This window comes from Nostoc sp. FACHB-110 (assembly GCF_014697425.1).
Lineage (GTDB): Bacteria > Cyanobacteriota > Cyanobacteriia > Cyanobacteriales > Nostocaceae > Nostoc_B.
Map to the genome: position 1 here is coordinate 1 of NZ_JACJRU010000051.1, position 52,098 is coordinate 52,098.

The following is a 52,098-nucleotide window of genomic DNA, read 5'->3' on the forward strand; positions in this document are numbered from 1 at the left end:
CGAAATACCCACTAAATCGCCAAACTCAGACACTTTCCACATAAACTTACTCACTATGGTTAGCTATGAATAAGTTTAGATAAGAATTTGGCTACTTAGTCAAGCTCTATTTTTGTCAATTCACATCTTGCACCTAGCCCCTGCGAATAGAATTCGCGGCTATACAAACGAAGTCCGCCTACGCGGACTAACGCAATATCAAGGGTTTGGAACCCGCGCAGGCGGGTTTTGTCTGTGTAGCCGCGACTTCAGTCGCAGGCGTGCAAGATATGTGTCAATGCGTAATGTTTGTACAAATAGCAGCAAATGTTACTGTCAAAAATCAAACATAGCAGTTTAATCATCAATAAATCCTTTTCTTCATATTTTGCACCTAGCCCCTGCGACAGGAGTCAGCAATAAACAGAGTTTTCGCCACTTTAACTTGCTTAGTTTTTGTTTGATTTGACTCATTTACCAGCAAATTTAAAAAAATGTTAAGTATTTCTTTGAATCATTCTTTACCGACTGTGCCGCGTTTAGTAACTGCTTTACCTGGGCCGCGTGCTAAAGCAATTGTAGAACGCGATCGCGCCGTAACTTCCCCATCCTATACCCGTGACTATCCTTTAGTGGTGGCTCGCGGTCAAGGCTGTATGGTAGAAGATGTGGACGGCAATGTATTTTTAGATATGACGGCGGGTATTGCTGTCACCGCCACCGGACACGCCCACCCAGAAGTAGTTAAGGCCATTCAAGACCAGTCAGCCTGTCTGCTGCATATGTCAGGCACAGATTTTTATTATGAACCGATGGTAGAACTCGCGGAAAAATTAGCTTTTCGCGCCCCGTTCCCGAAAGGTGCAAGGGTATTTTTTACCAACTCCGGTGCGGAGTCGAACGAAGGCGCAATTAAATTAGCTCGATATTACACCAAGCGATCGCTCATCGTGGCTTTTTTAGGTGCATTCCACGGCCGCACCTACGGCGCAATGTCTTTAACAGGTTCCAAAACTGTACAACGGGCGAACTTTGGGCCGTTAGTTCCCGGCGTAACTCACATTCCCTACGGCACTCACGCCAGTTTAGATTATTTAGAAACACAACTATTTAATACCATGCTACCGCCGCAAGAAGTAGCAGCGATTGTCGTTGAACCAATTCAAGGGGAAGGCGGCTACATCGTCCCCGAAGATGGCTTTTTGCAAAGAATTCGAGATATATGCGATCGCTACGGCATATTAATGATAGTAGATGAAGTGCAATCGGGTATGGGTCGTACAGGCCGCTTGTTTGCCATCGAACATTGGGGAGTCATGCCTGATATTATGACCACTGCCAAAGGTATCGCCAGTGGCTTACCCTTAGGCGCGATACTCGCCCGCCCAGAAATTATGACTTGGCCGCCTGGTTCCCACGCCACCACCTTTGGTGGAAACCCTGTAGCTTGTGCGGCTGGTTTAGCCACATTGCAACTGTTAGAAAGCGGCTTGATAACCAACGCCACCCACATGGGAGAACACTTGCAAGCTGGTTTAACTGGGTTACATGAAAGATTTCCGCAAATTTCCCTACCGAGAGGCAAAGGTTTAATGGTAGCTGTAGATTTACTCGATGAAGCGGGTAATTATGATAGTAAACTGCGCGATCACATCATTCAAGCAGCCTTCTTACGGGGTTTATTATTACTCGGTTGCGGTAAAGCCGCCATTCGTTTCTGTCCACCTTTAATTATTGACGGCAACCAAATACAAACCGCCCTAGAAATACTCTCTGACATTCTCAACAGCAACTCTTAACCTTTCTGCGCCTTTGCGCCTCTGCGTGACACATATATGAAACCCGAACTCGCCACCAAACTCTGGAACTTTCTTTGGCAAGACTACAAAGCCAGAGTTAGTTACGCCCAAACCTATCAACAAATGATTCATGCTGTGGGTGGAACTATTGCCAACGACCATATCGCCTTTCGGTCATTACGCCTAGTTATTCATACCCCCCAAGGTGAAATTAATTTCGGCATCAACCACCTAGAAAAAATCGCCATAGCCTTGGGTTACGAAGTGGCAGGAGAATATACCTTTGCTGCGACGCATTTATACGCCCGGCATTATCACCATCCCCAACAAGCAGAATTCGATTTACCCAAACTGTTTATCAGCGAGTTAATTGTTGAGGAATTACCTACTCATATCGCCCAGTTAATTCATCAAACAGTCACCCAAATTTCCGATGGGATGATCTCTACTTTCAACGCAGAGAATAATATTGCTCTCATCACCCAAACATTCCCGCAAATTTTCACACGCCCTTGGCAACCTCCCTTGCGTTCCGTTGTCGAACAAGTGAATACAGTCAGTCAGTATGGGGCGTGGGTGCTACTACACGGTTACGCCGTCAATCATTTTACAGGCTATATCAACCGCCAAAATACTTCCCAATACCCAGATATAGATACTACAGTCCGTGCCTTGGCTAACTTGGGCATACCAATGAAAGCCGAAATCGAAGGAAATGTTAGCTGTGGTTTGCGTCAAACTGCAACCCAAGCCGTCACCGAAATGGTGACAGTTTTAGATGACCAAAGTAAACAAGCAATTCAAATCCCTTGGACTTATGCTTATTATGAACTAGCCCAACGTTATATAGTCGAAGTTGAACCGGGGAAACCACAACTATTTGATGCTTTTTTAGGCAAGAATGCTCAACAATTATTTGAAATGACCAAGCCCCGTTGAGGCAGGGTGTAGGGGTGTAAGGGTGTGATATCATCTCCGGCTAATCAGTTGTGATTCGACAAATTGGTGCAGAAACGACAAAAACCTCTCCCCTGCCCCCTTCTGCAAACCCTTGATTTTTCGTTTTCATGCGTAAGTCTGGAAATTATCACTTCTGATGTTTACATATCTTCCCTTAAATTAACAGTATACAACGGTATATCTATAGAGTTATAGTAGTTAATGCTGTTCAGAGAAATAATTCTGATGATTAACTTGCTCTACCGCCACTTAATTGCCAAGTGGATATCGTTGATTAAATTTGCCACTATTTTGTGGTCAAATCTCAGCAGATGGCGCTTTTATGGGTTATCTTTACCTATCTTGGGAGCCTTTATTGCCAGTATTGGTTTAAGCTTGTTATTTGCTGCTTGCTCATCACCATCAGCGGTTAATGCTCCTAATCCAAACACCACATCTGTGAGTAATTCAGCTGTAAATCAAGCTAAAGTTGTACGCTTTGGTTATCAGAAATCGCTGATTTTACTCAAGACTAAAGGTGTATTAGAAAAGCGGTTGTCGCCTCAAGGAGTATCTGTAGAATGGATTGAATTCCCTGCCGGGCCGCAGCTACTAGAAGCGATGAATGTTGGTAGTATTGACTTTGGTCATGTGGGAGAATCACCACCAATATTTGCTCAAGCCGCAGGTGCAGCATTGACTTATGTTGCAGGTATCGCACCCAGTCCGGCAGGTTCGGCAATTCTCATACCACAAAACTCTCCGATTAAAGAGTTAAGTGAATTGAAAGGTAAAAAAATTGCCTTTCAAAAAGGTTCTAGTGCGCATTTATTATTAGTTCAAGCACTGCAAAAAGCAGGACTAAAATATACTGACATTGAGCCTAAATATTTGCCGCCTGCCGATGCGCGAGCAGCATTTGTCAAAGGCAGTGTAGATGCTTGGGTTATTTGGGATCCCTTTTATGCCGCCGCCCAAAAAGCGACTAATGCGCGGGTGTTAGTTGATGGTACAGGGATTAATAAACAAGGTGGCTATTATTTAGGTAGCCGCAAATTTGTCACCGAAAATTCTGATACTGTCAAGGCAATTCTCGAAGAAATTCAAAAACTCGAAGAATGGTCACAACAGCATCGAGAAGAAGTAGCACAAACTCTTGCACCTGTCCTGGGGATTGATGTTGAAACAATGAGAATTGCCACTCAAAGACGTAGTTTTGGTGTAGTACCAATTGACGATCGCTTAATCAATCTTCAGCAAGAAGTTGCCGATACTTATTATCAATTAAAGCTCATTCCTAAACAGGTAAATGTGAAAGATGCGCTATTAACCAAAGAACAATATGCGGCATTTTCACCCCAAACTTAGGCTGAATTTAACAACAATCAGAAGATTTGCGGAATCAGGCAGAATCTTCATGTAGAATTATGCCGACTGTGTATTGTCAAGCTTGAAACTTCATACTTCAAAGATCCTATGACTAATGCTACAGAACTACTGCGATCGCGCTACGGTGAACTTCCATTTGATTCAAAAACTTGGAATGAATCACTGACAACATTGCTATCTCACCGTTCAGTTCGAGCTTATTTACCCGACGCTTTACCAGCGGAAACTTTAGAATTGTTAGTAGCAGCAGCGCAGTCAGCATCCACTTCTTCTAATCTGCAAACCTGGAGTGTGGTAGCAGTAGAAGACCCCCAACGCAAAGAACAATTATCCCTGTTAGCGGGAAATCAAGCCCACATCCGCCAAGCGCCTCTATTTCTAGTCTGGTTAGCCGACTTAGCCAGGTTGAGTTACGTGGCCGAAAGTCGGGGTTTTAAGCATGAAGGGCTAGACTACTTAGAAATGTTTGTGATGGCAACTATCGATGCCACTTTAGCAGCACAAAACGCCACTATTGCGGCTGAGTCTTTGGGTTTAGGAACAGTTTATATCGGTGGGATTCGTAATCAACCACAAGAAGTGGCAACTGTCCTCAACTTACCATCATCTGTCTATGCTGTGTTTGGGTTATGTGTAGGTTATCCTAACCCAGAAGTGGCGACAGCAATTAAGCCACGTTTGCCCCAACCTGCCGTGCTACATCGAGAAACTTATAAACTGGCAGAACAAGATGAAGCGATCGCTCGTTACAATGACATCATTAAAGGCTTTTACACCGAACAAAAAATGAACATTGCTGGCGACTGGTCAGAACATTCATCTCAACGCATAGAAACAGTAGAATCTCTAAGAGGACGCGCTCATCTGCGTGAAGCCTTGCATAACCTTGGTTTTAACTTACGATAACCGCACAGAAGCTTATGGATTTGCACCTCAGTGGCAAAGTAGCCTTGGTAACAGCTGCAAGTAAAGGACTAGGCAAAGCTACAGCACGGCAATTTGCCCTTGAGGGTGCAAAAGTCGTCATCTGCGCCCGTAGTCAACTAATTGACAAAGCAGGGGCGGAAATAGAAACCGAAACAGGCGCACAAGTTTTATCTCTGCGTGCAGACGTTACCCAACAAGCAGATATTGAACGGGTAATTAATGCTACAGTTGAGAAATTTGGCGGCTTGGATATCCTCGTAACCAACGCTGGCGGGCCACCGTCAGGTACATTTGATGACACTGATTTAACAGCCTGGGAAAACGCTATCAACTTAAATCTGCTGAGTGCGGTGTCTTTGGTGAAGTATGCTTTACCTTATTTACTTGACATACTCACCGACCTGAAGGTGAGGTGATTCTTGACGGCTCACAGCAACTAGCTACCGAAGTAGTCTTATGGTCGCTCCCCGTCCGTTTAAGGTCGTGCCGATGCCCCATGCCGACCATTTTGATATTTTGGGATGCGTTCTCATCTCTGTCGTGTTCAGTATTGCAGTTCAAGCACAGCACGGAGCGCACAGACAAATCAATCTTGCCCCATCGATACCCACAGCAAGAACAAGTTTGACTAGTAGGTTCCCATCTGCTAATTACTCGGAAATCCCGATGAAGTTTTTCAGATTTACTCTGACAAAATACCCGAAATTCTCTCCATCCCTGCAAGCTAATCACTCTTGCTAACTTACGGTTCTTGACCATTCCTGACACATTCAAATCTTCCAAAACAATAGTTTGATTCTCACTAACTATTTTGGTTGATAGTTTGTGCAGTAAATCTTTCCGAGTATCTGCAATTTGATTGTGTCGTTTAGCAATCTTTAATCTGGTGACTTCACGACGTTTAGAACCCTTCTGTTGTCTTGCTAGCTGACGTTGTAGTTTACGGATTTTGCGGTCTTTGTTTGAGTAATCGGGACTTATTGCTTTCTCCCCATTGCTCATAACTGCAAAAATTTTTACACCCAAATCAATACCTATGCTTTGGTTTTTGGCAGACGCTCGTACCTCGCTACCGCTGTCACTAAAGGGTTGAATAGGCTCTATCTCTACAACAAAGCTGAGAAAATAACGGTTAGCACAATCCTTGATAACAGTTACGCTACTTGGTGCGGATGGTAATTGTCTTGACCAAATAGGTTTAACATTACCAATCTTAGCTAGATATACTTCCTCTCCTTTAATTGAAAAACCACCAATTCTAAATCTAGCTAATTGTTTGCTTGTCTTCTTTTTAAACTTAGGAGTACCGACCTTTTTACCCTTGCGTTTACCTTTAAGTGAGTCAAAAAAGTTCTTGTAAGCAACACCTAAATCAGCAACAGATTGTTGCAATGGGATATTAGAAACATCAGACAACCATGAACGATCCAATGTCTTTTTAGCTTGCGTAATCACTAACTTTTGCAAGTCGTTGTTACTAGGAAGCTTTTCGGACTGCTTACAAATAGCCAGAGCATCATTCCAGACTACGCGAACGCAACCAAACAACTGCGCTAGCAGTTGCTTCTGTTGGTCTGTCGGGTAGAAACGAAATTGATATCTGGCTTTCATGAATAATGTATAATTGGTCTACAAGAGGATTATACATTGGTGAGCAGCGCGTTGGGCGGGTTCCCCGACTTGTAGGGAGTACATCAGAAATCAAGAAAAGCCTTCGTAGAACTACGGGGCTTGTATCCCATCTTTTGGTCAATGGAGTCATGCTACAAGTTGATGGTGGGCTGAATGCTGGGACATTTTAGAGACTGTTTTCTCTACTGCTCTAAATTTAATCAAGAAAAACCCAGCGTAATTGCTGGGCTTTTCTGCTAGCTAGAATGTTTTTTCGACTAATAATCTTGTTTAAATAAACCAAACAAAGGCGCAAGCATAATTCCGAAGACAAAACCACCAATGTGCGCCCAGTAAGCAACACCACCAGTTTCTACACTCATATTGGCTGCGGCTTGTAAACTGGCTAGACCCGATATTATATTCTGAACAAAGAAGATTCCAATCACTACTAATGCCGGCACACTAATTGTAGTCACAAAAAAACCTAAGAATACTAAAGTGGTAATTCTGGCATGAGGAAAACGGATAATATATGCACCTAAAATTCCCGAAATTGCCCCACTAGCACCCAAAGAAGGAATCTCAGAATACATACCAATAAACCACTGACACATAGCGGCTGAAGCTCCGCAAATTAAGTAAAAAACTAAGTACTTAAAATGTCCTAAACGGTCTTCGATATTGTTACCAAAAACCCAGAGGAATAGCATATTTGATATCAAATGCCACCAACCACCATGCAGGAATTGTGATGTAAATAAAGTTACCCATTCTGTAGAAAAGTTAGTGGTTAGTTCTTGGGGAACTACGGCATATTGACTGAAAAATAAATTTAATCGAGCATTAGACAGACTCACTTCATGAAGAAAAACTAAAACATTCATACCAATCAAACCGTAAGTAAAATACGGTGTGATTCGCGTCGGGTTTTCGTCATAGAGTGGAAACACAGGTGTTTTTCCTAATTATCAATTAACTGCAATATAGCTTGAATAACTGGCAGTTGAACAATATCGATAATTACACCTGTGAAATTATGAATGTGAGTTGCGCTTACCCATACCATGATTCTGCTTGAGATTTATCGCTAAACAAACCCAACAACGGGCCGAGAATAGCTCCAAAAATAAACCCGCCAGCGTGCGCCCAGTAAGCGATACCACCGCTTTCCATCCCTATATTAGTCGGGGTTTCTAAACTGGCTAGTCCGTAAAAAGCTTGTTGTAAAAACCAAAATCCTAAAAAGAAATAGGCGGGAACCCGGAAGGTAGGAAAGAAGATACCTAAAGGTATGACACCGAGAATTTCGGCTTTGGGAAAACGCAAAATATATGCACCCATGACACCCGCGATCGCACCACTAGCCCCCAAAGACGGAATAATAGAATTTTGGGAGAAGTACCACTGAGTTAAAGAAGCTAAAACACCACAGCCTAGATAAAACAGCAAATATTTGATATGGCCTAATTTGTCTTCAACGTTGTTACCAAATATCCACAAAAACAACATATTACCTGCTAAGTGCAGAAAACCACCGTGCAGAAATTGGGAAGTAATTAATGTGGCCCATTCTGGTACTGGTTGATGCACAGCAACACCCGCAAAGCTTAAACTGAGTTCGCGGGGAACCACCGCCGCCAAGTGTAAAAAGCCATCTAAAGCTTGCGGCGGAAGACTACTTTCATAAATAAATGCCAAAACATTAACAGCAATTAAGCCAAAAGTCACATAAGGCGTAATTTGTGTAGGATTATCATCTCTAATGGGAACCACAGGCGTTTTTCCTAATTTTTGAGAAACTAGCCTCAAATTACTGAATATTGCCTGTTTTTTCTTCTACCTCTTGGCTGGATATTCATCATCTGCCTGATGAACTACCTACGCACTCCGCTTGCGCTACGTCCCTTGGTTTCTGACGCTTCAACTGCTGAACTTTCCTAAACCCTCCACAATGCTATGGGGTTTGAGAAAGAGGTTCAGCATCAGCGATTGAGAGGCTAGTTCCTAACCCCTTAGCATAATAAGTACTAAAGAACCGTATATTTAGGGAAGTAGTAGACCGTCTTGAGCTATAGATAATAAAAAAGATGTGAATAAATGTTCACATCTTCCAATAGTTTTTTGTAGTAATTTTTTAGCTTTCTAGTACTTCTTTGACTAAAGATGCCAATTTATCAGCGCTATCAGGAACAGCGATCGCTTTCGCATTTTCTCCCATTTTGGTTAACTCGGCTGGATTTTGTAACAACTGCAAAACTTGATTTTGCAAGATTTCGGCGGTTAACTCTGATTGCTTATAAGTAATTGCTGCACCAACTTTAGTAAATACCTCGGCGTTATAAGATTGATGATCTTCGGCTGCAAAGGGGTAAGGAATCAATATTGCAGGTGTGCCACACACCGCCAATTCTGTTAAGCTACCTGCACCAGAACGACTAATAGCTAAAGTAGCACGTCGCAATAGTGCGGCCATGTTGTCATAAAACGGTAACTCTATATATTGCGGATGTTTAAAAATACCTGCATCGGGATCGCGATCGCCTGTTAAATGAACGATATAAGCACCAGCATTTAACCAAGCGCTCGCCGCCTGACGCACTAATTTATTAATAGCAACTGCACCTTGACTTCCACCAAATACCAAAATTAATGGCGCACCATCGCCAATTGCTAAATCCAGTGATGGTGTTTGTTCAGCTAAAAATTGCGATCGCACTGGTGTACCAACGCAAACATTTTTTGCCCGGGGTAAATATTTAGCCGCCGCATCAAAACCCAAGGCCATTGCATTGCACCAAGGGCCAAAAAACCGCGTCACCTTTCCTGGTAATGCGTTAGACTCGTGAAAAACTACAGGTAAACCCAAAGAACGCGCCGCAATTACCGCAGGCCCAGCAATATAACCGCCTGTAGTAAATACGCCTTGAAAATTTCCTCGTTTGAGTAACTGTCTAACTTCTATAATCGAACCCATGAGTTTACCCAAAGTCCCCAGAGATGCAAGTCCGAACCCTTGCTGGAACCCTTCAACTGCAATAGTATTCAAGGGATACTGTTTGGGAACAAGTTGCGTTTCTAGTCGATTTGGGACACCCAACCATTCGATTTCATAGTCTGGCAGTTTTTCTGCCAGTGCGATCGCTGGAAACAAGTGTCCACCAGTCCCACTGGCAGCTATAAGTAATCTTATCGGTGCGTTTGTCATCAAACCTCTACCGTTTAGCGCCTAGCTTCATTAAGATAAAACAATTTCCCTACGTTCATGAATAAAATCAGTAAACTGTTACCAATGACTAACATTATTGCTGCATCATCAAAACGGCAACATCAATTTGCCGCTAACAGTTGGCTCTTATTATGCCTACTCACCCTAGGTTTAACTAGTAGTTTACACAATGTGCAAGCTGCTCAACCACAAAATGCACCCGCAGAACTGACCAACTTACTAACGCAAATTGATACAGCTGCTAGTAAAGGTGATGCTAAAGCCGTCCTCCAATTTTATAGCCCCAATTTTACCAATGGGGACGGATTAAACCGTCAAAATCTCGAAAAAGCCTTAGTTACACTTTGGAAGCAGTATCCGCAACTACGCTACACAACAAAGCTGCAATCCTGGAAAACAGAAGGCAATACCATCATTGCAGAAACAGTCACAAATATTACCAGTGCGTCATCTCCTAATACCAACGGTTATGCTCTCAACGCCACAATGACATCTCGCCAAAGAGTTACAGCTGGCAAAATAGTCCGTCAAGACATCCTCGCAGAACGCAGCTTGATTACTTCTGGTAAACAGCCGCCTCAAATCGATATTAAATTACCCCAGCAAGTCAAAGTGGGACAGCAATATAGTTTTGATGCAATTGTCAAAGAGCCTTTAGGAGAAGACTTACTACTAGGAACAGCCTTAGAAGAACCCGTTAAAATCGACAAATATCTTAATCCTTCACCCGTAGATTTACAACCACTCACATCTGGTGGATTGTTCAAAGTAGGACGCGCACCGACAACACCAGGCAACCAATGGGTTTCAGCAGTAATTGTTCGTGGTGAAGGTGTAGCAATGGTGACTCAACGTTTGCAAGTTGTGAAATAGTAGGCTCTACGCGCGGGAATTGGGAATTGGGTATGGGGAATTAGTGATTTTTTCAGTACTCCCCTGCTCCCCTGCTCCCAATTCATCTACCCAATAAAGATAAAATCGTTCACTATCCACCCATGCTCTCTCAAAATTTTTGATAGGAGTAATCTTTAAATTATTTGGATTTAATTTTAGTTTCCTATGTAAAATCAGCAAAATTCTCTTTTGAGACGCTTGATTCTTGAATAAATAACTTACTTGTCTGAATATCTCAGGTTGTTCAACTTCTTGACGACCTTTTTTAAATAATGTGAAACTACCCATGTTTTGCCGTTCGGGGTAGTAAAACTGGCGATTAAGATAACCCGATAATGCAGCCATATTTGCATCTCTACTAGCAACAATAAATTCCTTTTCTAAGTGAGATTGTTGGATATAATGAGCCGTTTCCCGACTGGCTGAATATGGAATAATTAAATCTCTGGTGAAACTATAAATTCCTCCAATAAATTGGGCATAAAGAATTATCATAAAAGCAATATGATGCCATTTTTGACCAAATTGCAGCAAGTTGGTTTTAATAGACAATTTATTGGTGAAAAATGTAGAATCTTGATAATAACTTGACAGCCATAACGCGGCAATCAGAACTAAATAAAAATGTCCAAAATGCCGAGGGTTTCCTGCAAATCTTAAATATGTAAATGCTAGAATTACCACATTACCTATGATATAAAAAAATAGAGGTAATGGCTTTTTACATAACTGAATTAAATTGAAAGTAACGATAGATAGAATAATAAAAGCACATACAGTTAAATCCAGCCATCTTTTATGTGGCACAATTAAAAAGTAACTAGCAAACAATCTATCTATACTTCTCAATAAATTCCTGATATCTAATTGCAGTATCCATCCATTATTTAATCCGCCATGAAGATAACTATCTACTGGAGGAGTAACAATATATATTGTTAAAATAAAAGAAAATATAATAATTCCAATACTGAAAAATAAGTCGTATTTGTGGCTGCGGCTAAAATACTGCTTTCGATGTTCACTATCAAAACAAAGTTCGATTAGCAGAGTTAATGCTAAAGAAAAGGATACAAAAAAAGCATATATACTACTATTGGCAAGTAAGCCTAATAAAATTGCTAAGTATAAATAGGTGCTTTTTCTAGATGCAAAAATTTTGCAAAAACCAAAAGTAAATAGTAAGCTAAATGCATAATTTCGACAAATGAGAAAATATTCATAAAAAGGAAAAAAGCCAAATGAAAACAAAAACTTTTGTTTATAGTTAAAAGGACTGTATAAGCAAAAAATAGTAATTGCAGTAATTGTAATTGCTAGATGAAAAATTTGCATGGCAACAGGAGTGTCAGCGATTCGTCTGACAAAGGCCAAATAGAAGTACCACAAAATAGGATGGCCTTCATAATGAATATTGGCAATTAAAGCTTGAAAAGATTCACTATCTCTGACAATCAGCCAAGGATTTAGTTCATCTCGCCACATCGAATGGTTGAGAATACCTATTAAACCGAGAACTGAAAAAAGAATTATAATGAACCAAGGAGAATAGAAAGGTAAACTCGAAATTCGATTAATTAATTTTTTTGCTAGCATTGCTTAATTTTGAGTATTTAATTAAAATTCTAAAGTGGGAAATATAAGTTGTTCTAATAATATATTTGTGATCAGCGTTAACTCCTGTATTTTATATTATTGGAAAAAACTTTTAAAATTAAATCACCAATTTCTTCAATCAATTGTGTATCTAGTTGCAAATTGTTGGACAATTGACAATTGGCAATTGACAATTGACAAACAATGATTTCCTTACAAAATCAAATTATTTTGATTACAGGTGCAAGTAGTGGTATTGGTACTGCTTGCGCTAAAGTTTTCGCTGGTGCTGGTGCAAAATTGATTTTGGCGGCGCGACGGCTAGAACGGTTGCAGCAGTTAGCCGATGATTTGCATAAAGAGTTTGGTACAGCAACTCATTTGTTACAGCTAGATGTGCGCGATCGCCCTGCGGTAGAATATTCAATTGCTAACCTTCCCCCCGACTGGTCAAATATAGACATTCTTATCAACAACGCTGGCTTGAGTCGCGGTTTAGATAAGCTGCATGAAGGCGACTTTCAAGACTGGGAAGAAATGATTGATACCAATATCAAAGGTTTGTTGTACCTCACCCGCTATGTCGTTCCGGGGATGGTGAGTCGCGGTCGCGGTCATGTGGTAAATATAGGCTCTATCGCCGGACATCAAACTTATCCTGGGGGTAATGTTTACTGTGCAACTAAAGCAGCAGTCAAAGCCATCTCTGAAGGTTTAAAACAAGACTTGTTAGGCACTCCTGTACGTGTCTCGTCTGTAGATCCTGGGATGGTAGAAACGGAATTTAGTGAAGTGCGTTTTCATGGTGATGGAGAACGCGCCAAACGGGTTTATCAAGGCGTAACCCCCTTAACCCCTGATGATATTGCTGATGTGATCTTATTCTGCACCACGCGATCGCCCCACGTAAATATTAACGAAGTGATACTTATGCCAGTAGATCAAGCTAGTGCCACTCTCGTTCATCGCCATAATTAACAATAGACCTCTCGTTCAGCAACAAATTGGCTGGTAGAGACGCTAAATTTCGCGTCTCTATTTACAAATTCCAATTGCGGCGAAAATGGAAGAAATCTTCTAATTTATCTTGCCAATCAAGATTACTATTTAACCTTTGCTGATGCCACAATTGTGCAGTTTCTACTAAAATTTCTGAGAAACTGGGATATACAACCGCTAAATTAGCTAAATCTTTAACTTTAATTTTTTGCTTGATTACCAAAGCAATCAAATTAATTAATTCTGTTGCTGCTGTGCCTAAAATAGTAGCCCCGATAATTTCGCCATTACGTAATACAATTAATTTACAAACACCTGTAGTATCACTTTGAATTTGGGCTGAAGCTAGGGATTTAAAATAATGTCGAAAAACTAAAAATTCATTGTGATAAAATTTGCTTGCCTGTTTTTCAGTGAAACCTAACTGTGCCAATGCTGGACGAGTAAATATTGCCCAAGGAATATGCTGATAATTAATATTTAATCTAGGTAAAAATAGAGCATTATTCAAAGCTATTCTAGCTTCATAATTAGCAATATTAGCAAAGTCATAACCACCAATTACATCACCACAAGCATAAATACGCGGGTTGGTAGTTTGAAGTTTATGATTAACTACTAATCGCTGCTGATGCCACTTCACACCTACTGCTGCTAAATTTAAAGATGCAAAATTTGGTTGTTGTCCAGTTGCTACTAAAATTTCATCAGTTTCAATGGCTTTGTCTCCGGCTTGAAGCCACTTTTTACCATCAATTTGTCTGACTTGAGTAGTTAGTGTTTGTGTGAGAACGCGTACACCATCAACTTCTAACTGTGCTTGAAGTAGTTGGGCAATTTCTGGGTCGATGTTGGGCAGAATATGAGGAAATTTAACTATTAAGGTGACAGTACAACCCAACCTGGCTAAGGTTTGAGCTATTTCAATACTTTGCGGAACACCACCAAGAATTGCCCAATTTTGAGGTATTGATTGTTTAGCAATCAACTGCCAAATATTATTTAAATTCAGATAACCAGTAGCTTGTAAACCATCAATATTAGGAATCGCTGGATGGGAACCACTAGCTAGTAAATAAGTGCGTCCACGTAGCACACGCAGGAGAGAATTTTGTGAAGAGGAATCTGAATATTTACTGTCATTTTCATAAACGGTAAATGCTAAATGTGGTGTAGGTTGAAATTCACCTCTGCCAATAATTACATCAACTCCCAGTGCTGCTAATTTGGCGGGAGAATTAATTTCATGAATATTTTCAGCAACTTCATCAGCGTATTGCATCGCTTTTTGCCATGCAACAGATATCTGGCATTTTTCTGCGGTATCAGCGTGGGTAGTATGAATGCCAAAATCAGCAGCATCGTTGAAAGATTGGAAGATTTTAGCGATTTCGCTCAAAGTCTGATGATAAACAAACCCGTAATTGATTTGTGGTTCTACTAAAGCAACTTTGGCGTGCAGTTTAGTTGCTCTTAAAGCAGCATAGCGTCCGGCAAGAGTGCCGCCAATAATCACGACATCGTAATCAATAGTCATTAGTCATTGGTCATTTGTCATTAGTTAATTGTAGAGACGTTAATCATTTCGTCTCTACAAGGAGCAAAATAATTAGTAATTGGTATTCTTAATTACGTAATTCGTAGGGTTAACGAATCCACGATCGCCATTACGAATTTTAGACTAATGCTTGCATCGCTGTTAATAAGCGTTGGTTATCAGACACAGAGCGCACTGCCACCCGAAAAAAGCGCTCGCCTAATTCTTTAAAACTCAGGCAATCCCGAATTAAAATCTGATGGTGTTGGAGTAGTTTTTGCTGTAACTGCGTAGACTGTTGTGATTCCACCAGTAAAAAGTTCGCAGCACCAGGATAAGGCTGCAATCCCCCAATGGCGGCTAAACCTTGAAACAGTTGGTTTCTGGTCGGTGGTAGCCATTGCCAGGTTTGCTGTTGAAAAGCCTGATCTGCAATTACAGCAATTGCCGCGGCTGCCGCTAGATTATTGACAGGCCAAGGATCTCGCCAAGACTGCCAACGCGACAAATAATCAGGGTGAGCGATCGCATATCCCAGTCTTAGCCCCGGCAGACTGTAAAATTTTGTCAGAGATCGCAACACTACTAAATTTTTATGCTCCTGCACCACCCTAATTAAGCTTTGTTCTGCATCAGGTGGCAAAAAATCCATAAACGCCTCATCCACCACCACCAAGGCAAACTCTTCTAAAAGAGGTAAAATTTCCTGCCGTGAAAATAATTTCCCGGTTGGGTTGTGGGGATTATTTAACAGCAGTCCTTTGTCATTGGTTTTTTGTCCGCGAATTTCTAAACGCTGGCTGTCAACACTCAGACTCGTGTCATCGTTGACAAATGACAAATGACTCCAATTAATAGGTAACTCCAGGACTTTCGCGTTATAAGCCGCTAGGGTTCGGTAGTAGTCGCCAAAGGCTGGAGTCAGCAAAATTGTTGCAGCCAAGGCTGCTAATTCTCTACCCACCAAAGTTAATAACTCTGCTGAACCATTACCGGGCAGAATCCACTCTGGTGGTAATTGATGGAAGTGACCCAGAGCGAGTCTCAGGTCACTGTACTCTGGCTGAGGATAGTGCTTCAGACTATCAAGTTGTGACTTAATCGCAGCGATGGCACTATCCGGTGGCCCTAAAGGACTGATGCTCGCAGAAAAATCAAGAATAGCATCACGGGGACAGCCAGCCAGTGCTGCTGCCCAGGCTAAATTTCCCCCGTGTGCTGGTTGCTGCATCAAAATAAAAATCCCGTAAACAAAACTTAAGATTTTGGGGGTGCGACTCTTTCTCTAAAGAGTTTACCAGCAGAGAAAGCAGGCACTTTGGTTGCCGGAATTTCCATTTTCTCATTTGTTTTGGGGTTACGCCCTTCGCGGGCTTTGCGTTCCCGTGATTCAAAAGAACCAAACCCCACCAGTGTCACTTTATCGCCAGATGAAACCGCTTCAATGATAGTTTCTAAAGCAGCTGTCAATACTGCATCTGCTTGTTTTTTGGTCACACTAGCTTTTTCTGCCACTGCATCAACCAATTCACCTTTGTTCATATAAGCTCCTTCATGTTTAGTTGAGATTTTGACCCGATACACCGTGTTGTATCTTTACTCAAATCTCTGTTTGCAGAATTACAAAAGTCATCGCCGGGAGTATTTATACTCAAAATGGCTACACATCCCATTGGCTCGACTTTTCAATGAATCATTCTAAGGTGTAGTAGCCAGAAGTGGATATATGAAACCGTTAATTTATATGGATTTCAGGATTTTTTCTGCTTTTTTGGGGTGTGTTACTCGCAAAACTAGGCTTTTAGTAGGAAAAAATACTTAGTAAAAACCCTGGTTTCTCGAGAAACCATTAAATTTTAGAACCAGAGAAAAATCTTTTTTTCTGCCTTCTAGCTGGTTGATTACAGAGCTAATGCCAGGGATATTCTACTCGATGCGATCGCCTCTAATCATTGCAGATTAAGCATTCTAAGCTGATCGCTACGGTTTTAAATGATGGACAATAGCCAACTTTTGCTCGGTTTGACAAAGCCGCAAAAGGTAATCTTACGCTTTGCTAGCGTTAAATTAACATAACTTAATATTTGGTAGGGAATGGGAACGGAAAATCAGCGATAGAAAACCAAAAAAATTGGTTCGCACATCGTCATCTCGCATCCGAAGCAACCAATTTGCACAAAATATCTTCTCCATTCCCTTTGTTGTCGCCGATTAAATCGCAAATGCAGGACGATGCTGAATCCAAGGTTTTGCGGCTTCTATCTGGGCGGCGAGGCTAATAATGGTATTTTCCGCCGCCGGTTTACCCACAAGCTGCACGCTGATGGGTACGCCGTGGCTATCGAAACCTACTGGTAAAGCGATCGCAGGTTGTCCCGTAGCATTAGCCGCAGGACAAGGGGCAACCCAACGCACAATATTTTGAAATGCTTCTTCTGGACTCAGGGCTGCCCATTCACCTACACGAATTGGTGAATGTAAATAAACGGGCAATACCAACACATCAAAATGCTCGAAAAATGCCACAATTTGCCGTGACACAATCTGCAAATACGATAACGCCTGGAGATATTCCGCCACCGTCCCTGTACGTGCCAACAACCAACGATTCACAGGCTGTAATGCTTCCACGGGAATTCCCGATGCCGCCACCCCAGCTTGCCAAACTGTTTGAAACGGTGCTAGTAACCCACTAAAATCGGGACATTTTTCTTCAACGGTGTTACCTAATTGTTCTAATAATTGGACTGTTTGCAATACTCCTTGTTGACAGTTAGCATCCGCAGTCCCCAAAGGCGCAATTTGAGTGGCGAAGGCAATCTTTAACCCAGAAATTTGCGCTTGAGTCGCAGCTAAAAACGACGGTTCAGGATTTGGCAACCAGTAGGGATCACCTGTAACGTAACCAGAAATTGCGTCCAACATTGCCGCCGCATCAGCCACAGTCCGGGCAATCGGGCCATTGACAGCAATTCCCCCCAAGCGATCGCCGACTGGGGCTTTTGTGACTCTACCTCTTGAGGGTTTAATTCCCACCAAACCACAACAAGCCGCCGGGCCACGAATCGAACCACCACCATCAGAACCTTGAGCGATCGCACATAACCCAGCAGCAACAGCCGCCGCCGCCCCACCACTAGAACCGCCGGGAGTATATTCTAAATTCCAAGGGTTTCTCGCTGGCGGAAATCCCGTGGGTTCGGTGTAGGGGAAAGAACCAATTTCCGAGGTTGCAGTTTTCCCAAGAATAATGAATCCAGCTTGTTTAATCAGACTCACAACCCCATCATCATAATTCGGGATGTTTTTAAGTAACGCCGGATTGCCGTAGGTACAAGGTACACCAGCTACAGTGTTGAGGTCTTTAATAGAAATCGGTACACCAAAAAAAGGCGGTAAATCGCTGGTTGTAGCTAGCATTTCGGTTTTGGCTTTCGCATCGGCGAGTGCTAATTCTGCCGTCACCGTAAAATAACTTCCCAATTGGGGGTTCAATCGCTCAATTCTTTGTAAATATATTTCCACTAATTCTAGTGGCGACACTTCCCGACGGCGAATTAATTGCGCCAACTCGACTGCTGGGGTAAACGCTAAATCAATGGCATTCATATTTGACTTTAGTTACTAATTGTGCATTTATTTAAAATTTTTCCAGTGGATTTGTTACTTAAACCAAATTTCCGGGAACCATGAATCCATAGCGCCTCAGATTTTTTAATCAGGATGCTTCTACCATTGGCCAGACTAGGTTTTTATGCAAACCCTAATCTTGCAGCATAGTCATTTTAATTGTTTCCTATCAACTTTCGGCAAATCCCCAAGGGATATTTATGGCTGATCTAGAAACACTGGTGAATGAATTACCAAAAATAGTTCAAACTCTGAGGCTGAATATTGGCTATTCCCACGACATCATGCGGCAAATTGCCACGATTAATCATGCCCAGGATCAACTACGCAATATTCAAGACAAAATTAATCAAACTCTGCAATTTAACCAACTAGAAAAATCACCAATTGCCACATTTAGTTATCTAGAATCAGCCGAACAACCATTTAACGCCGGAGCTTATACAGTCTATTTGTATAAGTATGATTATCCAGGACTGTTAACAGCTAAATTTGGCAAATTACCCGCCGATATCACCCTGGCAGAAATCCAAGCTAAAATAGATGTTTGGGTTGATTGGGGCGATTTGATTCAGGCGATCGCTGCGGATATTTTAAGCAATATTCAGTTAATTAATCAGGTTAATACTGATGCTAAACATGATAGTATCCCAGCAGTGTTTCAAACAGCAGAGGAAATTTTAAAAATTCAATTAAACCTAGAAAAACCTAAATTTTTACAACAGCAAATTCAGCAAATAATTAAAGCTCAAGAAGCGGCTTTTAAGGTAAAAGAGAGATTAAAATTTATCTTTGATAATATTAAAAAAAGTCAAAATTTGCTAAATATACTACTAGGTGTATCGTCTTTTTGTGGCAAAACAGGCTTTTCTTTAGAATGGTTAGATGATGACCAGGAATTAATTATCTCTGGTGACGGTAGATTGCAAGAATTGACAGATATTATTAATGATTGTGAATTTTATCAAGACAAAATCGACTCGTTAATTTTGCAACTTAATTCTTTAAAAGTCAAAGCCGAAAAACTTTTAATCAACCCTCAAGCTCGTCAACGTAAATTAGCTAGCCAATCACAAAAAAAAATAGAAAAGCCAACGCTAAATTATTATAGCGGCATGATTACTGTAGGGTTATTGGCTTTAAGTTTGGGTGGTTGGATAGTTAAATCAGAAATTCCCCAAATCCAGCACGTTCAGCTAAATTTCAATCAAGAAGAAATGGCAAATGCCAACTTTAAAGCTGCTCAAGTTTTGGGTTTAGAAGCATCTAGTTTAGTTCAAAAACCACCCCATCCTCTTATTGTCTGGGAACAAGCAAAATTTAAATGGCAAGAAGCTATCAAGTTACTAGAAAGCATCCCTGACAATACTTCAGTTTCTGCACAAGCTAAAGCCAAACTGAATAACTATCGTTTTTACCATCATGCTATTAGTAAAAAATTAATTTCTGAACAAAAAGCCCTAGCTAATTTAGAATCAGCACATAAACTAGCCATAGAAGCACATTTTTTTGTTCAAAGTTCGCCCCATTCTCTCTCAATTAGACAACAAGCTAAAGGTAAATGGGAACAAGCAATTAATCTGTTAAAACAAATTCCTAAAAATACCTTTGTTTATAAACAAGCACAAGAAACCTTATTAAATTATCAAACAAACTACACAGGTATTGAGCTTTAAACTCAAAACTATTCTGTCTAAGTACGCCTGCGCGGACTAACTAAAAATCAAGGTTTTGAAACCCGCGCAGGCAGTGAGGGGGTCGCAGTCTTGGCGGTTCCCGTCGATTGCGTTAGCGCAGCGTAAAGCCTGACGGCATGGCTTCGCTTAGAGCGACGTACTCCTTCGGAGAAGCAAGCTACGCGTAGCGTCTCCCTTTGGGAGAAGGAGCGTCACCCCCGAACCCGTTAGCGCAGCGTTAGCGACGCAGGAGCGTCAGGGGTTTTGCCTGTTTAGCGGCGACTTCAGTCGCCCTCGTGCAAAATATGAAAATAGCACAAGAGTCTAAAAATACTTAATTATTGCTGCTAAATTTATCGAAAAATAGTTAATTACAAATGTAACTTTTTCGTAGCATATTTATATTCAGAACAGCAACTGTTCATAACTTAGCTTGTACGTAGACAATTCTATTGTGTCAATATCACTGATGTTATTGACAAATAAACACACTTTAAACCATCAACCTGTTACAGGAAAAAAAATTATGACAGAACAAATTATTGAACCAAATGATTTTGACCTTCACAATAATGATGTGCAAATTCATTACTCATTGGAAAGCTTCATTGGTGGGCCGCAACTTACTTATAAAACTCAAAATTTTGATCGGCAATTCACAGGTGAAGAAATCAATGTAGTAGAAACAAATATTGGTAAGCTGGTCACAGTACTTGTTGAACCCGATGCGGATACAGGAGAGGAAGTCAGACTGACCCTATTACTGCCAAGCATTAATCTGTCATCTAGTTTAGAGAACCCAATTGAGACAGAAGCAATTTTTACTACCCAACGCAATGTTCTGCGCGGTTTATCTCCCATACTTGAAGGACAGCTACAGACTTACCATACTTTATCCCTTAGAGGAACAGCTCGCAGCGTTGACTTCTAAGAGGATATATTAGAAGTCAAAAATTATACTGAATATTGAAATACTCTTTGGAGAATTATTTCTACCATAAATGCGATCGCACTCTCTGACAATGCGATCGCACTCACTCAACTATACTTTAGTGCGATCGGTCAAAATCTCATAACCTGTTTCTGTGACTAAAACAGTATGCTCAAACTGTGCCGAAAGGGAATTATCTACAGTTACTGCTGTCCAACGGTCGGCTAAGGTTCGGGTATGTTTAGAACCAGCATTCAAAATTGGCTCAATTGCCAAAGTCATTCCCGCACGCAGCTTCACATTCGGCATACTCCGTGTTCGGAAGTTAAACACTGATGGCTCTTCGTGCAAGTTGCGACCAACCCCATGTCCAGTGAATTCTTCTACCACACTAAAACCATTAGCTTTTACATGGTCTTCGATGGCTCCTGCTAAATCCAGCAGATACGCACCTGCTTTGACTTTTTCAATACCTTTATAAAGGGCTTCCTCGGCTACACGAATCAGTCTAGCGGCTTCTGGGGTAACTTCACCCACCGCAATTGTGATACAAGAATCCCCATGAAAGCCTTGGTAACAAGCCCCCGTATCTACTTTCAACACATCCCCAGCGCGGATGACTTTTTTTGGATTTGGGATACCGTGTACGACTTCATTATTGATGCTGGCGCAGATAGAACCAGTAAAACCGTGATACCCTTTAAAGCTGGGTATGGCATCCATTTCGCGGATGCGTTTTTCTGCATAAGCATCCAAATCAGCCGTCGTCATCCCTGGCTTTACCAGTTCGGAAATTTCTTTGAGTACTGTTGCCACAATTTTGGCAGATTGCCGCATAATTTCAATTTCGCGTGGCGATTTCAGTTCTATTCCTCGACGTTGCTTTGGTGGAGACGTAATCTTAGCTGGTTGAGAAAGCAAATTGCTGAGAATGTTCATGGGGAAATTAATAATTGCTGATGCCGCTTGATGGAAGAGGCAGTGTTTTTTCTAGGATAATTGAGAAACAATATCTATATTTAAATCTAACTTAGTTTATTGCGGCAAAGTTGATTCAGAACTACTGACAATAATTTCTCCAGTCATCCCAGCTTCAGTATGCCCTGCAATAGGACAGCGTAGGCTGTATTTTCCTGCTTTTAGCGGGACTAATACCCATTGCGCTTCTGCACCTGGTTTTAATTCAAGTTCGTGAATGGCTCCTTTGATTTCAACTTTGCCAGCTTCTAATTTTTGTGTCCAACTAGCATCAGCAAAATCTTTGGCAGTAAAGTAATGCTTTAATTGACTAGGATTTTTGAGTTGCAGAAGATAGCGTTTTCCTGATACTAACTCTAAATGATTTGGTTCAAACTTAAATTCGTTAGCCGCATTACTCAAATTTACGGAAATTTCTGTGGCTGGTTGTTTGAGCAAATCCTGAGGTAAGTTACCTGCAATTGCTGGACGCATACTGCATAAACCTAAGCAAAGCAAGCATGAAAACAAAAGCATAAACCTTTGTAATTTGCTTTTTTTCATCATGAATTTAAATGCAAATTTTTGAATAATGAATATTATCCCTCTTGTGTCACTCTCTGGGTAGTAAGCTGTTAATCGTTTAATTTTGACATTGAGACCGCAGGGGAGCAGGGGGCAGGGAGCAAGGGAGAGGGTTTGCAGCTTTTACTACCATGAATATGGTGCAATTTAAATTACGACTAGCTGATAAATAGAAGTGTGAACAAAAAAACTCTACAAGGTTAAGTATAGTAATGGATGTATAACTAAAAATCCTCAAACATTGGCTCAGGGATGCCTAGCAGACAGTGGCAATATACAGCATTTTTGGGCATTGCTGATTAGTGGGATGTTTTTTGTTTCGCGCAAAGGCAAGGCAGCGCGTTGGGCGGCTCTGCCGACTTGAAGCGACTGCCGCGCAAAGGCGCGAAGAATCAATATTTTATTTTTGTTAAACATCTCAATTCATCCCGCATTTATGCAACGCCCATTTTTGATATGGATGAGTTACATTTTCTAGTCTCTCTGCCCCTTGAAAGAGGTACTGATTTTTTTCATAAATCAAATATGAGTCCTATAGATAATTTTTATGCAAAACTGCTTCCCTACATGATTGTGTCAACCGAAGCAGTGGTAAGCAGTTAAGTTGATTATTCTATTTTTTATTATCTAAGACAATGAATCTAAATCTAGAGATTGCATTCCTTTATCCTTGGCAAAATCTAGCATACTACCTAACTGTAACCACACAAGCAAGCAGGTTAAAAGGCTGAGTGGTAAACCAATTGCTAAAGCTAGAAAAGGCGGGAAACCAAATATGGCTAAACCTGAATAAAGAAATAAGCTAACGCCAAGAGTTATACCTAAAAATGGTACTAATAATTGTCTAGTGAAAGAACTGGACTCTGGTTTGACTGCACTATCTTTTGCCCATTTTCTGACAATAATTTTTAGAGTACCAGATAAACTAAAGCCAGAAGTTACAGCAATGAATAAGCCAAGAATTAGGAGAAAATAAGGCGGTTGTTGGGGAAAATAGTACATGAAAACTCCAATTATATTAAAGATAAAATTTTAAAAGCACAATAAAAATTCAGGGTGAAATCAAGCAACAAAGCCTGCATATTTCAACCCTGAATTTTGTTTATCGCCCAATGGCTGAGGGAAAATTATCAAAATTAACCAGCGTGGTAGCACTTGGGACGATCGCAGCTACGCTTTCGCGGGATAAATTAGTTAAAAAGCCGATCGCAACATCGAATATACGATTGGGCTTGATATCATCTTTGACTAATTCCCACAAGCGTTGCACTTCTTGGGTGTGCAAACGGTCGTCTTCTGTCAGTGCTAATACTAACTGTCGCCGCAGGAATTTACCTTCTTCTGATAGCAGATATTGTAAACCCATTTGAGCGGTAGGCAGTACATCAAAGCTACCATCGGTACGAGCGATCGCAATTAAATTTTCTAATCGCTGCCACTGGAATTTACCATCTTTAAATAGCACATTCAGTAAGCGTCGTCTTAATTGCGGTGACTCACCAGTCAGTAGTCGTCTGGCAATATATGGATAACCAACCTCAACAATTTTGAAATTGGGGTTAAGGCTGAGGGCAATACCTTCTTGTGTCACCAAAGAACGAATAATTAAGGCAAACTTGGCCGGAACCCGGAAAGGATATTCATACATCAATTCCGAAAATTCGTCGGTAATGGTTTTGAAGTTAAAATCACCGACGTTCTTACCAATAGCATCGCCTAAAACTGCTTCTAAGGCTGGCACAATTGGGCAAATATTTGTGTCTGGTGTTAAAAAACCTAAATTGACAAAATCGGTAGCTAAGTCGAGATAGTCTTTATTTACCAGATGGACTAAGGCATCAACTAACGTTTCTTTGGTAATTTCTTCTAACTGATCCATCATACCGAAGTCGATGTAAGCCATTCGACCATCGGGCATGGCAAATAAATTACCAGGATGGGGGTCAGCGTGAAAGAAACCAAATTCTAGAAGTTGGCGTAAACCCGACGTTACACCAATTTGGATAATCACTTCTGGGTCTAACCCTGCGGCGCGGATACTTTGAGTATCTGTCAGCTTGAAGCCGTTTATCCATTCCAGCGTCAAAACATGATTACTACTGCAACGCCAGTAAATAGCTGGGACTTTTACCTGCGGGTCATTACGGAAATTGTTGGCGAATTTTTCCGCGTTGCGGCCTTCGTTGATGTAGTCAATTTCTTCAAATAATTTAGTGCCGAACTCGTCCACAATTAAAGTTAAGTCATGGCCGAGATTCAGAGGTAGCCAAGGTGCTAGCCAACTTGCAGCCCACCGCATTAAATAAAGGTCAAGGGCGAGTATGGGGTGCAAATTAGGACGTTGGACTTTGACTGCTACTTCTTCACCGCTAATCAAACGCCCGCGATAAACTTGACCCAAACTAGCAGCTGCTACAGGGTTTGGGGATAGTTCGCTGTAAACGTCTGATATTGCACAGTCGAGTTCTTTTTCGATAATTGCATAGGCGATCGCATTATCGAAAGGTGGCAGTTGGTCTTGCAACTTCACCAACTCTTCTAAGAAGTCTTTGCGGATTAAGTCTGGTCTGGTAGAAAGGGCTTGACCAACTTTAATGAAGGTAGGGCCTAGCCTAGTCAGCAGTTGACGCAGTTGAATAGCTCGTTTACCTTTATTTTGCTCAACTTGATTTTGCCATTCGTCCCATTTCAGACTTACAATGAATCCAGCAAAAGACCAGATAATTTTGAGTAAGCGTCCCCATGCTAACCAGGGGCGGTAACGATAGTGACGAGCGATCGCTTCTGGATTGTATCGCTTTAGTTCAGCAGGTTGATACTGACCCACGCTTTTGTTTGCCTCTTCAACTGGGAAATCTACACTGTTGTTTTTTTGCATCCGAAAATGCAAGCTAATCGCTTGTTGAAAATAACTGTGGTTTTTTATCCAAAACTATAAAACGTTAACTTTTTTAAATAGACACACGGCTATCAAAGACTACCGTGCTGCCTAGCTTTTTTATCTTTTCCTTAATTATACTTTATAAAAGTACAAAATATTTTTGTGAGTTAGGGATTAGAGGAGAGAAGCTAGGGGCTAGGAATTAGGAAAGTTTAGGTAGACTAGTCCAGCACAAAAAGATAATTACCCATTCACCCCTAACCCCTAACCTCTAGCCTCTAACCCCTATTTCGACTTCGCCTCTAAATCTTCTAAGCGGCTTTTGAGTTCTTGGTTTTGTTGCTTGAGTTGGTCTAATTCCTCGCGCAATTGACGCAAAGCCGTTTCTGGGCCGATATGCTTTTGGACATTGCCAATTTCTTCATCAGCATAACGGCGCACGCGTCCGTCGGGGGTTTGGTCAGAAAGTGCGCGCAAAATGCCAATTGCTTTCGGTGTCTGCATCTGTCCTAAGGAAGCAACTACCGCCATTTGAGTTAAAAAGAAAGTTTCTTTGGCAAGTTCAGCTAATCTATCTAAAATCCGTTCTAGGTTGACAGGGGTTTGACCGACGGAAATCTTGCCTAAAGCCCGAATTGCTGGTAAACGTAAGGCTTGGGGAACTCCCAGTTTTGTGTATTCTAAAAGTAGATTTAAAGCTGCTTCTGAGGTTTTAAGTTCAGCTAAACCAGCAACAGCACCAGCACGGACTACTTCATTCCAACCTGCTTTTTCTTCTAAAACAGACTTCAGCAGTTTGATGGCTTTTTCTTCTTTGGGCTTTTCGTCTAGATTAGCAGCTGCGATCGCCCCAATGGCACGGGCGGCGGCGGCTTCTACATAGTAACTGCGATCGCCTTCTTGCACTACCTCTTTCACAGCCTTATAACTATCATGGGTTTTGATAGTCGCTAATGCTGTAACTACAGCACGACGTACGTAAGGATTTTTATCTTTTAACCCAGCGACTAACCCATCAAAAGCTTGGTCTAACTTGACTTCGGCCAATTGTTTCGCTACTTCTACCCGCACACCCCAAAATGGATCGTTTTTCAGTGACTTTGATAAGGCTTTGGTCGCTTCTAAACCACCTTTTTTCGCTAAAGCCCCAGCCGCATAAATCCGAGAAAGTGGGTCTGGGTCAAATTCTAACTGTGCTTTTAACTCTGGAACTGGATATTCCAAAGCAACAGTTTTGAGGAAATGATTACCGACATCAAAGCTAATAAAATCAGGTTTGGCTGATAGGGGGAAATAAAAACTTTGTTCGTGTTCGTGTACTCGGACTGTGAAAGTGCTGAGTTTTTCAGTGGAACCTTTTTGAACGTAGCCAAAGCCAATGGGAATTTTCAGGTCAAATAAATTTTTACTGTTCTTGTTATCGGCTTGGGTTTGAGTAACTGTGACCTTGGCTAAATTTGCATTGCCATCCCAAGAATAAGCCACTTTAAAATCAGGATGACCGCCACGATAAACGTATTGGTCGAATAGGAAAGCTAAATTTCGTCCTGTAGCTTTATCAATGGCGCGGAGTAAGTCTACTGTCTCCACAGTTTTATGGGCGTTATCTTGCACAAAGGTATGAATGGCGTGCCAAAATAATTCTTCGCCCAATTCCGCCCGAATCATGTGATAAACACAAGACCCTTTTTCGTAGATGTGGCGGTCATAAAGTTCAATGGCTTCCCGATAAACATGAGTCACCATTGGCCTACGGTAGCGGCTGCTATCTTCGCTTAAATAACTCCGCGCTTCTATTAAACGATAGTATGCGGCTTCTTCTGCACTATACTCATGTTCCGTCCACATCACCTCGGAGTAAGAAGCCATTCCTTCTTTAATCCAAGCATGAGACCAATGCTTAATTACCAACAAATCACCAAACCACTGGTGTGCTAGTTCGTGGACAACTAAACTTTCGGTGTTGCGGTTATCATAGACGGCGCGTTCATCTAAAAGACAACGGTCTGTTAATAAGGTGGTGGAAGTATTTTCCATCCCGCCAAAGATAAAGTCATCAACGCAAACTTGAGCATATTTAGGAAAAGGATATGGATAACCATACTTTTCGCTCAAAAATTCGACCATGCGGGGAGTTTTCCCCATACTGCGTTTAGCGTCTTCTTCCCGGCTTTTTTCTACGTAGTAGGTTACGGGTTTACCTTTCCACTCATCTCGAATTTCGGCAAAGTCACCGACAGCTAAAGTCATCAAATAGGTAGGATGAATTTGCTGTTGTGACCAATGATAAATTTTGTCGTTTCCTTCTGCGGCGGTGTCAATTAATTCACCGTTGGAAATGGCTACTAATGGTTTAGGAACCCGGACGCGAATTTCCGAAGTTGATAGTTGTCCGGGATAGTCAAAACAGGGAAACCAAAAACGCGAGTCTTCGTCTTCTCCTTGAGTCCAGACTTGGGTGGGTTTGTGGGGATAGTGTTTGTCTGGTTGGATAAAATAGATACCACGTTGGGGTTTTTCAGCTGAATATGCGATCGCAATTAATATTTTTTTGCCCAGTTGAGTTGGTTGCGAAAGTTGAATCGAAAGCTGTTCGCCGTCATAGTCAAACTTCTGCACCACCTCATCGACTTGTACAGACTGGATATTTAAGTTAACTGCATCCAGCGTTAAGCGCTCAATTCCACTGCGGACTGGTGCGAGACGAATACTACAACTGCCGTGATAACTTTGTTTGGGAATATCTAGATGTAAATCAAGAAAAATATGTTCAACTTGTCCAGGGCGATCGGGGTTATAGTGTGGTCTAGCTCCTGGTAACTCAAAAGATTTGTGTCCGTTGCTTTCTGTATCAAAATAATAATTCGACATTGATGCTGATTGGCCTTTTAATCCTAAAAAATTTGACTAAATATTTAAGAGAATAATCCTATTTGCTTGGGGTGGTAAATCAAAATAGTGGATAGGTGCTATGCAATTTTTGCAATGTTTGAAAGATTATCGTTAATCTTTCTGGGTTGGATGTAGAAATTTTAGCCCGATGTAAATTTTCATTGAGTACAAATACTCGCCCATTTTTCTCTAGCTTAGAATAGCGTGCTGCATTCCCACAAGACATCCTTCGAGATGAATAATAATTCCGCTTACGGATTTGGCTCTCATCTCATTGAAGTATTTGTTTGGAGTTCTTTTTGCTGTTTGCCTGTAAATTTACTAAATTCTAACAGTGAAATCCGAAGAAATCGTGAAGTTTTTGCATAATTCCGAGAACTCAACAATGACGTTTTTACTCAGCTTGGTAAAAATTTGAGGAAAATATAGGAAAATTACAATGCCTGAACGTAAGTCAAATTTTTTATTGCCTGCAATTGGCGCAGTTGTAGCGATTGTAGGAGGCGTAGCCGTCTATACATATGTATTTAAAGGCCCTTCTGGAGACAGCGCAGGTGCTTTAAGCAGTGCTAAATTAGTACCCGCTTCGGCACTCATGGCTACTTATGTCACCACAGATCCACAAGCTTGGGCTAAGTTACAAGAGTTTGGCACTCCTGAAGCACAAAAGTTATTAACCAAAAGTTTAGATGACTTGAATAAAAATGCGTTTCAAGGCAGTGATATTAGTTATGAGAAAGATATCAAACCTTGGATTGGTGGGATTATGATCGCGGTTTTACCACCAAATCAGACTAAACCGACTCAATTTAATAATGGTGTCAGTGGTAATCCAGAAATACCGCCAGTTATTCAACCGCAACAAGAGGCAAATGTCTTATTAGTGGTGGGGATCAAAGATAAATTAACAGCTTTAAATTTTGCTAATAAATTAAAAACTCAAAAAGGAGTGAAAAGTCAGGAAACTGACTATAAAGGCGAAAAAATTACGGAAACTATCGAAAATAACAAGTCTACCTATAGTGTAGTTGTTAATAACAGCTATTTGCTCTTAGCTCCACAAAAGCAATCTGTAGAAAAAGCAATTGATACTTATAAAGGTCAGGCTTCTTTTGCTACGAAAGAAGATGCTAATAGTCTTTTTGCTAAAGGAATTAATTTGCAAAACACTTTGGCTCAAATTTATGTACCAGACTATACAGGGATGGTACAGCAATTAGCAGCCGCTAATCCTCAAGCCAGACAACTACCGCCACAAGCTTTGGCGCAATTAAAACAAGTAAAATCAATGGTAGCAGGTGTTGGCGTTGACGATAAAGGATTACGAGTCAAAGCGATCGCTAATTTAGATCCGCAACTAAACAAATTTCAGTATCAAAATACGCCTGCTAAAATATTGGCGCAATTTCCCAGCGATACCTTTGCTTTAGTAAGTGGTAACGGAATTAGCCGTGGCTGGCAAACATTTGTGGAACAGTCCAAAGACTATCCCGACATTCAGCAAGGGTTACAGCAAGTACGCGCTCAGATGAAATTTGTCAATCTTGACTTAGATAAAGATATTTTTGGCTGGATGGATGGAGAATTTGGCTTTGCTGCGATTCCATCTAATCAAGGTGTATTAGCAAATGTTGGTTTTGGTGGTGCTTTTATATTTGATACCAGCGATCGCAAAACAGCAGAAGCCACCTTTACTAAACTTGATAATCTAGCCAAAGCCCAAAGAATCAACATTGCTACCAGAAATATTGGCGGTAAAGATGTCACAGAATGGCAGATACCCCAACAAGGCGCATTATTATCTCACGGTTGGTTAGACCAAGATACCGTCTTTTTAGCTGTTGGCGGCCCGGTTGCTGAGGCTGTAGCAACGTCTAATGGCAAAAGTTTAGATAAAAGCGACACCTTTAAAGCAGTCACAGGTTCATTGCAGCAGCCTAACGGTGGCTACTTCTATTTAGATATGGATAAAACCGTGACTCTAGTTAATCGTTTTGCTACCCAAGGTAGACCAATTCCCCCAGAAACTAGTGCTGTCTTAAATTCGATTCGCGGTTTTGCTGCAACTGCTACCAGTCCTGATAAATCAACCAGTCAATTAGAAATACTCTTGGCCTTAAAACCTAGTCAAAAATAGACATTCAAAGGGGAAAGGGGGCAAGCAGAACAAGAGTTTTTTCTGGCTTTTGCCCCGCGTACTTGATAAAACCGCGGCAATTTAACTTTAAATGTTGTGCCTTTTCCAGTCCCCAATGATATTACGCTGATTTACTAAAAATTCGATAGTAAAGCCAGGTACTCGTTTCCTTAATGGGGAATAGTAAATAAGTTAAAGGATTGATAGCCACAATAATATTGCGGAAGTCGCGTTTTGCGAAAAAGATAATTGCACTAGCTACTTGTGAGGCTGACATAACACCATAGGGGTTAAGTTGGCTTTTAAATGGGCCAAGAATTAATTTCCGAATGATGCAATTTCCTTCCAGGCGTTTTAGCGTGATGATATCGCCTAATGTGCGTTTGCTCAATTCATAAAGAGGACTTAGGGCTGGTGAGACTTCCGCTTCGGAAGTATTCACCCAGATTTCTTTTGTGGCTTTATCTTGCGGCCCTGTCACGGTTGACATAAACACATCGATTAACCGCAATGCCGAAAAGGTATTGACTTCGTAGGAAGAGTTGATGGCTTGAGAGGTGCGATCGCCATAAACATTAATCCCGTGATTAATAATTAAAATATCTACTTTCTCTAATTTATCCCGCAGTTGCGACTCATTCCCCAACTCCCAAGCAAGCACAGTTACCCCCGCTTGGGTAGCAAATTTATCAGGATTAGTCGTTAAAGCTAAAACCTTAGCATTGTGTTTAAGCAGTTCCGTGGTTAATGCTTGGCCTAAACTGCCAGATGCGCCAGTCAAAGCAACAGTTTTACCCTTGAGCGAAAGTCCTGTACCCAGAATTTTATCCACTAGCGGAAACACCCCACTGTAATAAGCATTCACATCATCAAAATGATGTCGCCAATGATAAGCACGATTTACCAACCAAACCGAAGGAATCACTTCTAAAGAACCTGGTAAGTGATTAAAATCTGTCTCTACTTTCCCGAAAAAATATCGCACCGATGCCCCATACAAAAAGGTCAAAGCATAAGCTACCCCTATCCATAATCCCCATTGGTGAATTAATAAAGCAACTACCGTCAAAATCACTACCAACAAAATCGACTCTACAATGTCGTGGTAAAGCTGGGACTCTTGGTAAATCTTCGGCGACACTATTGATAAATCTCGACGATAAGCTGCATGATGCTTGTTGTGCCATTTAGCTAGCCAAACTACTTGATGACACAAAGCATGGTAAATGTCCCTTAGCACCTCCGCTAGTAACAGAGAAAAAACTGCCCAAGCAGAAAACTGTACAGCATTTATCAATAACCAATCCATCTGTAAATTTGTTTTAAATCCAGTCCAGCTTTGCATTAGCATCTTGATCATATTTTTCAGTCTGCCATTATCTTAATCAATCTTTATATTCCGATAAGAATGGCAAACTTTGGTGCAGTAAATCAGAAATTTGGAATTGGTTCAGACTTCTGCTTGGGCAAAGACGCATTTATGTGTAATTCAGTACTTAAAGCAAAATCAAAATTTTGAGATTAAAAGGTAAAAATTATCACTCCATGTATTCACTATTTAGACTAGTGCATCTTTAACTCCAATCCAGCCCGTAATTTTGTTTTGAGAACTGGTATAAGTTGTAGCTTGTACATTTTCTCTCAGTTGAGATGTGCTAGGTAGTTCTTCTTTGATACCTCTATTTAACAAACCAGCAAGATGACAAGACAACACAGGCATATCTTGCCAACAGTGACGACAAAACCAAGTAATTTCGGAACCGCGAACTTGTTGTAAAAGTACTTCAGAGCAGCAAAGACAGTAATTCATATTTTTCTAAAGCAATTGATATAAAGGGGTTTTAAAAAACAGCCCAGCCACTTGATTAACTTGTTGTCACTCAAATAGCTGTCTACACCTACGAGGATAGTTAGCAAATCTGAGGAATTTGTGAAGAAGATAACATTATTCAATTATTCGTAATATTTATACATTAAAGTCTGAGTATTAACACTAAGATATTGTGATTAAATTTTACTTTTACTCACAGTGAAAGTGAGCAACATTACCTGACCAATAACAGGCTAATAGTTGGATAGCCGTGGCAGCAGAGTATTAAGCTAGTAATGTCCTCAGTACTATCCTCAATAGTAAATAGATGTAACGCATATACAAAATGTTAAGTTGTTTGTAAATTATGAGTAGTGGAGTGTCAATTATCCTGATGAAATTTATCAACTGCTGATGGCAATAGTTAAGCAAAAGTCTATTTTTTCTCTTCTTCTTCAGTCCCAATTTATTGGTTGTCATAACAACAATCATTAATTTGTCTTGCTGTTAAATTTAGCAATGTTCAGGAAAAAATATATTTAATAATTGGCAGATTTTTATTTATTCAAGATTAGCAAAATGGCATCACTAGAAACATTTGATACTGACCGTTTATTTGCTGAACGTTTAAGATTTATTCATTTAAATGAACTCAATCAAATGCATCAAAATCATCAAGTTATGGCGACTTTAGGAGGAATTCGTTCGGATGAGGAGACACGCTTGTTTATTTTAAATAATTTGTATCATTGGCAAAGTCATGGCTTTGGTCTATGGGTATTTAGAGACAAAGTTACTAAGCAGTTTGTCGGTCGTGCTGGTCTCAGAAAAACAAATGTTGAAGGTAAAGCTGAAGTAGAATTAGCCTACGCTTTAATGGCTAAATTTTGGGGTCAAGGATTTGCCACTGAAATGGGGAGAAAAATTTTGCAAGTAGGTGTTAATTTACTGGGTTTGCAAGATATTATCTGTTTTACATTAACAAATAATCTTGCTTCAAAAAGAGTGATGGAAAAGCTAGGTTTTGAATACGAGCGTGAGATTATCCATGCTAATTTGCCGCATTTATTTTATCGTTTAAAAGTTTAATGATGAATTCTAACTCCGCGCTGTGTGCCGCCATATCAGAACGTATTACTAACACTCTGCCAAAGCGAATTACCTTTGCAGAATATATGGATATGGTGCTATATCATCCAGAATATGGCTACTATTCCAGCAAAGCTGTCAATATTGGGTTTAAAGGTGGGGATTTTTTCACTTCTGCTAGTCTTGGTGATGATTTTGGCGAATCACTAGCAGAACAATTTGTGCAAATGTGGGAGATTTTAGGACGACCAAAACCATTTTCGTTAGTAGAAATGGGAGCAGGTCAAGGCTTGTTAGCCATGCATATCCTCAATTATTATCAATTACACTACCCAGATTTTTTGCAAGCATTAGATTATGTAATTGTGGAAAAGTCTCCCGGGTTAAGACAAGAACAACAACAAAGATTAGCAAAATTTTTTGTGCGTTGGTGCAACCTAGCAGAAATATCGAGTAATTCAATTGTTGGTTGTTTTTTTTCTAACGAATTGGTAGATGCTTTGCCAGTACATCAGTTTGTCTTAGAAGCGGGTGAATTTAAAGAAATTTATGTAACTATAGCAGCTGATTTAACTTCTCAAAGTCAACAACCAAGCCCATTTATGGAAGTAACTGGGGAACCTTCAACACCTAAACTAAAAGAATACTTTGATTTAATTGGGATTGATTTATCTGTAAATTACCCAGATGGCTATCGCAGCGAAATTAATTTAGCGGCTATTGATTGGTTGAGTATAGTAGCAGACCGCTTGCAGCGCGGGTATGTGGTAACAGTTGATTATGGCTATATTGCTAGTCGCTACTATAACCCCAGGCGATCGCAAGGAACATTACAGTGCTACTATCAACATCGCTACCATGACAACCCTTATATCAATATTGGGCGACAAGATATCACCGCCCATGTTGACTTTACAGCCTTAGAACGTTGGGGTGAGCAGTGTGGTTTAACCAAAGTTGGGTTTACACAACAAGGTCTATTTTTGATGGCGTTGGGTTTGGGCGACAAAATTGCATCTTTGTCTTATCAAGAGATATCAATTGCCGAGTTGTTGCAACGCCGAGAATCACTCCACAAACTTATAGATCCCACAGGACTAGGTGGCTTTGGCGTTTTAGTGCAAAGCAAAGGACTGCACACTCAAGAAATTTCTCAACCCCTAAAAGGGCTATTTGTGCCAAAGTAAAAGTAAGGTGAAAAGTTAAAACTATCTATAGGTCTGCGGCATCCTGGTTATATGGACTAGCATAACTATTGATTACTGCGAAATCCTCTTTAGGAAAATCCTCACTATGAGTACTCATGACTTGTTAATGCTAGTAATGCTGCTGACACCTGGTATTTTACTTTCTGTTGTCATTATGGTGACTTTTGCCGCAGGTGGTTGAATTTAGCATTTTTGGGCGAACTTGATAGCTGAGAATAGCATCTTAAATCTCAAATCAATCTTCGCCCTTCAATTACAATCAAACGATAGAACCGCGATGTCTACACAAGGCTTCGCCTACGCTGTACCAAAGGAACGTGAACAATGAAGGTGGCATTTCTGGGAACTGGACTGATGGGACAACCAATGGCACAAAGGTTGTTAGCAGCCAATATACAAGTAGTTGCCTACAATCGCACCCCAGAAAAACTAGCACCATTACAAGCAGCTGGCGCTGAAATTGCAACGCAACCCCGTCAAGCCATTCGTGCTGCTGACTGCATTATTTTAATGCTGACTAACGCCGCAGCTATTTATCAAGTCTTGCTATCTGATACGGCTTGGCGCACCCTCGAAGGACGCACTATCATCCAAATGGGGACAATTACACCCACCCAAAGCCAAGAAATTCGAGATGCAATAGTTGGCGGTGGTGGCGAATATATAGAAGCGCCAGTTTTAGGTAGTATCCCAGAAGCTCAAACTGGTAAGTTAATTGTGATGGTAGGCGCGCAACCAGAACAATATCAAAGACATTTACAATTACTGCAAAATTTTGGCCCAGAACCTTTACTGATTGGGCCTGTAGGAAGCGCCGCAGCACTAAAATTAGCCTTAAATCAATTAATTGCATCCCTAACAACTAGTTTCGCGCTGAGTCTGGCTTTTTTGCAGCGTCAAGGTGTCAATACAGAATCTTTTATGCAAATTCTCCGCGAAAGTTCGCTTTATGCACCTACCTTTGACAAAAAGCTGCAACGAATGTTGTCTGAAGACTATACAAATCCCAATTTCCCAACCAAACATTTGCTCAAAGATACAGATTTGTTTATCTCTGAAGCCAAAGCTTTAGGTTTGGATCTCAGCAGTATTGAATCAGTAAGACATATTTTGTACACAGCCGTGAAAATGTCTTTTGCTAATGATGATTATTCGTCGATATTTTCCGCTATTAAAGAATGGGGAGATTCTAGTGCAGAGTAGGATAACCTGAGTTCGGGTGAAAGATCAGGAGGTAACATCCACTCCAGTTGAAGGCTAGGTTTTTTAGGTTGATGACAATAAGCGATTAATCCGCAAAGAACGTTAACACATATCTTGCACGAGGGCGACTGAAGTCGCGGCTACACAGACAAAACCCCTGACGCTCCTGCGTCGCTCTAAGCGAAGCCATGCCGTCAGGCTTTACGCTGCGCTAACGGGTTCGGGGGTGACGCTCCTTCTCCCAAAGGGAGACGCTACGCGTAGCTTGCTTCTCCGAAGGAGTACGTCGCTCTAAGCGAAGCCATGCCGTCAGGCTTTACGCTGCGCTAACGCAATCGACGGGAACCGCCAAGACTGCGACCCCCTCACCGCCTGCGCGGGTTCCAAACCCTTGATATTGCGTTAGTCCGCGTGGTGCGCCAAGCGCAGCGCAAGCGCGATAGGCACACCACGCGTTTGTATAGCCGAGCCAGTGCGTTGGGCGGGCAATGCCCGACTTGAAGCATCTGGCGTGCGAATTCTATTCGCTGGGGCTAGGTGCAAGATGTGAATTAACGCAAAAATTAACTATGGTTAGAAACTAAGATTTCTCAACATAATTGCAGTATTTTTGATGGAGGTATTATCTGGTAAACATCAAAAACAAAAGAATAATATGGTACAGATCAAAATTTATGGATTGAGAGAACATCTTGAGCCAATTAAGCTAAAACTCTCAGATGTCATTCATTCCTGTGTGATAGATGCACTTCAATATCCATCAGACAAACGCGCACATCGCTTTTTTCCTTTGGAAAGAGATGATTTTTTCTATCCATCTGAGCGCACCGAGCGTTATACTATCTTGGAGTTGAGTATGATCGAGGGACGCAGTGTTGAGGCGAAAAAACAGTTGATTCGTTTACTGTTTGAGCGTGTACAACTAATAGGAATTTCAGCACAAGATTTGGAAATCACAATTTTTGAAACTCCCAAGCACAATTGGGGTTTTCGAGGTCTACCTGGAGATGAGCATCAACTCAATTACAAAATCGAGGTGTAATCCAATTTAGGCATTCCATCGGCCTGAAGAGGTTGATGGGTCAGGGCGAACGCATCTGAAGTATACGTAATGACTACTGAAATTGAGAATCAACGAAAAAATCAGTATTTCTGGCTTGATTTATTTTACAAGGCTCAAAGCGATGCCTGCGGCGGGCTACGCCAACGCTAAAATCTTTGTCAATAAGCAGGGGTTTAATGAGATTATTTTTACGTCTATTGAGAATAGATTAGTCTTATTGACATGATGCGGCCGCCCTGATTCTCTCCCAAGCCCCCTGCAAAATCATTTTCTGATTTTTTGTTGGCGTTGCTGATCAATGGGATGATTTTTGTCTCACGCAGAGGCGCAAAGGCGCAAAGAGCAAGAGTTTTAAAAGTAGAATTTTATGATTTCATCCCGCATTTATGCAACGCCTTTTTGTTGAGTCATTATTTGTTGGTTTTGTTGTGATTTCGTTTTGTTAAGTAAGAAGACACAAATAAACTTAACTAGATAAGTCTTAGACAAAATAGTTAAAAATCTCTTCCCTCCTGCCTAGCCCTAATTCCAATTATTTATGTCCCTCTACTTATCTGAATTGTATTGTTTTATAGCTTTGATAAAATTTCCGGCAGCAATTGTCCGGGAACTTTTGATAAAGCGAGATTTTGTCCTTGAATACCTAATTCGCTGTGGAAAGTGCGAATTGTTTTGACTACATAAGCAAAGGTAGTTTGATACGCTTCTGGTTGTTTACTTAATCCGTTTAAGGCTTGTAAATGATGATCTAAGGCTATTTCTAAGTGGTGCGATCGCGTTGCTTTATCGCCATCAAAATAAATATCAGTAACTAACTGATAATGAGCTAATCCTAAGTTATTATGTGCCGCAAATAAATCAAAGCTTAAAGGAATTCCCTTTAAAGAATGCGCCAAATTAATAGCTTCTGCGTAAGCAATAATCGATAATTTTAATAATTTTTGCTTGCTTTCTTTGGTAGTTTGGGGTAAGTTCGATAAATGCCAATAAGCGGTGGCTAAATTATTTTGAGTAGCAGCGCAAGCACTCGGCATAGTGGCGGCAGTGCGATATTTCAAAGCTTCGCAGTAAACATCAATTGCTTGCTGAAGATTTTCGGCTGGTTGTTCGTATTGCGCCAAATTCCAGTAAGCAGTACCGATGTTATTTTGAATCATGCCATATTTTAGTGGTTCCTGTTGGGGATTGTAATGGGCGATCGCTTGATTATAAGCTGCGATCGCTTTTTTTAAATGCAGTACTGGTTGATTGTATTGTCCCAAATGCCAGTAAGCTGTACCTAAATTATTTTGGCAAGCTGCATACTTGAAGGTGTCCATTTCTACAGTGCGGTAGCGCAACGCTTCTGTATAAGCTAAAACTGCTTGCTGCCAATTTTCCCCAGGGTTAGAAAATTTTGCCAAATCACCATAAGCTGTCCCTAAATTATTCTGCACGCGCGCATAAGTTTCTGGGTGAGACTGCGGCGAAATCATCTTTAACGCCAACTGATAAAATTCAATTCCCTGTTCGATGTAATTTTGTCCCGCTTCCACATTTGGTGGCGTGCGGTAAAGCATCCAATAAAGTGTGCCTAAATCGTTGAGAATATCCGGTAATTGGGGCGATTCTTCATCGTAGGCGATCGCTTCTTGATAGGCAAGAATCGCTACCATCAGATTTTCTAAGGTGGAATGTCCTTGTTCAATTCGCAAGCGATAGGCATTTCCTAGCTGCTGATAAGCTGCTGCTAAATCCTGCGGTGCAGCTTGCTTGGCGTGTAATTCCTCAATCTCTAATAAAATTTGTTGCGGTTGCCAGTTCTCCTCTTCTTGAGAAGTTTTCGTATTAATAGTTGCCAGGACTAACTCGCTTAAATCCTGATTAATATGAGACAACGACGACAGCGATAGGTTACTTGTCTGACTAGCTTTACCCGCATCTGTAGTTTCATCTGGCAAAAAACCCAGTGGTGGCGCTACTTCTAGCACCTTCGTGGCTGGCTTGGCTAAAGTTTCTAAAACCCCACCATTTTCTGCTTCTGTATTTTTTTGAGCTTTGGGTTTTGCTTCAACTGCTGATTCGTTGAAAGTCGCCCCTTCTATCTTGCCTAAGTCGAGATTGCGGGAACTGGGGAAACGTTCGGGATAATTTAAATTACGTGCTGGTGTTGGTTCCCCAGCAAAGGTAAATACACCAGTCCGCCAATGCCAAAACTGTGGTGCTGATTGCTGAATAGCCGATAACCAAGGACGGGATATCCACAACAACACACTAGATTCTAAAAATCCATTCGCCTCTTCGCTAGATAAAGATGCTTCCGCAAGACGTAAATAATGCAGAAATAACCGTTGAACAGCCACAGGCTGTTTAGTTAGCTGTTCCACACCCACGATTTGAAATGTTGGTACTGGTAAAGGCCGTCCAGGGCTGTCTTTAGATGCGCCCACAATCGGCGGGGGATAATTAGCCAACCATTGATTAATTTGTGCGACGGGGTTAGGCTCATGAAGATTTAAACGCAAAGTGACTAGCCGTGGATAGGCTGAAGTACTGGTAGCTTCTTGGCTATCTTGGGGCTGATAAAGCACTTGTCCAACTGGATAAGCCAAAGTAGAGTGCAACCGCGCTGCTACTTGATTTCGCAATTGTAAATCGTCACAAACGGCTAAAAACAGTTGTCGTCTTAAGCCTAAACTTAGGGCAAGTTTCAGGCGGTGATATACTTGCCGATTCCAAGCAAAATTATCGGGGTGTGCCGGATCATTCACGCTCATGGAGGCTCAATAGCCAAAAAAGTGTATATTTTTTATCAAGGTGGATTTACAGCGTTTCTCAGTTTGGTGCAGTACATCTTTCAAGGGGGAGAGGGGCTAGGGACTAGAGACTAGAAAATGTACCTCATCCATATCAAAAATGCTGTAAGTTGGCAAAACTATTGTCAGTCGCAGAGTTCGGGGTAATTTTCCCATAACAAAGTGCTGTTAGCGCTAGTGGGGCGTTGAGCAGCGTGCTGAGTCTAAATTCAGTATTTTCAGGTCTTTAAGCAATCAACACTGTTTTAATTTATGCTTCAACTGCTATATCAATTCTTACTATAGGATGTTGACAAAATCCACAAAAAACAGGTTCCTCTAACATAGAAACCTGCAATAATTCAAAAAAATTAGATTTTATTTAGACAGTTATTGCTTAACTGAGATTGGACACGGAGAAGGCGACAAAAATTAAGCCACCGACCAAAACTGTAGCAGCGACTCCGAGGATGATGTAATTACGCTTTTGTTCCGCAGTCGGAGGCTCTGCTCGATAAACCTTTGGTTCCTGGGCAAAATTGTTAAGACGACCGCCTTCTTCATTCGTGTAGGGCATGAAGCAATTCCTTATTCTTAATTTTGAACATTTATGATCTAATGTTACAGAAACCGATACAATTTACTCTCACTATCAGCGATAAATTTTTACATTTAGCCGACAGTCAACAGTTAACTGTTGACTGTTAACTGTTAACTGTTAATTGTCCCAGTCACAGGGGAACTAGCACTGGCGTAGGACTTAATCGGCATTCTGCCAGCTAGATAGGCCAAGCGTCCGGCGACTGCGGCCAAATTCATCGCATAAGCCATTGCAGCAGGGTTTTGTGCCAACGCGATCGCACTATTAATTAACAAGGCATCTGCGCCTAATTCCATCGCCTGCGCTGCTTCTGAGGGCGAACCAATCCCCGCATCTACCACGACTGGCACTTTAGCGTTTTCAATAATTATTTGGATATTGGCAGTTGTTTTTAACCCTTGTCCCGAACCGATGGGTGATGCTAAAGGCATGACTGTTGCACAGCCAACATCTTCTAAACGCTTGGCTAACATCGGGTCAGCATTGATATAAGGCAATACCGCAAACCCTTCTTTTACTAGTTGTTCGGCGGCTTGCAGTGTGCCAATGGGATCGGGTAGTAAATATTTTGGATCTGGGATAACTTCTAATTTGACAAAGTTATTATCTTCCTGTCCTAGCAGTTTTGCCATTTCTCGTCCTAAACGGGCGACGCGAATCGCTTCTTCGGCTGTTTGACAACCCGCAGTATTCGGTAGCATCCAAATTTTTGACCAGTCTAGTGCTTCGGCTAACCCTTCATGTCCAGGGGTTTTAGCCTGAACGCGTCGAACGGCAACGGTAACAATTTGACAATTACTGGCAACAACGCTTTGCTGCATTTCTTCTATACTGCGATACTTTCCGGTTCCCGTCATCAGACGAGATTGGAAGGTTTTGCCAGCAATTATCAGTGGTGAGTCGGGGAGTGGGGAGTCGGGAGTGGGGAGCGGTGCGATCGCACGATGCCCATTGGTAAAATTGGCAGAGTGAGTGAGCATAGGGGCGGTAGATGGCTGGGTGTGAAAGCGAGTATAGTGGAAATTCGGCAGCAAAGAATCGGATTTTTGTTCGCAGATTAAATTCGCAATAATTTCTGCTGTGACTGGCGCGAGTAAAATGCCATTGCGATAATGACCAGTCGCTAAAGTCAAGTTTTCACAATGGCTAGTGCCTAAAATCGGTAATTCGTCTGGGGTATCAGGGCGAAAACCCCACCACAGTTCTTGAATCGGATAATCCTGCAATTGGGGATAAAGGCGGATGGCTTGCTGAAGTAAATTTTGAATGCCAGCAGGGGTGTTATGGGGAGTAAAACCTACATCTTCACTAGTTGCACCGATGATAATTGAACGACTCCGCCGTGGCACGATGTAAGTATTTTCACCGAATAAAATACGTCTTAGGGGCAATTCTGGGACAAAATCCGGTAAGCGCAAACTCAGCATTTGCCCTTTGCGCGGTCTCACAGGCAAAGGTAACAATTCACTAGCCCAAGCACCCGCAGCTAAGACATAGTGACTAGCACGAATCATGCCTTCGGTGTTCGTTTGGATACCGATTACTTGTCCTTGCTGTTGAATTAATCCTTCAACTGTAACGTTATCTTTGAGGTCAACACCAAGAGATTTTGCGGCTGTCCACAGTGCTTGTGCTAATAAGCGATTATCAACTTGAGCATCTTCAGGATACCACCAGCCACCAACAACATCATTTCCCAATCCTGGCTGATATTGATGAATAGCGGCTTGATCTAACCAGTAAGCAGGTGATTCACGCGGTGCAGGCGATGTTGGTGGTTGATAAACCGGGGCAAGGATACCACAAGCCCAATAACCAGTATTTATCCCAGTTAAGTCTTCTAATTTGCGCGTCCATTCTGGATATAATGTACGCGATCGCCAGCACAACTGCCGCATTGCCTGGTCTTGGATAATTTCGGCATCTGGAGCCAGCATCCCCGCCGCCGCATGGGTAGCAGCAGCCTGGAAATCACGACAAAGCACGGTGACATTTTTTGTCCCGCGCAGTTTAAGTTCGACGGCGATCGCCAAGCCAATAACACCGCCACCAATAATTAAAATGTCACTAGTCATTAGTCATTAGTCATTGGTTATTAGCCATTGATCATTAGTACACAACTAAATAACTTATAACTAATAACTTTAAGACTTTTGCAAAAAGGTCACTTATTTAGGCTTGGTATAAGAATATAGGAGTATGAGGGTATTATTTACATCCCTACACCCCTACACCCTCAAACCCCCAAAATTTTACCACAAAGCGCGAATTGGCGTTCTGGTGTCGCTATCACTCACCGATGTCTCATTTGATTGAGTTTCTGTAGATTGAACTTCTCTAGTAGTTGTATCTGTATTCTCAGGAGTTGAAAATGACTCGCTGGGAGTGGTGTTTTGAGCCACACTGGTTCTGCGCTCATTTGTATTCCGTTCAGCTGTATTGAGATTGTCTTGTCTGACGCTGCGGCCGCCTCTAGGTTCAACGGCAGTGTTATTTTCTTGAGTAGTGTTAGCTCTGTCTTCGCTTAACTCACGACTACCACGACTGGGAGCAGTGCTATTGACATTAATATTGGCTGGGAGAACTCGTGATGTTTTGCCGCCTGGAGTATTGCCACTGGGAGTGTTACTAGCAGTTTGTTGTTGCCCCATTGGAAAGTTGATACCTAGCAATGTACCTAATAATATTGCCAAGCCTCCACCCATCAGAATAAGCGGTGTCCATCTACCCATATGATTTTGCTCCTTTTAACCTAACCTTATGATTTCTCAAGTATTCGATCGCCCTGACTCATGAATCCTTAAAATCCTCTTTATGACAGGCTCAATGCAAGTCTATCGTAGGAAAATAAAAAAGTAGCGATCGCAGCTTTTGTGATGCTAATTCGCTATCATTACATTCTCTTGTTTGAGCCAACCTGCACTATAACTGCCAGCTACGTGATAGTCCCTTAACTGAGTAACGCCGTTTGATCGACCATTACCATTGTCCTGCAAAGTTTTTGTAATTTGATCCTAAATTGTCTGTATATGCCCCAATTTAACTACAAGCTTTGGTGGACATATCGCCCGATGCACTGAGTTGGATGATTTAAAGCTAGTATTGGGGGCATATTTAAATTACCTAACTGGCTTTTTGTTGTATATTGGCACATTTCCTCTATAGTTGTCTCGCATGATTTTGTCTTATGACCACAAATCTCCCACCTCAAATTTGGCTTTATGACACTACGCTACGGGATGGTACTCAATGCGAAGGGCTATCAGTGTCTACTGAAGACAAGCTCCGCATTGCCAAAAGACTCGACCAACTGGGAATTCCTTTTATTGAAGGTGGTTGGCCGGGGGCGAATCCGAAGGATGTTCAGTTTTTCTGGCAATTACAAGAAGATCCGCTAAAACAAGCAGAAATTGTGGCATTTTGTTCTACGCGTCGTCCTCATACGGTGGCGGCGGCGGAACCAATGCTACAAGCGATTTTAACGGCGGGTTCGCGCTGGGTGACAATTTTCGGGAAATCTTGGGATTTACACGTTACAGAAGGTCTCAAGACAACTTTAGAAGAAAATTTAGCGATGATCCGCGATACTATCGAGTATTTTCGCTCCCACGGGCGACGCGTGATCTACGATGCCGAACATTGGTTTGATGGTTATAAGCACAATCGAGATTACGCTTTACAGACATTATCGGCGGCGATCGCTTCTGGTGCAGAATGGTTAGTTTTATGTGATACCAATGGCGGAACTTTGCCTCCTGAAGTCAGCGAAAGCGTACAAACTGTCAAGCGTCATTTGTCATCTGTGATTTGTCAACAAGCAATGACAACTCCCCAAATCGGCATTCATACTCATAATGATTCAGAACTGGCAGTAGCAAATGCCCTAGCCGCTGTTATGGCTGGGGCAACAATGGTACAAGGAACAATTAATGGTTATGGTGAACGTTGCGGAAATGCTAACCTTTGTTCTTTAATTCCCAACTTACAGCTAAAGATGGGTTATAGCTGTATCGCAGAACACCAGCTGAGTGAGCTTACAGAAGCAAGTCGCTTTGTCAGTGAAGTAGTAAATCTTGCACCAGATGAACACGCTCCCTTTGTTGGTCGTTCGGCTTTTGCCCATAAAGGTGGTGTTCATGTCTCCGCAGTTGAACGCAATCCTTTAACTTACGAACACATTCAACCCGAACAAGTAGGAAACCGGCGGCGGATAGTCATTTCTGAACAATCGGGACTCAGTAATGTACTCGCCAAAGCCCGGACTTTTGGCATTGAACTAGATAAGCAAACGCCCCAAGCACGGCAAATTCTCCATCGTCTAAAACAATTAGAAAGCCAAGGCTATCAATTTGAAGCTGCTGAAGCGAGCTTTGCACTATTAATGTATGAAGCTTTGGGAGCGCGTCAAGAATTCTTTGAAGTTAAAGGCTTCCAAGTACATTGTGATTTAGTTGAAGGTAAAGAAGCGAGTAGTGCTTTAGCAACTGTGAAAGTTGCCGTCAACGCTCAAGATATTTTAGAAGCAGCCGAAGGTAACGGCCCTGTTGCGGCTTTAGATGCAGCTTTACGCAAAGCTTTAGCCAACTTTTATCCCCAAATTGCCAGCTTTGAATTGACTGATTATAAAGTGCGGATTCTCGATGGACACGCAGGTACAGCAGCCAAAACTAGAGCTTTGGTAGAGTCAGGCAATGGTCATCAACGCTGGACGACTATCGGCGTTTCCGCAAATATTTTGGCAGCTTCCTATCAAGCAGTAGTTGAGGGTCTGGAATATGGTCTGTTGTTGCACTCCCAAGCAGAGGCGGCCTTGAAGGCTTAGGGATGAGGGGCTAGTATTTTTAACTCAGCAACGCTAGATGCTAACCTGCGGGAACGCCTGCGGCGCAGTTGCCCAACGCACTGGCTCCTCAGCACTCAGATTCTCCAACTTGAGGCGACTGTTGTCAAAGTGGTGTTGAAGCGCGATCGCCATCTCTTATCAGATAATAATTGGAGTTGATCGAGAGTCAATTGAGCCTTTTTACTCGAACGTTGAGGCTTTGAAGTGGAAGTGTGAGGAAATTTTCTGCGTTGGGTGTTGTCGGATGGGGGATTTTCTCACGCCGAGGCGCAAAGGCGCAAAGAGGAATGAGAGAGTTTTGGATTTGTTTGACAACAGCTGTGTGAAAATTGCTGAGTCAATCAATTTTGGATTTTAGATTCAGAAAATCTTTGCATCTAAAATATGCTGGCAGACTCGCGCTTCGCTGCGCTAACGGCAATCCAAAATTAAAAATTCTTTTACCCCCTGCTTATTAAGTAAAACTTTCCCAGGCTTGAGCCAGCAGTTGACTTAGCCAACGTCGTTGCTGTCTATCTAGCATGGGGTCATCTTCGAGGACTTGTGCTGTTAAGTCTTCCAAAGATTTACCTTGAGAACGGACAATTTTAATTACTCCTGCGATCGCAGAAGCTACAAGTTCTTCATCAATGGGCTTTTGTTGTAAGGCGAGAATATCTTGAGGGCTATCGGGAATGGGATAATTCATGGCGTGGGTTTACAAAGTTACAAAATGGAAAAAATTTTTGACAAATTATTAAAAGTTCTTTACAGAATCTTTATTTGACTAATAGGGCGGAGTTTAGCGTATTTTTCGCCATTAATAAATCTGTCGAAATGAGTATCTTGAGCGGAGATGTCAGCAACACATGAAAGAGATCCTTTATTTAGAAGTGCCAATTTCAGATACGGCAGTTGTACGCCGTTGGCTACAAGTGGATTTTCAACCTGGATTTGGCGAAAAATTACTCACCTTAGATGGCTTCTGCCTGAAATTACCTACAGAATATACAGCATCTAAGCAGACTATTACCGAAAATTTACCGACAGAACTTTCTGTTTTTGTCTGGTCAGTGCAGAGAACTACCTATTTAAAGGTCTTCCGTTGGTCAGATCAGTCTTTCCCTCAAGAGAAAGAGATTTTGCTACGTCTCAAGAAAGAAATTAGACAACGCTTTCCCCATCAGTACCCCAAACCGCCAGCAATTGATTTATCCCAACAATCAATTTTTGAGGCACTAGCGTCATATTACCCACTTACAGTTAAATACTTTCAAAAAATGCCGAATGGCGAATATGACCTCAAACGTGCTTATTGGTGGGAACAACGCTGGCGAGAAGGTGTACTTCATCCCCAACAACCGCGTCAGGTGATCTTTTCTCATCCTCAATCTCACATCTCAAATCCAAAATTGGACTACGATTTGATTTACATTGGTGGCGCACTGGGGTCAATTCATGCAGCAGCGATGGCCAAACTCGGATACAAGGTGCTACTGGTGGAACGCCTACCTTTTGGCAAAATGAACCGCGAATGGAATATTTCGCGTGATGAACTACAAAGCTTGTTAAATCTAGGTTTGCTCACAAATGCAGAGTTAGACAGTATTATTGTCAGGGAATACAAAGACGGATTTAACAAATTTTTTGATGGGAATAATCCGCCAAAATTGCGATCGCCTATTCTCCACACGCCTACAGTATTAAACGTAGCCTTAGATTCAGAAAAATTGTTGCAAATATGTGGACAAAAGCTGCGTGCAGCTGGTGGCGATATTTGGGATGAAACTGAGTTTATCCGTGCAGATATTGATAAATCTCAAGTTGTGGTCACACTCAAGCACTTACCCACCCAAAAACAACAGCAAGTAAGTGGACGATTGTTAGTGGACGCAATGGGAACCGCTTCACCTATTGCTTGGCAATTAAACGGTGGTCGTGCTTTTGATAGTGTTTGTCCCACAGTAGGTGCGGTGATTGATGGGGGATTTGAACCTCAGGTTTGGGATTCCCAATATGGTGATGTGCTGTACAGTCACGGCGATATTTCGCGGGGAAGACAGTTGATTTGGGAACTTTTTCCTGGCGCGGGTGAGGAACTGACAATTTATTTATTTCACTACCACCAAGTCCACCCCGATAATCCTGGTTCTTTGCTGGAAATGTATGAGGATTTTTTCACAATTTTGCCGGAGTATCGCCGTTGCGATCTGGATAAACTGGTGTGGAAAAAGCCGACATTTGGCTACATACCAGGACATTTTAGTGTGAATAGTAGCGATCGCAAAGTTGCCTTTGATCGATTAATTGCCATTGGTGATGCGGCATCGCTTCAGTCTCCTTTGGTATTCACAGGTTTTGGTTCTTTAGTGCGGAACTTAGAACGTTTGACAACGCTGTTAGATATTGCCCTCAAGCATGACTTATTCAGTTCGCGCCACTTGAATAAAATTCGCGCCTACCAAAGCAATGTTTCGGTGACTTGGCTATTTTCAAAAGGGATGATGGTTCCGACTGGGAAGTTTATCCCTCCCCAGCGCATTAACTCTATGCTAAATACCTTCTTTGGTTTATTAGCTGATGAACCACCAGAGGTTGCAGATAACTTTATCAAAGATAGGTGCGATTGGTTAACCTTTAACCGCTTGGCACTCAAAGCCGCCCGCAAAAACCCCGCCTTGCTATTGTGGATTTGGGAACTAGCAGGCCCCAAAGATTTATTCAGATGGGTAGGTAATTATCTTAACTTCGGTCGCTATGCCTTAGTTAGTGCCTTCCTGAGTTCTTGGTTTGCGGGCTTTTTATACCGAATTCAACCGTGGTTAGAACCGCGTCATCCGGCATTGTGGTTACAATTACTAGCACTTCGCTACGCAATTACCACAGGTAAACCGCGATCGCTAAATCAAACATCAACAGTAAATTCAGAAGCAGTCATCCTCAATTAGTTCAACAATAATGCGTAATTTTTAATTACGCATTATTTTGACTATTGGCACGGAAGTTTGGTAATTCCACCGATGCCAAGGATTTACGCCCTTTAGGTGGACGCTGAGGATAGACCACGGGTGACGGAGATTGGGACTCATGATCATTACTCCAGTCACCTGTTGTTTCTGGGTTTAACTCTGTGTTTGATATTTCTTCTGTATTCTCGGCAACAGGTTCTGACCAATAATTTTCTGGCTCTTGGGTTGTTTGTTTCGGCAACGGCACAGTAAAAGAGAGTGGCGAATGCTTATCTGGTACAATTGTTGACTCTTCGATTACTGAACTTGGTACAGTGATAGGTGCATTATTTTCGGAAGTTAATGCTTCTAATTGCTGTTCTAGTGTAGTTTCTGGTTCTTCTTCTTTTGTCTTCCAAGTTTCCCAAATTGGTACTTCAGTTTGATGGCTTGTGACATTAGTTTCACTACTAGCAGGTGAAGCAGTTCCAGGTTGAGCAGCAAAAAACATTTGAATGAGACTATCTATTTGCTCATCTAGTTTTGCTGTGTCATTCGATGAAACTGTTTCTGATGTTGCTAATGTATCTGGTTCATCATCAATTTCTGAGCTAGCAGCAGGTTCAATAGGTGTTGTTTGTTCCTGAGTTGCCCAGTTCCACGGAGAAGAAGGTGGTGGTGCAGGGTTGCTAGGAATAGGTGAGGCGGGAGTTGTAGATTCACTCCAAGGATGAGGCGTATTTTCTGACTCAGATTCTGGTTCTGCTGACCAAGGTCGAATCGGTTGTACGTTGGGAAATAAAGACCGTGCTTTTCTCGAAAATCTGCTTTGTTTACTAGACGGATGATAAGCAGGCGTTACTGTTTCTTGTGCGGAGTCATCATTCGCCGCAGGTGGTTCTAGACATTTTTCTAAGGCTGCCTTAAATTGCAGTGTTTGGCGTTGCTGGCGCATCAACCGAGTACGCAACTCTCGACAAGTCGTTTCTGCTTGTGCTACTTGCTGAGACTGTTCATTATAATTTGTTTGCAACAGCGCACATTCCCGTTCTAACTGGGCTAGGCGTTGTTGGCTAATTTGTAGCTGTGCTTTATAGGTTTCAACGAGAGTTTCTTGGCGTTGAATTGTTTGGCTGGCGGTGTCTAACTGTTGAAATAATGACTGAATTTGCTCTTGGGCAGCAATTAATTCTTGAGCTTGTTGGTTGAGCATTGACTCAGTAACGCTGCAACGTCTTTTTTGCCACTGCACGGCTTTTTCCGACTCAGTTAAGTCATCTTTAAGATGCTCTACTTGCTCATACAATTCATTATTGGCTGAACGCAGCTCTTCATTCAACGCCAGCAGTTTCTGAAATTCATCATCAATGACTGCTTGCTGTCTACTATCGGGTTCCGCCACCCATTCTTCTTGGGTAACATCTTTAGAAGCGGGAAGACTTGGCGGCTCTGGTTGTGGATCTGATGCAGGTTTGAGCAGTGGTAACTGCTTCATAGTCATATTTTCAGAAGGCACAACTGAATAAAAAGGACAGCTAGCCTGCTCTGGTTGTAGCGAGTTAGCAGAATTGAGAGATTCCATCACAGCCCTGTTGTTTGAGGTGTCAACTTCATTCATTACTCTTGACCCACCTACCTAAAGATACTCAGCGATGCTCAATTGAGCATTGCTAATCAACTGTGTTTGCTCGGTGCTTAATCTAGAAACCAAGTTGAATGCTCTCCAAGCATGAGTCACTAGTTATTAGTCAGTGTTCCCATTTTGCATCTAGAACTGATGACGTTATAACATTAAGAACTTATAACTCGTCAACCTTAGTCTAGGTCGGGATTTATAGCTCAAATGCTACTATGTACGGAATTCAGCATAGATGCCTAACAAAAGTTGTCTCTGGGTTGGCTTTGATCAATAATCGTTTGTATTTGGTAGTAACAGCTGCCTGGCAGAAATTTAGGCGCGAGACAAATATCTGCGCTGTATCTAATTTACCAAACACTTTGCTTCTAAGGGAACAGGGGTGTGAGGGTACACAGGGGTGTAGAAGTGTGAGGGTGTAAGGGTGTAGGGTTGTGAGGGTAATAATTTAAGCGATCGCACTTTCTTAACAAGTAAAATATCTACTTGGGTTTTGAAGGCGATCGCACCTTATGAACGGAAATTTGTATAATTTGAGCGATTGCATTAAACTAGCACCTTGTGACACTCTATGTATGACGATATCTGCCGATTTTTAGCGGAACACTTTTCATCAGACTTTGCTAGTTGGCTGATGGGAGAATCGATAACGATGACGGAAATAAAACCTTCAGAACTTTTTTTAGAGCCAATTCGCACTGATGCGCTAATTCTACTACGGTCAGATGAATCAATTCTGCACATAGAATTTCAAACTCTACCGAAAAAGAATGTTCCGTTTCGCTTGTTAGATTATCGTGTGCGCGTGTATCGAAAATATCCAGATAAACCCATGCGCCAAGTTGTGATTTATCTCAAAGAAACGAGTTCAGATTTGGTTCAACAAACTAGCTTTACAATGGAACGCACTCGCCATGAATTTGACGTGATTCGATTGTGGGAGCAACCCGCCAGCGTTTTTCTGCAATATCCTGGGTTAGTTCCTTTTGCGGTACTAGGACAAAGTGCAGATTCCCAAGCCACATTGCGCCAAGTTGCGGAAATTGTAGATCAAATTCCTGATTCTACAGCACAAGCGAATCTCATAGCAGCGTCGGGAATTTTAGCAGGGCTAAAATTAGAAGAAGAGGTGATTTATCAGATATTGCGGAGGGATATTATGCAGGAATCTGTGATTTATCAGTCTATTCAAAGAGAGGGAGAAGCAAAAGGAGAGGCGAGAAAGCAAAGAGAAATCGCCATTAATTGTTTACGAGATGGTTTTCCCATAGAAGCCGTAGCCCGTGTAACAGGTTTATCAATTGAAGAAGTGCAAGAACTTCAACGTCAAATTAATCTGCAAAACTAACGTTATCATTATAGCGATCGCTGACGGCAAAACCATCGTATCTTTATTGTTGATGAAAAGCGATCGCTTTTTTATAAATACTCAATCTATTATTGGAATTTTGCCGGGATTCAACTAAGCTTACTTGCTCATTCTTCACCCCAAGAGCTTAAAAATTCCACTTGATTTTGCATATCTTCTGCTGACTTGGCGGCAATTATTCGTAAAAGGCGGCGCATTTGTTCGCCAATTTCATAATATTGTTGTCCTAAAATTATGCCAGCGTGAAATTTTCCCTGTGCAACTAATATTGTGTGCAATCTATAGTAATCTCTAATATTAAAACTGTAAATCACTCGCTTATTCTCAGATGCCCACTGTAATTGCTCCTCATCGCTACGAGATAACATTTCTGCTTGTGCAACACTTATGACATCTACACTACGCGCACGCAAAGCCTCTAACAGCGCATTACTCTCAGCATCCTCATCTAAATATAAACGAATAATACTCATTTTTTAGTTGCAGCTTTGTGTAGTGCAGCAAGTCTTTCATACTCTGCTTGTTCTTCTGCTAAATCGGTATCAATTTCTTCTCGGTTAGCGTGATAGTAAGTTAATGCTGCATAAATTTGCACTAGCGTTAAGTGAGGTTTATCCGCAGCAATTTCTTCGGCGCTGTAACCTTGCTTGTATAAAGCTGCAATGCGGCTTACACTTGAGCCTGTTCCAGCAATAATGGGACGACCACTATGCAACTTAGGATCTCTTGTAATTAGTGTACCGATATCAGTGCTAGTTACCAAAGGTTTTCTCCTGATTTGGTCTTTATATTAACTAGGTTAGCATTGCGATCGCTGACGGCAAAACCACCGTATCTTTATTGTTGATGAGAGCGATCGCTTAATATTATTATTTTTCTAATACCAATTAAAAATGAAGCTGCATATAATGGAGAAAAGCAAACTTGGTAAGTTAACCCAACCATGAGCCGTCCATTTAAAATTGCGATCGCCGAGAGTGAAGAGGA

The 52,098-nt window shown here is 41.6% G+C and carries 43 protein-coding genes; 17 read left to right on the top strand and 26 right to left on the bottom strand.

The genetic code is table 11. The annotated features are described in order from the left end of the window. Positions 1-473: 473 nt before the first annotated feature. The 5 genes from H6G69_RS29375 to H6G69_RS29395 all read left to right on the top strand — a co-directional run bounded on the left by H6G69_RS29375 (position 474) and on the right by H6G69_RS29395 (position 5,449). Positions 474-1,778, top strand: a complete 1,305-nt coding sequence (locus H6G69_RS29375; RefSeq protein WP_190692652.1) for an acetyl ornithine aminotransferase family protein — start codon at positions 474-476, stop codon at positions 1,776-1,778. A 36-nt stretch (positions 1,779-1,814) separates the two neighbouring features. Beyond that, positions 1,815-2,717 (top strand): DUF1338 domain-containing protein, encoded by a 903-nt coding sequence (locus H6G69_RS29380; RefSeq protein WP_190692653.1) that lies wholly within the window; start codon positions 1,815-1,817, stop codon positions 2,715-2,717. A 246-nt stretch (positions 2,718-2,963) separates the two neighbouring features. Continuing rightward, positions 2,964-4,085, top strand: a complete 1,122-nt coding sequence (locus tag H6G69_RS29385) for a sulfonate ABC transporter substrate-binding protein (RefSeq protein WP_190692654.1) — start codon at positions 2,964-2,966, stop codon at positions 4,083-4,085. Positions 4,086-4,193: 108 nt separating this feature from the next. Next, entirely contained in the window at positions 4,194-5,012 is an 819-nt protein-coding gene (locus H6G69_RS29390; RefSeq protein WP_190692655.1) for an NADPH-dependent oxidoreductase, read from the top strand. 14 nt (positions 5,013-5,026) lie between these two features. Further along, positions 5,027-5,449 (top strand): SDR family NAD(P)-dependent oxidoreductase, encoded by a 423-nt coding sequence (locus H6G69_RS29395; RefSeq protein WP_242072228.1) that lies wholly within the window; start codon positions 5,027-5,029, stop codon positions 5,447-5,449. Here the strand turns inward: H6G69_RS29395 and H6G69_RS29400 are convergent. The 4 genes from H6G69_RS29400 to murG form a co-directional block, all read right to left on the bottom strand. Beyond that, a complete protein-coding gene (locus H6G69_RS29400) occupies positions 5,427-6,644 on the bottom strand; it encodes an RNA-guided endonuclease TnpB family protein (RefSeq protein WP_190692656.1) in 1,218 nt (405 codons plus the stop codon). The two genes, H6G69_RS29395 and H6G69_RS29400, sit on opposite strands and share 23 nt — an antisense overlap. A gap of 278 nt (positions 6,645-6,922) precedes the next feature. Beyond that, a complete protein-coding gene (locus H6G69_RS29405) occupies positions 6,923-7,597 on the bottom strand; it encodes a rhomboid family intramembrane serine protease (protein WP_190692657.1) in 675 nt (224 codons plus the stop codon). 103 nt (positions 7,598-7,700) lie between these two features. Continuing rightward, positions 7,701-8,420 (bottom strand): rhomboid family intramembrane serine protease, encoded by a 720-nt coding sequence (locus tag H6G69_RS29410; protein WP_190692658.1) that lies wholly within the window; start codon positions 8,418-8,420, stop codon positions 7,701-7,703. Between the two features lie 361 nt (positions 8,421-8,781). Next, entirely contained in the window at positions 8,782-9,852 is a 1,071-nt protein-coding gene (gene murG / locus H6G69_RS29415; protein WP_190692659.1) for an undecaprenyldiphospho-muramoylpentapeptide beta-N-acetylglucosaminyltransferase, read from the bottom strand. A gap of 84 nt (positions 9,853-9,936) precedes the next feature. Between murG and H6G69_RS29420 the strand changes: the two genes are divergently transcribed. Beyond that, positions 9,937-10,746 (top strand): nuclear transport factor 2 family protein, encoded by an 810-nt coding sequence (locus tag H6G69_RS29420; protein WP_190692660.1) that lies wholly within the window; start codon positions 9,937-9,939, stop codon positions 10,744-10,746. A 6-nt stretch (positions 10,747-10,752) separates the two neighbouring features. On the opposite strand, the gene H6G69_RS29425 is transcribed toward H6G69_RS29420, so the two are convergent. Further along, entirely contained in the window at positions 10,753-12,363 is a 1,611-nt protein-coding gene (locus H6G69_RS29425) for a hypothetical protein (protein WP_190692661.1), read from the bottom strand. Between the two features lie 204 nt (positions 12,364-12,567). Here H6G69_RS29425 and H6G69_RS29430 point away from each other — a divergent pair, with 204 nt between their 5' ends. Then, entirely contained in the window at positions 12,568-13,341 is a 774-nt protein-coding gene (locus tag H6G69_RS29430) for an SDR family oxidoreductase (RefSeq protein WP_190692662.1), read from the top strand. Positions 13,342-13,402: 61 nt separating this feature from the next. On the opposite strand, the gene H6G69_RS29435 is transcribed toward H6G69_RS29430, so the two are convergent. The 4 genes from H6G69_RS29435 to H6G69_RS29450 form a co-directional block, all read right to left on the bottom strand. Next, a complete protein-coding gene (locus H6G69_RS29435; RefSeq protein ID WP_190692663.1) occupies positions 13,403-14,899 on the bottom strand; it encodes an NAD(P)/FAD-dependent oxidoreductase in 1,497 nt (498 codons plus the stop codon). Between the two features lie 139 nt (positions 14,900-15,038). Beyond that, the gene (gene cobD, locus H6G69_RS29440; protein ID WP_190692664.1) at positions 15,039-16,130 is read right to left on the bottom strand and encodes a threonine-phosphate decarboxylase CobD; all 1,092 of its coding nucleotides are present in this window, start codon (positions 16,128-16,130) and stop codon (positions 15,039-15,041) included. A gap of 26 nt (positions 16,131-16,156) precedes the next feature. Beyond that, positions 16,157-16,441, bottom strand: a complete 285-nt coding sequence (locus H6G69_RS29445; RefSeq protein WP_015111786.1) for an HU family DNA-binding protein — start codon at positions 16,439-16,441, stop codon at positions 16,157-16,159. Positions 16,442-17,110: 669 nt separating this feature from the next. Next, positions 17,111-18,508, bottom strand: a complete 1,398-nt coding sequence (locus tag H6G69_RS29450) for an amidase (RefSeq protein ID WP_190692665.1) — start codon at positions 18,506-18,508, stop codon at positions 17,111-17,113. A 221-nt stretch (positions 18,509-18,729) separates the two neighbouring features. On the opposite strand from H6G69_RS29450, the gene H6G69_RS29455 reads away from it, so the two are divergent. Next, a complete protein-coding gene (locus tag H6G69_RS29455; protein ID WP_190692666.1) occupies positions 18,730-20,205 on the top strand; it encodes a hypothetical protein in 1,476 nt (491 codons plus the stop codon). A gap of 526 nt (positions 20,206-20,731) precedes the next feature. Further along, positions 20,732-21,136, top strand: a complete 405-nt coding sequence (locus tag H6G69_RS29460) for a hypothetical protein (protein ID WP_190692667.1) — start codon at positions 20,732-20,734, stop codon at positions 21,134-21,136. Between the two features lie 111 nt (positions 21,137-21,247). On the opposite strand, the gene map is transcribed toward H6G69_RS29460, so the two are convergent. The 6 genes from map to H6G69_RS29490 all read right to left on the bottom strand — a co-directional run bounded on the left by map (position 21,248) and on the right by H6G69_RS29490 (position 28,430). Then, positions 21,248-22,075 (bottom strand): type I methionyl aminopeptidase, encoded by an 828-nt coding sequence (map, locus tag H6G69_RS29465; protein WP_190692668.1) that lies wholly within the window; start codon positions 22,073-22,075, stop codon positions 21,248-21,250. A gap of 96 nt (positions 22,076-22,171) precedes the next feature. After that, a complete protein-coding gene (locus tag H6G69_RS29470) occupies positions 22,172-22,630 on the bottom strand; it encodes a cupredoxin domain-containing protein (RefSeq protein ID WP_242072229.1) in 459 nt (152 codons plus the stop codon). A gap of 294 nt (positions 22,631-22,924) precedes the next feature. Further along, positions 22,925-23,095: a hypothetical protein gene (locus H6G69_RS29475; protein WP_190692670.1), complete on the bottom strand. Its 171-nt coding sequence runs from the start codon at positions 23,093-23,095 to the stop codon at positions 22,925-22,927. A 210-nt stretch (positions 23,096-23,305) separates the two neighbouring features. After that, on the bottom strand, positions 23,306-23,680 hold the full coding sequence (locus tag H6G69_RS29480; protein ID WP_190692671.1) for a hypothetical protein: 375 nt from the start codon (positions 23,678-23,680) through the stop codon (positions 23,306-23,308). Positions 23,681-23,780: 100 nt separating this feature from the next. Continuing rightward, positions 23,781-25,505, bottom strand: a complete 1,725-nt coding sequence (locus H6G69_RS29485) for an AarF/UbiB family protein (RefSeq protein WP_190692689.1) — start codon at positions 25,503-25,505, stop codon at positions 23,781-23,783. A gap of 339 nt (positions 25,506-25,844) precedes the next feature. Continuing rightward, on the bottom strand, positions 25,845-28,430 hold the full coding sequence (locus H6G69_RS29490; protein ID WP_190692672.1) for a M1 family metallopeptidase: 2,586 nt from the start codon (positions 28,428-28,430) through the stop codon (positions 25,845-25,847). A 460-nt stretch (positions 28,431-28,890) separates the two neighbouring features. On the opposite strand from H6G69_RS29490, the gene H6G69_RS29495 reads away from it, so the two are divergent. Beyond that, a complete protein-coding gene (locus H6G69_RS29495; RefSeq protein ID WP_190692673.1) occupies positions 28,891-30,588 on the top strand; it encodes a DUF3352 domain-containing protein in 1,698 nt (565 codons plus the stop codon). A gap of 121 nt (positions 30,589-30,709) precedes the next feature. Here H6G69_RS29495 and H6G69_RS29500 read toward each other — a convergent pair whose 3' ends face one another. Together H6G69_RS29500 and H6G69_RS29505 are read right to left on the bottom strand one after the other, a co-directional pair. Beyond that, positions 30,710-31,897: a bifunctional sterol desaturase/short chain dehydrogenase gene (locus H6G69_RS29500; RefSeq protein WP_397327027.1), complete on the bottom strand. Its 1,188-nt coding sequence runs from the start codon at positions 31,895-31,897 to the stop codon at positions 30,710-30,712. Positions 31,898-32,146: 249 nt separating this feature from the next. Next, positions 32,147-32,398 (bottom strand): hypothetical protein, encoded by a 252-nt coding sequence (locus H6G69_RS29505; RefSeq protein WP_190692691.1) that lies wholly within the window; start codon positions 32,396-32,398, stop codon positions 32,147-32,149. 579 nt (positions 32,399-32,977) lie between these two features. On the opposite strand from H6G69_RS29505, the gene H6G69_RS29510 reads away from it, so the two are divergent. The 3 genes from H6G69_RS29510 to H6G69_RS29520 all read left to right on the top strand — a co-directional run bounded on the left by H6G69_RS29510 (position 32,978) and on the right by H6G69_RS29520 (position 35,898). Continuing rightward, positions 32,978-33,487 carry a GNAT family N-acetyltransferase gene (locus H6G69_RS29510; RefSeq protein WP_190692675.1) on the top strand — a complete coding sequence of 170 codons (510 nt, stop codon included), beginning with the start codon at positions 32,978-32,980 and terminating at the stop codon, positions 33,485-33,487. Between the two features lie 2 nt (positions 33,488-33,489). Next, a complete protein-coding gene (locus H6G69_RS29515) occupies positions 33,490-34,674 on the top strand; it encodes a class I SAM-dependent methyltransferase (protein ID WP_190692690.1) in 1,185 nt (394 codons plus the stop codon). 345 nt (positions 34,675-35,019) lie between these two features. Further along, on the top strand, positions 35,020-35,898 hold the full coding sequence (locus tag H6G69_RS29520; protein WP_190692676.1) for an NAD(P)-dependent oxidoreductase: 879 nt from the start codon (positions 35,020-35,022) through the stop codon (positions 35,896-35,898). Between the two features lie 402 nt (positions 35,899-36,300). Here the strand turns inward: H6G69_RS29520 and H6G69_RS33675 are convergent, their stop codons facing one another. Beyond that, the gene (locus H6G69_RS33675) at positions 36,301-36,441 is read right to left on the bottom strand and encodes a hypothetical protein (protein WP_206757653.1); all 141 of its coding nucleotides are present in this window, start codon (positions 36,439-36,441) and stop codon (positions 36,301-36,303) included. A gap of 112 nt (positions 36,442-36,553) precedes the next feature. Here H6G69_RS33675 and H6G69_RS29525 point away from each other — a divergent pair, with 112 nt between their 5' ends. After that, positions 36,554-36,940: a tautomerase family protein gene (locus H6G69_RS29525; RefSeq protein ID WP_190692677.1), complete on the top strand. Its 387-nt coding sequence runs from the start codon at positions 36,554-36,556 to the stop codon at positions 36,938-36,940. 590 nt (positions 36,941-37,530) lie between these two features. Here the strand turns inward: H6G69_RS29525 and H6G69_RS29530 are convergent. The 4 genes from H6G69_RS29530 to H6G69_RS29545 form a co-directional block, all read right to left on the bottom strand. Further along, positions 37,531-39,717: a tetratricopeptide repeat protein gene (locus H6G69_RS29530; RefSeq protein WP_190692678.1), complete on the bottom strand. Its 2,187-nt coding sequence runs from the start codon at positions 39,715-39,717 to the stop codon at positions 37,531-37,533. Positions 39,718-40,132: 415 nt separating this feature from the next. After that, a complete protein-coding gene (gene psb34, locus H6G69_RS29535; protein ID WP_062291392.1) occupies positions 40,133-40,312 on the bottom strand; it encodes a photosystem II assembly protein Psb34 in 180 nt (59 codons plus the stop codon). A 134-nt stretch (positions 40,313-40,446) separates the two neighbouring features. Next, positions 40,447-42,411, bottom strand: coding sequence for a glycine oxidase ThiO (gene thiO, locus H6G69_RS29540; protein WP_190692679.1), 1,965 nt, complete (start codon positions 42,409-42,411; stop codon positions 40,447-40,449). Positions 42,412-42,588: 177 nt separating this feature from the next. Then, positions 42,589-43,068 (bottom strand): hypothetical protein, encoded by a 480-nt coding sequence (locus tag H6G69_RS29545; protein ID WP_190692680.1) that lies wholly within the window; start codon positions 43,066-43,068, stop codon positions 42,589-42,591. 455 nt (positions 43,069-43,523) lie between these two features. Between H6G69_RS29545 and cimA the strand changes: the two genes are divergently transcribed. Next, the gene (gene cimA / locus H6G69_RS29550; RefSeq protein ID WP_190692681.1) at positions 43,524-45,158 is read left to right on the top strand and encodes a citramalate synthase; all 1,635 of its coding nucleotides are present in this window, start codon (positions 43,524-43,526) and stop codon (positions 45,156-45,158) included. A 475-nt stretch (positions 45,159-45,633) separates the two neighbouring features. Here cimA and H6G69_RS29555 read toward each other — a convergent pair whose 3' ends face one another. Continuing rightward, on the bottom strand, positions 45,634-45,867 hold the full coding sequence (locus H6G69_RS29555) for a hypothetical protein (protein WP_190692682.1): 234 nt from the start codon (positions 45,865-45,867) through the stop codon (positions 45,634-45,636). A 160-nt stretch (positions 45,868-46,027) separates the two neighbouring features. Here H6G69_RS29555 and H6G69_RS29560 point away from each other — a divergent pair, with 160 nt between their 5' ends. Next, the gene (locus tag H6G69_RS29560) at positions 46,028-48,106 is read left to right on the top strand and encodes an NAD(P)/FAD-dependent oxidoreductase (protein WP_190692683.1); all 2,079 of its coding nucleotides are present in this window, start codon (positions 46,028-46,030) and stop codon (positions 48,104-48,106) included. Between the two features lie 25 nt (positions 48,107-48,131). Here H6G69_RS29560 and H6G69_RS29565 read toward each other — a convergent pair whose 3' ends face one another. Continuing rightward, positions 48,132-49,724, bottom strand: a complete 1,593-nt coding sequence (locus H6G69_RS29565; protein WP_190692684.1) for a hypothetical protein — start codon at positions 49,722-49,724, stop codon at positions 48,132-48,134. 589 nt (positions 49,725-50,313) lie between these two features. Between H6G69_RS29565 and H6G69_RS29570 the strand changes: the two genes are divergently transcribed. After that, entirely contained in the window at positions 50,314-51,090 is a 777-nt protein-coding gene (locus H6G69_RS29570; protein WP_190692685.1) for an Rpn family recombination-promoting nuclease/putative transposase, read from the top strand. Between the two features lie 128 nt (positions 51,091-51,218). Here H6G69_RS29570 and H6G69_RS29575 read toward each other — a convergent pair whose 3' ends face one another. Further along, positions 51,219-51,584, bottom strand: a complete 366-nt coding sequence (locus H6G69_RS29575; protein WP_190692686.1) for a DUF5615 family PIN-like protein — start codon at positions 51,582-51,584, stop codon at positions 51,219-51,221. Further along, complete coding sequence (locus H6G69_RS29580; RefSeq protein WP_190692687.1) at positions 51,581-51,874, bottom strand: DUF433 domain-containing protein; 294 nt, start codon at positions 51,872-51,874, stop codon at positions 51,581-51,583. The genes H6G69_RS29575 and H6G69_RS29580 overlap by 4 nt, the downstream gene beginning before the upstream one ends. Positions 51,875-52,098: the final 224 nt, after the last annotated feature.

Excerpts from the sequence above, each read along its gene's own strand:
- H6G69_RS29375 (WP_190692652.1), top strand. The coding sequence starts at position 474 with ATGTTAAGTATTTCTTTGAATCATTCTTTACCGACTGTGCCGCGTTTA.
- H6G69_RS29380 (WP_190692653.1), top strand. The coding sequence starts at position 1,815 with ATGAAACCCGAACTCGCCACCAAACTCTGGAACTTTCTTTGGCAAGAC.
- H6G69_RS29385 (WP_190692654.1), top strand. The coding sequence starts at position 2,964 with ATGATTAACTTGCTCTACCGCCACTTAATTGCCAAGTGGATATCGTTG.
- H6G69_RS29390 (WP_190692655.1), top strand. The coding sequence starts at position 4,194 with ATGACTAATGCTACAGAACTACTGCGATCGCGCTACGGTGAACTTCCA.
- H6G69_RS29395 (WP_242072228.1), top strand. The coding sequence starts at position 5,027 with ATGGATTTGCACCTCAGTGGCAAAGTAGCCTTGGTAACAGCTGCAAGT.
- H6G69_RS29400 (WP_190692656.1), bottom strand. The coding sequence starts at position 6,644 with ATGAAAGCCAGATATCAATTTCGTTTCTACCCGACAGACCAACAGAAG.
- murG (WP_190692659.1), bottom strand. The coding sequence starts at position 9,852 with ATGACAAACGCACCGATAAGATTACTTATAGCTGCCAGTGGGACTGGT.
- H6G69_RS29420 (WP_190692660.1), top strand. The coding sequence starts at position 9,937 with ATGACTAACATTATTGCTGCATCATCAAAACGGCAACATCAATTTGCC.
- H6G69_RS29425 (WP_190692661.1), bottom strand. The coding sequence starts at position 12,363 with ATGCTAGCAAAAAAATTAATTAATCGAATTTCGAGTTTACCTTTCTAT.
- H6G69_RS29430 (WP_190692662.1), top strand. The coding sequence starts at position 12,568 with ATGATTTCCTTACAAAATCAAATTATTTTGATTACAGGTGCAAGTAGT.
- H6G69_RS29435 (WP_190692663.1), bottom strand. The coding sequence starts at position 14,899 with ATGACTATTGATTACGATGTCGTGATTATTGGCGGCACTCTTGCCGGA.
- cobD (WP_190692664.1), bottom strand. The coding sequence starts at position 16,130 with ATGCAGCAACCAGCACACGGGGGAAATTTAGCCTGGGCAGCAGCACTG.
- H6G69_RS29445 (WP_015111786.1), bottom strand. The coding sequence starts at position 16,441 with ATGAACAAAGGTGAATTGGTTGATGCAGTGGCAGAAAAAGCTAGTGTG.
- H6G69_RS29450 (WP_190692665.1), bottom strand. The coding sequence starts at position 18,508 with ATGAATGCCATTGATTTAGCGTTTACCCCAGCAGTCGAGTTGGCGCAA.
- H6G69_RS29455 (WP_190692666.1), top strand. The coding sequence starts at position 18,730 with ATGGCTGATCTAGAAACACTGGTGAATGAATTACCAAAAATAGTTCAA.
- H6G69_RS29460 (WP_190692667.1), top strand. The coding sequence starts at position 20,732 with ATGACAGAACAAATTATTGAACCAAATGATTTTGACCTTCACAATAAT.
- map (WP_190692668.1), bottom strand. The coding sequence starts at position 22,075 with ATGAACATTCTCAGCAATTTGCTTTCTCAACCAGCTAAGATTACGTCT.
- H6G69_RS29470 (WP_242072229.1), bottom strand. The coding sequence starts at position 22,630 with ATGCTTTTGTTTTCATGCTTGCTTTGCTTAGGTTTATGCAGTATGCGT.
- H6G69_RS29475 (WP_190692670.1), bottom strand. The coding sequence starts at position 23,095 with ATGTTTAACAAAAATAAAATATTGATTCTTCGCGCCTTTGCGCGGCAG.
- H6G69_RS29480 (WP_190692671.1), bottom strand. The coding sequence starts at position 23,680 with ATGTACTATTTTCCCCAACAACCGCCTTATTTTCTCCTAATTCTTGGC.
- H6G69_RS29490 (WP_190692672.1), bottom strand. The coding sequence starts at position 28,430 with ATGTCGAATTATTATTTTGATACAGAAAGCAACGGACACAAATCTTTT.
- H6G69_RS29495 (WP_190692673.1), top strand. The coding sequence starts at position 28,891 with ATGCCTGAACGTAAGTCAAATTTTTTATTGCCTGCAATTGGCGCAGTT.
- H6G69_RS29500 (WP_397327027.1), bottom strand. The coding sequence starts at position 31,897 with ATGGATTGGTTATTGATAAATGCTGTACAGTTTTCTGCTTGGGCAGTT.
- H6G69_RS29505 (WP_190692691.1), bottom strand. The coding sequence starts at position 32,398 with ATGAATTACTGTCTTTGCTGCTCTGAAGTACTTTTACAACAAGTTCGC.
- H6G69_RS29510 (WP_190692675.1), top strand. The coding sequence starts at position 32,978 with ATGGCATCACTAGAAACATTTGATACTGACCGTTTATTTGCTGAACGT.
- H6G69_RS29515 (WP_190692690.1), top strand. The coding sequence starts at position 33,490 with ATGAATTCTAACTCCGCGCTGTGTGCCGCCATATCAGAACGTATTACT.
- H6G69_RS29520 (WP_190692676.1), top strand. The coding sequence starts at position 35,020 with ATGAAGGTGGCATTTCTGGGAACTGGACTGATGGGACAACCAATGGCA.
- H6G69_RS29525 (WP_190692677.1), top strand. The coding sequence starts at position 36,554 with ATGGTACAGATCAAAATTTATGGATTGAGAGAACATCTTGAGCCAATT.
- H6G69_RS29530 (WP_190692678.1), bottom strand. The coding sequence starts at position 39,717 with ATGAGCGTGAATGATCCGGCACACCCCGATAATTTTGCTTGGAATCGG.
- psb34 (WP_062291392.1), bottom strand. The coding sequence starts at position 40,312 with ATGCCCTACACGAATGAAGAAGGCGGTCGTCTTAACAATTTTGCCCAG.
- thiO (WP_190692679.1), bottom strand. The coding sequence starts at position 42,411 with ATGACTAGTGACATTTTAATTATTGGTGGCGGTGTTATTGGCTTGGCG.
- H6G69_RS29545 (WP_190692680.1), bottom strand. The coding sequence starts at position 43,068 with ATGGGTAGATGGACACCGCTTATTCTGATGGGTGGAGGCTTGGCAATA.
- cimA (WP_190692681.1), top strand. The coding sequence starts at position 43,524 with ATGACCACAAATCTCCCACCTCAAATTTGGCTTTATGACACTACGCTA.
- H6G69_RS29555 (WP_190692682.1), bottom strand. The coding sequence starts at position 45,867 with ATGAATTATCCCATTCCCGATAGCCCTCAAGATATTCTCGCCTTACAA.
- H6G69_RS29560 (WP_190692683.1), top strand. The coding sequence starts at position 46,028 with ATGAAAGAGATCCTTTATTTAGAAGTGCCAATTTCAGATACGGCAGTT.
- H6G69_RS29565 (WP_190692684.1), bottom strand. The coding sequence starts at position 49,724 with ATGAATGAAGTTGACACCTCAAACAACAGGGCTGTGATGGAATCTCTC.
- H6G69_RS29570 (WP_190692685.1), top strand. The coding sequence starts at position 50,314 with ATGTATGACGATATCTGCCGATTTTTAGCGGAACACTTTTCATCAGAC.
- H6G69_RS29575 (WP_190692686.1), bottom strand. The coding sequence starts at position 51,584 with ATGAGTATTATTCGTTTATATTTAGATGAGGATGCTGAGAGTAATGCG.